Below are 57,671 nucleotides of genomic sequence, written 5' to 3' on the forward strand. Positions count from 1 at the left end.
GCCACACTTTGTAGGGATGCTAACAGATTCAAGAAGCTTCCTGTCCTACCCACGTCATGAATACTTTAGAAGAGTGCTGTGCAACTTCTATGGCAAACTCGCCGAACAGGGGCGGGTGCCAAATAATATTGAAAAACTTGGTCAAATTGTCCAAGATATTTCTTATAATAATGCTCATGATTACTTTGGATTTTTGAAGGATTAATGAGTCGAAGTCAACTGAAAAATTAGCCTAAAAAATCTAAGCCAACCTAGCAGTCATCAAAAGAGATGATTGTCGGATTGGCTTAAGTTTTAGTCTCAGTTAATCATTCGTCGATCAGGGGATCAACTTTACGGTTTGGCAAATCGATCGAAGAATTCATACGGCACCCATTTTGCCAAAACTCGATAGCCTTTGTAAACAAAGCCAGGGGTATAGACTGCATGGCCTGCGTTGGCAAGTTGGATGGCTTTTCTGGTCATCTTCTTCATGTTTAGGAATGGCAGAGCGTCAGTGATTGTTTTCTTTTTATTTGAATTGTCTGCCTTCAAGAAGAGTTCCGTCTTCATGTTTCCCGGGCAAAGTGCCAGTACGTTAATGCCTGCAGACTTTAATTCTTGACGTAGGGAGATTGACAAGAAGTAAAGATAGCTCTTGGTTGAAGCGTAGATTGCCATTTGGGTGAGTGGTGCGTAGCTGGTAATTGAGCAGGTATTAATAATGGAACTGCCACGCTCCATGAATGGTAAGACAATCCGAGTGATTAAGGTTGGTGCCTCGGCATTTAACTGAACCATTGTGGCTTGTTTCGAAGGGTCTTGTTGGGCAAATGATGATTTATTAAGCATGCCAGCATTGTTGATCAACAGTTTCACAGTTGGACGGTCTTGATTAATTTCATCTTTGAATTTAGCGATATCCTCGTGATTTGTTAAATCTAGTGGGAAAATTTTAAACTTCTTAGTGTAATAAGAATCCGCAACTTTTTGAAGAGCCTCTTGGTGACGGGCGATGAGCCAAATTTCATCAATGTCTGGTTCGGTATCGACAACAGCTTCAACAAATTCTTTTCCAAGTCCGGTTGATGATCCGGTAATAATCGCAATAGTCATGTGTTTAAGTCCTTTCTAATGTAATGAAATGAAGCCGTTAAATTTGGCTGAATTTAACCATAATTGATTGTGGAATGAAGTTAGTAATGACTCTTAATGTCTTATAAACCAACATCCCAGTGTATGTTGCCCGACCATGTTTAGCAGCCTGAATTGTTTTGTGGGCAAACTTAGGGACGTTCAAGCTAGGCACTATATTGAATGCCGTGGTGTTTTGACCAGCGTGGAGGGCTTTATCCATTTCTGTTTTCATCCGGCCTGGAAAGACGGTACAAACGTTGATTTTGCGTTTTTGAAGTTCTTGGCGAAGGACGACTCCAAAATCTTTTAAGTATGCTTTGGTAGCGGAATAAACATCCAAATTGGGGTTGGGGATGAATGATGACACTGAGGAAACCGAGAGGATAAATCCACCGGGCTTGATGTAAGGAATGCAGTTCTTGATAAATGCCGTTGCACCAAGAACATTAAGATTCACCATAGTATCAATATCACTCATATTTTGGTCAGTAACGTAACCGCCAACCGCGACCCCAGCATTACTGATAACAGCTTCAATGACGGGGGCTTTGGCTGCGAGCTCGGCCGAGAGTCTATTCCAGGAGGCTTCTTTAGCTAGGTCTAGTGCTAAAATATTAAATTTGATGTCTGGATATTGTTGAGCAATTTGCTCCATTCGGTTCTGTCGTCTGGCAACCATCCAGATTTCATTGACATCAGGGCATTCGTCTTGGACCGCTTTGACGTAATCTGTACCCAAGCCGGACGTGGTGCCACTAATAATTGCAATAGTCATTGTCGAAATCCTTTCTAATCTTTATTTTGCTCGTTTAGGACTTAGGGCAGCCAATCCTTGAACTCTGAGTGAGTAAAAAAGCGGCGACCAGGCATTGGTGCTGATCTTTGGCTTTTCGTCGTTTGCAATTCTGGCCATCTGCTGTTCATAGTAGCTGTTGCCAATGGCTGGGCCAATTGTTTTATCAAGCGACTTAATCCCAGTTGTTAACCACGGCAGATTAACAGTTGCGTAACTTCCGTTAAAGATGCGGTTCGGTAAATCTGGCAAGAGAACTAATGGGCGGCCGATGCCAACCATATTGGTGTCACCATCCGCAACGGCATTTTCCATGCTGCTTTGAGTTCGAAACCCACCAGTCAAACCGACTGGAACGTGAATTAAATCCTTGATCTTTTTGGCATAGTTAATAAAGAACGCATCGTTGCTGTTCTTTGAGGTCCCCGTTGACATTTTAGGGCTGGCATAATTACCACCAGAAATTTCAATTAGATTGATGCCGAGACTTTCCATCCTTTTAATGACTTGAAGTGAATTATCTTCAGTAAATCCACCAGGCTGGAAATCACTAGAATTGATTTTTAAGCCAATTGGGAAATCGTCACCTAATGTTTGACGGATTCCTTGATAGATCTCGACTAAAAAACGCATTCGATTTTCAAGGGAGCCACCGTACTCATCAGTTCGTTGATTATCGAGCGGTGACAGGAATTGGTCGATTAAGTAGCCATGGGCGCCATGAATTTCGACGCCGGTAAAGCCAGCTTTCTTCGCGATAGCCGCCGTGTTGACAAATCGTTGAATGGTTTGTTTGATTTCATCTTGAGTAAGCGCGCGGGGCTTATTAAATGCTCGACCATATATTCCGTCAAAACCAATAGCACTTGGGGCAACCGGCTCTTTTGAAAGAGTTCTTGGCGATTGCTTCCCTGGGTGGTTAATCTGCATCCATAGTTGAGTGTTATTAACGGTTCCCGCTTCTGCCCATTGTTTGAGCACCTCTAAATCCCGTTCGTCTTCCACGACGACGTTGCCGGGTTCGCCCAATGCGTGTTGGTCAATCATCACGTTGCCGGTAAGTAAGAGCCCCGCGCCTCCGTTCGCCCAGGTTCGGTATAAGTTAACGTGTTGTTGATTTGGATGACCGTTTTTTGCAAAGTTCTCGTTCATGGCAGATTTGAAAAAACGGTTTTTGATAATGGTTCCGCTGGATAATGTCAGCGGTTGTTGTAAAACTAATTGAGTCATAGTTGATCTCCTTTGTGTGAGTGAACGGGACAAAGCGGTCAGAAAGCTGCACCTAATCTATATAGAAAAGGACAAAAGGTGCTTATAAGTAAACTCTTGCTTTGTTCCAGATAAACTTTCACGATCATCGCAAATGTCCTGCTAGTTAAAAGACTGTTTGCTTGTTCGTCAGTCCGTTCCAAAGCTGATTCTTTAAGCTTAAGATAGTGGCTTGGTCAGGAGCAGTTTGATGATCGATATTTTTTCCAATCCATGAGAAGTTGGCCATCATTGATAAACTGCCGGTGAGTAGCGCAATTTGAGCCTGGACATTGGATTTAACGAAGATTTGACTTTTCTGTCCGGCATTCAGAAAATCGGTCAGGGTATCGATAACTTGACTGCGTAAGTGCTTACTGTCTTCATCCAAATCAACGTTAAAGATATTTTGATAAATGAAATGTAGCGCCGTGGTGTTTTGGTCGATTAGATTAATCGTGACATCAAACAGTTTACCGAAAACGACTCGAGTTTCTTTGGCGGAGTCGAGCGAGCTGCTGATTGACTCTAAAAATGTCGTCATCACGTGTTGAAAAACGGCATTTAAAATAGCCTGTTTATTTTTAAAGTAATGATAAATAGAACCAACACTAACGTCGGCAGCTTTGGCAATTGACGGTACGTTACTTGCTGCATAGCCGGTGGTTGCAAAAATGTCGATGGCAGCGCAGATGATTCGTTCTTGTTTGTCCGTTGTGTTTTTCATGATTAAGCTCCAATTAAGTTTTAGAATGAACGTTCATTCGAAGCATAACAAATTTATTTGATGAGTGCAAGGGTCAATGCCTGTTTGACTTTTTCTGAGAAATTGACGTTAGTTAATGGTAGAATTTGATTGTTGAGTTAAAAGCGAGTGAAGCTAAGTGGTTATCGCTCTACACAGATGATCTAGAACAAAGAAAGGAGCCGGCCTCATGAAGAATCCTGAAAAGAGCTCGGTGACAATTAGAACGATCGCAGAAATGGCCAATGTATCCCATACAACGGTGTCACGGGCCTTAAATGGGAGCCCATTAGTCAAACCGGACACCCGTAAGAAAATTGCTGAAATTGCAAAAGAAATTGGGTACGTACCTAATATTAACGCTAAGAGTTTGGTGATGAACCGCTCATATATGATCGGGATCTTTTTTACCAACCTCGATACAGGGACGTCTGCCAGCTTCTTGACAGAAGTTATGCAGCAATCCCAGACCACGTTGCCAAACAGTTATTCACTATCGGTCAACAGCATTGATAATGTGATGACCGACCAGGGGATTTTAATGAAAAATTTTGACGGGATTCTCGTCTTGAGCCAGTCGCCAACCGATGATGAGTTTATTGATTACATTCATGAAATGGGTCTACCGTTGGTCGTTTTAAACCGGAAGATTGGTCGAAAAGATATTACCAACTATGCACCAAATGATTTTGTTGGTGCTAAGAACGTCGTTGAATATGCGATTCGAATGGGCCACACCAAGTTTGGCTTGATTAAGGGAATTAAGTCCTTTGAATCTTCCAAGCAGCGAAGCGAAGGCTTTTTTGAAGCAATTAACGCCCATGATATTCAGATTGATCCTAACTTCGTGAAGCGCGGCGATTATCGGCCTGAAAGTGGCAACCGGCTCATGCGCCAGATTTTATCGAGCGGCGAAGTCCCAACGTGCGTCTTTTGTGAAAATGACGATATGGCCATTGGTGCCATTAATGCCTGCATTGAACTGGGTTATCGCGTACCGGAAGACGTGTCGTTCATTGGCTACGATGACATGAGCTATTCTCAGTATATGACGCCACCGTTGACAACTGTGAGAAAACCGACTTCATTGATTATTCAAAAGGGTGTGGCTTCTTTGATGGCTATTTTGGAAGATGGTGAATCGAAAAAAATCACCCAACAGGTGATCGATCCAGAAATTATCGTTCGAAGTTCAGTGGTTAATCGGATTAAAGAATGAAGAATTTTGATTGATTTATGTGCGTTGATGGCACGCAAGACGATTTATATAGTATACTTTTAGTTGTGATTGCGTTTTCATTTTCAAAGGGAAACGGCGAATATAATTATTGGAGGTTCTACTATGACCAAAGTTTTAATCGTAAATGCGGGGAGTTCATCGCTTAAATTTAAATTGTTCGATATGTCAAAGGAAGCGGTTCTGGCAGATGGCGAGGTTGAACGACTCAATATGTCAGGGTCAATCGTCAAGATTAAGTACGGGGATGGCAAGACCTATAAGACAACCGAAGATAAGATTGATTACGAACGCTCAGCGGGAATTATGTTAAATAGTTTGAAGGATCTAGGAATCATCACGCACCTTCGAGACATCGACGCGGTGGGGAACCGGGTGGTTGCCGGCAGTGATATTTTCGATAAAGTCGCTAAGATTAGCGATGACGTGCTGCAGCAGATTGTCGATTTGGGTGAAATTGCCCCGATTCATAATCCAGTTGAGGCTGAATACATCAAAATTATCCAGCGGATTTTACCAGATACGGATCAGTACGCAATTTTTGATAGTGCCTTTTTCAAAGACGTTCCCGAAGTCAATTCGATTTATGGAATTCCTTATGAATTGACTAAGAAATTTACAATTCGCCGGTATGGCGAACATGGGATTAACCATGGTTACATCACTGAACAAGCGGATGATATGCTTGGTAAGAAGGATGCCAAGTTAGTGACCCTTCATTTAGGGTCGGGAGCTTCGGTAGCAGCGGAAAAAGATGGCAAGTGTTACGACACCTCCATGGGTTTTACTCCGATGAACGGCCTTGTGATGGGCACTCGCGCTGGTGACGTTGACCCGGCTTTGGTGCCATTCTTCATGAAACGGATGGGGGCCAAAGCCAGTGAAGTCATTGAAATGTTTAACGACCGGTCTGGCTTGCTGGGGGTTTCGGGCGTTTCCTCTGATATGCGGGACCTTGAAAGCTCAAAGGATCCCCGCGCTCAATTGGCTCTGGACATGTTCGTGAACCGAACGGTCAAATTTACCGCTAGTTATATCACCGAACTCGGTGGCGTTGATGCCATCGTCTTCTCTGGTGGAATTGGCGAACATGACAAATGGGTCCGTGATGAGGTCTGCAAGCAACTCGGTATTTTTGGCATTAAGTTGGATGCTGATCTAAATGACCAACAGAAGCCTGGTGACCTGGGAACCAAGGACTCATCAGCGCGAATTTTGCTCATTCCGGCCAATGAAGAGCTAGCAATGGTACGGGATGTGCAGGGCGCTTTGAAATAAATTAGCGTTATGATTGGGCAATTAGTTAAAGTGACTAATTGTTCTTTTTTTATTAAAAACAATATATGCTTATACATTTGAATGGACTTTCTTTACGTATACACGGGATTCGTGTATAATACAAAGAAATTATGTAAAGAGAAGAATGATGATAAGAACTTTTGCAGATAAAGAAACCGAGAAAATATATAACCAGATATTTTCCAAAAAGCTTCCCCAATCTATACAAAAGGTTGCATTACGTAAATTGTTGATGATCGACTTTGCAATGGATATTAACGACCTAAGGGTTCCACCAGGGAATCATTTGGAACGGTTGGTAGGGGATTACCAAGGATGGTATAGTGTTAGAATTAACGATCAGTATAGAATCTTATTCACGGTTCAAGACGAGAATAATTTTACCCAAGTTCAAATAGTTGATTATCATCATGGATAGGAGAGATAAATATGAGCAAGATTCCAACGCCAGAGATTAGTGAAATTCTAAAAAATGAATTCATGGATCCCTTAAATCTTTCCGCATACGCCTTAGCAAAACACATCAATGTGCCAACATCTAGAATCCAGGATATTTTACACAATCGTCGGGAAATAACTGTAGATACATCCGTTAGATTAGGTAAATTTTTTGGTGTTTCTGATCGGTATTTTCTGAATATCCAAAATGATATCGATTTACGGAATATCGAAATAGATAAGCATGATGAGTACGATAAAATCAAACAATACCAAAGTTGATGGATGGTTTGATACCCTATTACTAAAAATACTGGTAGTAGGGCCTTTTTTGTGTCCGTATTAATTTATGGAGGCGATAGTATGACGATTCAGATGAGTTCTGGACTTTTGGATGATGCGTTTTTGGCCTGCTTAGCCAAAATTTGTTCTCTATGACTTATCGTTAGATAGCGGTGATATCACTGTTTGGTAGGATGAAGTAGTATCTACAATTAAAAAGGCAATTCAATTATCACGCTTGAACTGCCTTTTTACTGTTTTGAATTTTAAATTAATGTTCGTATCCCAAAGTACCCAATCACTACAATGCTCAGGATAATCCGGTACCAGCCAAACACTTTGAAATTATTGTGCTGGATGTAGTTGAGTAAGAATCTGATGGCGATGTAGGCAACGACAAACGAGACCAGCATACCCGTGAGCAGCACAGCGGTTTGCATGCCATCGAAGGTACCACCGTGATGAAAATATTTGTAAACTTTTAGCAGGGAGGCACCAAACATGGTGGGAATTGCTAGGAAGAATGAAAATTCTGTGGCCACGTAACGTGAGGTGCCAATTAGAATGCCGCCAAGAATAGTGGCACCAGATCGAGAAGTCCCGGGGATGAGTGATAGCAGCTGGAACATGCCAATAATGAAGGCTGTTTTGTAGGATAACCGGTTTAAATCAGAAAACTGTGGTTGCCGGTTTGCGTTGCGGTTTTCGATTGCGATAAAGAGGATTCCATACAGCAGTAACATCGCCGAAACGATTTCCCAGTTCATCAGGTGGGCATCCATCCAATCGTTTAAAAGCAGGCCAATCACAACGGATGGCAAGACCGCAACGACCACTTTAAACCATAACACCCAGGTTTCATGCTGCTCAACATGGGTCTTTTTGGGCGACAGTGGATTGAGTTTGTGGAAATATAATACGACCACTGCCATGATTGCGCCGAGCTGAATGACAACGTTGAACATATCGGTGAACTGGGTAGTCTCACTCATCTTGATGAATTCGTTCACCAGAATTAAATGCCCAGTTGAGCTGATTGGTAAGAATTCGGTAATGCCTTCAACAATTCCTAAAATAATGGCTTTGATGATATCTAACATGACGTTAACCCCTAATCTGTTTGGATTGATAGTTTAAGCATGCCATAAAAAATGAGGCCTGGGGGATGATTTACCGATTGTTTACAGGATTTAGGGGTAATTTTTACATTGACTGGTTTGATAACTGCGGTGGTGGGCCTGACAGAAAACGGCATGCGTTTGATCGCACTAATAATTTCTATCGTATAAAATAACAGTTGAATTAGTTGACCCTTTCATTACATATAAGCTATTATATCTTATATAGAGAAAGACACTGGTTAGGCTCTATTACCAACTGTTATGTATACATGGGCATGCGGTATTAAGCGCTCAATAACTTTACGGTTTTATTATAGGGGGAAGCTAAATTGATAATACAAAAGTATGGATTAGTGGCGGTGAAACAACTATTGTTGCTGATGATGACAGTTGTCCTGACATTTTTGTTTGGGATGACATTGATGACCTCAGCTCACGCAGCCACGGGGGATACTGGGACTTTTCTGGGATCTCAAACCGGATTAACCACTGGTTCGGTTGGGAAAAGTAACACTGGGACACTTGAGGACCAGCTAGCATCACTACCTGACGACCCATCGACGCCTAGTGCTGGTGGCGTCGATTTAGCTGGTAGCGGGGTTGTCTTTAATCCTAATATTCCGAACCAAAGTAGCTATTATCCTAATGACGTGATTAACCTTATGCTTCAAGCCTTTGTCCAAAAAGGGCAGACATACACTAATGGCACTGCCAAGATATATTTAGATAAGACGATATTTAATAAAGTGGCGGTCGATGATATTTCCGGCGGGGAGAGCATAAAGGGAACGCCTTCCGTTTCAGAAACGGCAGCTAATTATGTTGTGACAATTCCGCTTAATACCGTTACAAATAGCACCCGTGTCGGAATTCCATTTCTTGCGTCCTTAAAGCCTGGCAAGGTTGTGAACGGCGGCACTTATAAAATCACCACGGAATTCTTTGATAATTCTGGTACTTCATTGTATAAAACGGATGCCTTTTCAGTGACTGGTAAAACAGATAATATTTTTGCATACAGTCCCGGTACTGAGACGAGCCTGGATGAAAAATATTTTGATTCAGGGAATAATTTAAAAAATGATACGACAATTTCAGTGGGTGGTGGTTTAGGCTACCACGGTGATTCAGATTCTAATCATTATTTCTATATTGATAAATCTCAACCAGGCGAATACACATTTAAGGTTAACTTACCTGCAGGCTATCACGTCCCTGATGGTGGTGCCGGTTCCTGGCAATATGATAAGTTAAATAATGTGTTGACTAAGAAAATGACGGTTGATACAACTGGTGCAACCAAAACTCGGACTGGGGTGGATCTAGGAAGCTTCCAATTGATTGTTCCAAGGGGATATCATGCAGGCTCCCATCAAAATATCAGTATGGATGTTAATGGCCCGAATGGGAGGGTTGACGTAACCAACTACTATATTGCAATTGATAAAACCACAGTCGATCCGCCTGACCCTAAGAAATTATTTTTCATCTGGCCAGCAAAAATAATTTCACGTGAAGACGGCAAAAATGCCTCCCATATGGAAATCAGTAGTGTCACTGATAAAACCGTTTTTAATTCCGAATTGAATCCAATGTGGCGAATGGGTGGAGACCAAATTGATGGCGTTGACGTTAAAGCAGTCTCGTTGCAAAGTATCACCGATTCGCCAGACACCGGACTGCTGACGAACAAAGTCAGTTTTGGGCCTATGGATGGGATGAATGGTAATCAGATTGGGGCATTAGAGAATAATAACGTTGAGGGAACCTATGACGAGAATGGGAAATCGGTCACTACTAATTTAGGAAAGGTGAAATTTTACGAACCGTTAACGATTCCGGACCGTCAGTATACGTCGATTAAAGTTAACTTTAATTCTCCAGTCACCTTTCAAAAATCTCAGCAAGATATGTTCAAGGTATTTATGAGTGGTCATCTAACTAAAGCCGTGCTAGATGATTTTAATAATAGCACCAGTACGAACAAACAGATCCAGAATCAAATGGATGCGCAATTTGTGAAGACAAAGGATTCTATTTATGATGATCCAGAGCACAGTAGCAGTAACATTGGTCTGTATAAAGACGCCCCGAGAGTATCTGGAACCGGATTATCATTGGCTGGGAAGAATGGTAATCAATTGCTTGGCAAGGGGACCCTACTTGCTTCGTTTGGACTACGAGTAGACGATAATGACAACCTGCAAATCATTCCTAAAAATGGCAAAATGGTGTTTATCGTTCCAGATGGTCTCTCAGTTGATCAAAATAAACTGAGTGATGTTGACAACCTTAAAAATATTAAAGTAGAAACGAACTATGCGGGGTCCGGTAAAACAGCTATTATCGGTGACATCACAAATCCTGAAGCCTTTAAGAGCGGTTCAACTTACCTGTCGTATCAGCTGCCACTTACAGCTGACGGAACGGTTACTTCAGGTCATTACAATGTTTCTGCTTACCTAGTTTTTGATAATAATAACGGCAAGCCAGGAAACGTAACTGATTTTACCGTTCCGGCTAAATCAGCGGTCGTTGATGACCCCTATGGTATTTATAATGCGACTAACAACTCAAAAGGGATTATTTCTGATCAGGGAGAATTTATTTATACACCGGAAACCCGCCTTTTGAGTATTGAAAAAGTAAAAGTGTTTAATGCTGAAGCAGGAACCTGGGGAGAAGCAGTCACCAACACGGGAGATAATTCGTTCAGTGGTGATAAGCTTCAGTTTATGGGTACACTGGCTAATGATGGGCTGCAAACATACGACGATGTTGATATCATTGGTATTTTGCCTAGTCCCAATGATCCTAGTATCTCCGGAAAGCGTGGCTCGACTATTGCACTTCACTTGACTGGCCCAGTGACAGTTCCAAATGGTTATTCGGTGACATATTCGACCGCAACGCCGAGTGCTAATTTAATCAAGAACTATGATGCAACGTTTAATAGCACCGAAAATGATTGGGATGCCGTGACCATGGTTCGGGTCAAAGCTGATAGTGGAAACTCACTTAAGGTCGGCGATACAATTAATTTTGCCTACCCATCAATTATCCCAGCAATTACTAGTGATCAGTCAAAGGAAATCCCTAAAGGAATTAGCACCTTTATTGTCAAAACACGGGATAATGATGTGACACCATTAGAGTCAAATCCGGCGATCGTAAACGTTAATTCATCGCAAGAAAATGTCACCATTCAATTTTTGGCAAAGGGGCAAAATGGAGATGACTACCAGATTGCGGATCCTAAGGTCATCTCGAACCAAAAAATCGGTGCCCAATTTACCGCGAATGCCAATGACTATCCAATTGATGGATTCATCCCTGTTGATTTCGAGAATCACACCATCACTGTTAATCGGAACGCCAATTCAAACATTGTTAAACTGTATTATAAATCCCAGGCTGACAGCACCAAAGTAGGCGGGACGGTACAATTTGAAGATGAAAATGGGAAGGAAATTGCGCATCCTATTAAATTTGATGGTAATGTTGGTTATAATTACGACGTCACTAGTATTAAAGACGTCCTTAATACGCAAAAAAAATTGAAAGATCAAGGTTATATATTACAGTCGACCGTTGGTAAACCTACTGGGACTTTCGCCAAGGAAGAACCAATTACCGTTGTTTACAAGTATCGTAAGCAACAAACGCCAGTGAATCCAGTGAACCCAGTTAATCCGGTAAATCCGGTGACGCCAGTCAATCCAACACCGACGCCAGAACCAAATTCAAATCCGACCCCAACATCCCCAGTAAAGCCCGATACAAGCGGTAAGTATCCAGCTACGCTTGCCAAAAAGAACGAGGTTGTCTACTCCCTAAACAAGATTTATCTTTATCAAAAACCAACCTTTAAGACGACCCAACGAAAAGTTGGTTATGTTTCTAAGCCCCGGGTTTATCGGCCAATGTTTGTGGTAACTGGTTACGCCCGTTCAGCCAATGGTGCGGTTCGCTACAAGGTTCGTGACGTCAATCATCTGACCAAGAACCGCCATAAGACCGGATATATTACGACTCAGTGGGCATACGTGCGTCCGGTATACTATAAGAGTAAACACACAACGTTCACCGTAATTAACCCTCGGGGAGTCAATGAATATACCCGGGCCAACTTGACTGGTAAGGTCCGCAACATTAAGCAGGGAACGGTGCTGTTCGTCAAGAAATTTGTCAAACACAATTTAACCACTCGCTACGTCTTAAGCAACGGTCATTACATTACAGGTAATCGAAAGTTGATTAAGATGGGAAAACAGACCCTTCCAAAATACGTTAAAGCTAAGAAGCCGGTTAACCGTTACAAGACCGTCAACTTAACTCGAAAGAATCATCAGTTTAAGAAGGGCAAAGTATTTAAAGTACTTGCTGTCGACTACTCGCACGCTAATAGTGTTACTAATCATGGTGCGATGCGGTACAAAGTCAGCGGAGGTTACATTACAGCAAATGCTAAGTTTGTGAAAACAGTAAAATAGATTGCTCATAAAATTAAAGAGATTGAAGCCAGATAACGTGGTTTCAATCTTTTTTATCGTCACTATGTATATTGTTTACGATGAATGTTAGTGGCATTAGGGCACTGTGGCGTTCTCATTTACGTAGATTAGGGCCGCTTTGTTACGCGCACTTTACTAGGACAGCTGTGTTTGGCAGAAACTTCCATATAAGCACCTTGGTCAAGAATCCCCAAACCCAGGATTTCTGCCCAAGGAGACTTATATTCCGACTGCCGTGAAACGCCTAGCCTACTTGGCAGTTTCTAACCGCCTGACTTCGCTCACTTTACTAGGACAGCTCCGACGCAACTGATGCTAACGTGTAAGGCTAAAATGATTTAAATCCAAAACCAGGATTTTAATCATTTCAACCTTACACACCGCATCACCCGTTGCCCTTCGCTCACTATGACATTTGTCATCTCACTTCCTGACATCTGCTTCTACAGGCGCTTCCGATTTACCCTTAAACTAAGGATATCAATTAAGAAACCGGAGATGACCACTATGACTGCTATTATTCAAGTGACTAACGTATCCAAACAATTTGCTCAGAAATCAATTCTCTCACACATTAATTTTGACGTGGCGCCTGGTGAAATCATTGGCCTCATCGGCAAGAATGGTGCCGGTAAAAGTACCCTAATTAATATGATGTTGGGATTGACTGAACCAACTGATGGGAAAATCACCTTGTTCGGCCAAGCCCCCCAATCTAAAACGATCAAGGATAAAATCGGCGTCATGTTTCAAGATAGTTTTGGCTTAGACCGGGTTCGGGGAAGTGAACTGATTCAGTTAGTTAGAAGCTACTATTCCCATCCCCTGCCATTTTCTGAGGTTGTTAAGCTGGCCGCTTTGGGTGAAAATCTGACCACTATGGTTACCAAAATGTCGGGAGGTCAACGCCGTAAGTTGAACTTTGCCTTGGCAATGGCCGGCAATCCCGAACTGTTATTTTTGGATGAGCCAACTGCCGGAATGGATGCCAATAGCCGCTATGATTTTTGGCAACAGATTCAGCAGCTTTCTCAAGCTGGCAAAACGATTATTGTTACCAGTCATTATCTAGAAGAGATTGAAGACGTTGCGAGCCGGATTATTTTCTTGAAGGATCACCATGTTTTGTATGACGGCCCCTTAGCAGGCCTTCAAAAGAGCTTTACCCATACAATCGTTGAGTTTGATAGTTCGCTTCCTGAGGCCCAAATTGCCGCTTTGATTCATAACGGTGATCTGGATTCTCACAATCAAAGCCACTATGTGTTTGTAACTGAAGACGCGGACGCAGTTGTGCGGGAGCTGACGCCAGAGATCGCTAACGTTAGAAATCTTCGCATTACTCAACAGTCGTTGGATCAGATCTTTAGAGAAGTTATTAAGGAAGGTGATTAAGATGAGAGCATTTGCAACGCAGGTTAAAAACAACTTTTTTAGAATTATTCTTCGAAATCCGCGGTTTATCGTGTTTGATGTGGGGGTGCCAGCACTATTCTACATTTTATTTACTAAGGTGATGAATCAGGGGATGCCAGCGTCATTTAACAAGACATACTTGGTGAGCATGGCAATTTACGCAACGCTTTTATCATCAATTATCACGGTTGCCAATAACGTGCTTTCAGACACTGACCAAAGTTATCTTCGGTTTATTGACGTTTCACCGGTTTCACGGCCAACTTATTACACTGCGATGGGGGTTATTTTACTTGGCCTAACAGTTATTGAGATTGCTATTATTGAATTAATTGCGAAATTCTACGTTGGGGTTTCGATGGGCATAGGCAATTGGTTAGCGATCCTGGTATTAGCGACAGTTGCCAGTATTTCATTGATGGTCTTTGGCGTTAGCCTGGCATTTTGTGGATCGGGAACGGTCGTTAATTTGATGGTTAACGTTATTGTGTTCCCGGTTGCCATTCTCAGTGGCCTCTGGTGGCCGTTATCACTAATGCCAAACTGGGCCCAAACCGTCGGCAAGCTCTTACCAACCTACCAAACTTCTGTTATTGTTAATGAGGTAATTAATAAAACAACAATCTCACTAAATGCAATTGGTGGCGAAATCGTATGGCTATTGTTAGCGGCCACCTTGTTGTTCGCCGTTCAAAAAATTCAAAGGACTAAAACGCGTAAATGAAATTTTTACAGAAGAACATTTTATTCCCAAAACGATTCGGATTTTATCCGTACTTCTGGCTGATTTGGCTGATATTTCCGCTAACAACTTTGTGGCCGTTTAATACAGCTCATAAAATCATTTCTGGAATCTTGTTGGCTATTTTTATCTGGTTTTATCGAAATGGATACAGCGTCACGAAGACGTTACCACTGTGGATATATGGGCAGTATTTGCTTTGCCTAATTTTGACGATCACTAATGCGTGGGTGTATCTGACATTGTTCACAGCGTGGGAAATTGGGTCACTGCCACTCAGTAAGCCAAAATTCCGGTATTATTTAGTCGGATACTATGTCACGTTAGGATTATGCTTTGCTTGGATGGCAACGCAAGCTGGTGCTAATTTCTTTACGGCGGATAATGTAGGGAATGGCTTAGTTATGATGTTGTTTGAAATTCTGTCACCGTTGGGAGGTAAGTCGATTTCCAATTCCTACCGTAGAAGCCAGGAACTACGCGCCCAAAACTCCCGATATGCCGACGTGATCAAACGTGGTGAGCGGGAGCGGATTGCTAGGGACTTACATGATACGTTGGGCCAATCATTTTCAACGATTACGGTCAAAGCCGAGTTAGCGTCAAAATTACTCGAGAAAAAACCGGATCAGGTGCCTGCTGAATTAAAGGAAATTGCGGCAGCCTCGCGAAATAATTTGCAGCTTGTACGGCAGATTGTAACTGGCTTGCGGCAATTATCGATTGCGGAAATGATGATTGAGGTCGCTGATTCCTTGAAGGCGAGTCAAATCGATTTGGAAACGATTAATGAAGAAATGACTAATAGTTGGCCTGCTAAGACACAGAACGTGGTTGCCGAAGTATTGCGAGAAGCCGTGACCAACGTGATTAATTACAGTCATGCCAATCAGCTATGGGTAACCTTTGATGAGGTCAACAACAATTATCAAGTAGAAATTACTGACAACGGGGTTGGTTATGGTGAGGTGCGCAAGAATGCCCATGGGATTAGTGGGATGAAGGAGCGGGCAACGATTGCTGGCGGTCACCTTGAAACCAAGACTGGCCGCAATGGGACCGCGATTAAGCTGACCCTGCCAAAGGAGACGGACGAATGACAATTAGACTTATTTTAGCAGAAGACCAAAGCTTATTAAGTAGTGCGTTGGCGCAGTTGTTAGACCTTGAAGACGATTTAGAAGTGATCGGTACCTATGGCGATGGCGAAGAGGCGTTTAAGCATATTAAGTACGAGAAGCCAGACGTGGCGATTTTAGACATTGAAATGCCGAAGAAGACGGGATTAGAAGTTGCTGAAGAGATTGATCGACAGAAATTGCCAGTTAAAGTTATGATTTTGACGACTTTTGCCAACAAAAACTACTTTCAAACGGCTGTTAAGGCGCACGTTCATGGCTACTTGTTAAAGGATATTCCAAGTGATGAATTGATCCAATCAATTCATGAGGTAGTGGCTGGCAAAACAATCTATTCGCCCGAATTAGTGAGTTCAATTTTGGGGGATGTCGATAATCCATTGTCGGATAAGGAAACCCAGATCCTAGCAGAAATTAGAAAGGGTGGCTCGACCGCTGAAATCGCAAAGACACTGTATCTGTCGAATGGGACAGTGCGCAACTACATTTCATCGATTCTAAGTAAATTAGGCGCGGCAAATCGGATTGAGGCGTTAAATATCGCGGAGAAGCGACATTGGTTGTAGCAAAGTCAGTTATGGGATTGTTTAGTAGAAGGTGGAAGCCCTTTAGACGTCACTAGCTGATATAATGGGGTCAAAGAATTGGGGATGATGGCGTTGGCTTTCAAAAGGATTGCCCTTATTACTAGTTCAGTGATTTGCGTGATTATTCTACTGGTTTCGGTGAATTTGGGACTGCTGGCAATCACCTTGTTATTTGCGTGGATTACATATCAATTACTGGTTAAGCGGGATTATACCTTGTTAGCAAGTCCGTCGATAACTGGGAAAGACTACCAAGACTTAGACAAGGCGACGATTAAGAAGTATCAAACAACCGCTTTTTGGGTTGGGTGGTTGGCCTTAATCATCACGATTTTGATTGTGATTTTCGGCATTATAATTAATCAATAAAAACATAACCAAAAAAGCGTATGGTCCACCGAAATGATGAATCATGCGCTTTATAATTGATGATGAGTTTAATAACATTTAATAGGAATCCCTGATCTGATTAATTTCAACGGATTAAAAAATAATCTAATTACCCGTTTACGTGACCCGCAAAACTTGGCATGAAGGCGTTATTGATTGTCTGAATTTGAACGTTTTGACCAGGTTGAGGAGCGGCGACGTACTGATTGTTGCCGATGTAGATGGCAACGTGATAGGATGCTCCTTGACTGCCCCAGAATAGTAGGTCGCCAGGTTGGGCGGCCGCAACGGTTTCTTTAGTCACGTGGCTCTCTTGAGTGACGGTGTAGTGGCCGAGGGTAATCCCGGCGGCTTTTTGGTATACATAGTCGGTCAGGCCAGAACAGTCCATTCCGGTGAGTGATTCGCCACCCCAGATGTAGGGGATGTTTTGGGATGCGAGTTGTTTAGCCAGGGTAACAACGGCACTTGTATCAGTGGCAGCGGTTGTTGCCGTAGCTGCTGAAGTAGTTGGGGTTGTTTGGGTAGTTTGAGTCTGATTGTAAGTGCCACGATTGTTTGTGGCTGCTTGGGTTGACGGATATGTAACCGTGTCCGCACTAGCACTTGTGGCCACACCACTAAGAATTGTTCCGGCAAATGCTAAGCTTAAAATGATTTTACTGAGTTTCAAAAAAACACCTCATTTTCTATTTGATGGGTGTCATAGTACCCGGTAAAGGTTACAACGGAGTTACAAAACAGTTGTGGTCTAGTGACGAATTATTTCAGCCTGAAATAGTGTTAAAGGTTTTGTTTTGGAAGCTTAAATAATTGCCTAAGTGGGTTGACATTGGTGACTTTTGGGAATTGGTATATGTCATAACTGTCATGATTTTAAGCAAAATGATTTCCGAATTATTGCCAGGGTTATTTGATATAGTTGGACAAAAAAGATGAGGCAACTTAGGCTGTCTCATCTTTTTGACGTATTTAAATTTGCTAAATCTTAGAACGTTGCTTTGTAGCTAATTGAATAGGTCTTTTCCTCACCCTTTGGCAAAAGAACGCTACCAAAACCTTCGTGATTAGGCGTGTCTGGTAAATTCTGGGCTTCAAGGGCAATTCCCATATGAGGAACGCCAGCGCCACGGTCGAACTTCACACCATCTAAATCATCAGGTGTGAAGACGACTAAGACATTGCGATTGGACTTGATGGCGACGCTACGACCAGATTCTGGATCAGTTAGCGTGGCAATTGGGTCATCGTCATTGTGATCATTGATGACATAAACTTCATCGTAGGTGTGGCCAACTTCAGCTTTCATATCATCGATTCCGAGCTTAATATTCTGGGGGTCCCGGAAGTCATAAGGGGTATCATCGACCGCAACCATTTTGCCGGTTGGGGTCTTGTCTTTATTAAGTTCAAGGTACTTGTCAGCGTTAATTTGCAAGGACTGGCCATAAACATTTTGGCCGTCGCTCAAGTTGAAGTAGGCGTGTTGAGTTGGGTTAAATAAAGTATCAGCATCGCTTTTGGCAGTGTAGCTGATCGTAACTTCATTATCATCACTTAACGTATACGTAATTTTGACGTCAATATTGCCTGGAAATGAGTCCTCTGAAGAATCAATGTGTTTTTCAAACACAATCGAATCACCATCGAAGGCGCCATTCCAAATCTGTGTGTTAAAGCCATGAGGGCCACCGTGAAGGGTTGTGGTGCCTTCGTTAGCATCGACGTGGTATTCTTGACCATTGATCGAGAAAGTTCCCTTAGTAATTCGGCCAGCTGTTCTCCCAATGGCTTGGCAGAAGTACTGATTTTTCATATACTCGTCACTGCTTGGCATGCTCAACATGACGTTTTCTGGCTTGCCATCTTTACCAGGAATGTTAAAGGCTTTCCAGGTAGCACCAAGCGTAATCGCAGAAATCGAAACATCGTGGTCGTTGGTAACCGTAAACTTTTGAATATCTTGACCCTTGTACGTATCAAATAATTCTTTTTTTATTTGCATTGTCAATTAAATCTCCTTGAATTAATAAATTGTGGTTGTGTAACCGCTTTAATATGTATTATAATATTTTTTTGTACGGTGATGCAATAGGAAAAGTCATATTTATCCGTATAACTATGTATTAATTTGATTAGAAGTATGCTATTTTTAGTGAAGAAGCAAAGCGGTTAGGGATTGGCACATATGTCGCCATGACTAAGAATAGGAACCTAGTTATCGACTTTTGTTTTCTGAAGCAGCTCTCAGAGTGCAAAGACAAGCGGTTAGCAACTGGGATCAATCTAGCCGACATTCATACATATAGCTGTGATTTGAGATCATATAGAGAAGAGAGGAAGCATCATGCAAACACTTTTACACGTTTTATCGGGGATTACTGACCTATTAATTATTGTTTTCATTTTTGCTTGGATGTATGAATTTGCCAGAAAAGACCAGACTAAGCGAAACCATCACTTTGGTTGGTGGACACTGGTGGCAATTGCGGTAACGGCGGGGTTAATGTATCTGGCGGGATCACTTAAATGAGTCAAAGGCGGCTAAAGTTAAGCAACGAGGTAGGAAGATATCACAATTCAGTAGGCGGGGGCGTTACTCATGGAAATTAAGTATGTCATGGTTAAAAAAAACATTAAAAATAACATTATTAACGGAAAATACAAGATCAATGAGAAGATCCCAACCGAATCCGAATTGATGGCGATGTATTCTGTCAGTCGTTATACGATCCGCCGGGCAGTCGGCGATTTGGAACATGAAGGCTACATTTATCGGGTTCAAGGCGGTGGCATGTACGTCAATGATTGGATTAATAACAAGGTCCGCTCAGAGCGTTCGAACCAAAGTGTTGGCGTTATTACGACCCATATTGCCGATTATATTTTTCCAAATATTATTAGCGGCATCGATCAGGTTATTTCAGAAGAAGGGTTTTCGGTGCTGATTGGCAACACCCATGATGAGTATGATAATGAACGCCATAACTTACTGAATATGCTGGATAATGACGTGGTTGGTTTTATTATTGAGCCGACCCGCAGTACACTAGAAAATCCCAACTTGGACGTTTACCAAATGATTGTAAACTCTGGCAAACCTGCTGTCTTCATTAATGCCCACTACCCCCAATTAGAATTTCCATACGTGGAAATTGATGATACAAAGGCGGAGAAGCAACTAGTTGATCATCTATTGGACAACGGTCACGAGCGGGTGCTGGGGATTTTCCAAGTTGATGATTTACAAGGGGTTAATCGGATGAATGGCTTCATTAAATCTTATCAGACCCATCCTAACGTTTCGTCTTCGGGTGACATTATGATGTATCGGTCTAGCGACAACATCAATAACGTTTTGGAAAAAGTGAAAGGGCGGGTTGACGTTCAACTAGAAAATCGGCCGACAGCGATTGTTTGTTATAACGATCAGCTGGCAATTGAAGTGATTGGCATGCTTAGTAAAGAAGGAATCTCAGTGCCAGATGACATATCGGTTGCGGGATTTGATGATTATGAAATTTCAAAATTCGTTGATCCAAGTATTACGACCATGACCCACCCCAAGCGACACATGGGTGAAACGGCGGCTAAGCTATTATTGGATATGTTAGATAAAAACACGGGTGATTATAAACTATTGGATTCAGAATTAATTGTTCGTGATTCGACTAAAGCGATTTAAGACTGAAAGAATCAGGCAGGTAGATCTTAGAGTTCAGCTAATGTAAGTGTGACCATTAAAGTTGCCGCTGCTAGACGGGATATTTACTAATTTCCGTCTTTTTTAGTAAATAATAAAGCGTTGTACTAGTTGAGAGACTAGCATAACGCTTTATTTTATTTATACTGTTAAATAAAATAAAGTTAATTTATGCGTACAAATATCCTATACTACCGTTTGTAAGCGATGTCAGAAATCGGTTACAATGTGCGCACAATATTTTGGTTCAGCAATTTTTTGCTTTAGTAAATTAATCGAATGGGGTGCTTGGATTGAAGAAAGTTACAAATAATGGTTTTATTTATACCTTTGGTGCCTTAGGGGGCTTACTTTTTGGGTATGATATTGCGTCTGTTTCAGGGGCAATTCTATTTATCTCAAAGCAATTTCACCTGGGTCCATGGCAAGAAGGCTGGGTTGTTAGTTCAGTCTTGATTGGTGCGATTATCGGTGCCTTGGCAACTAGTAAGTTTTTGGATACTTATGGTCGTCGTAAACTTTTGATTTGGGCTTCGGTTATCTTCTTCTTTGGTGCATTAACGTCAGGATTCGCACCTGAATTCTGGATACTGGTTTCAACGCGTGTTGTTCTAGGAATTGGTGTCGGAATTACATCAGCGTTGATTCCAGCTTACCTGCATGAACTTGCTCCTAAGAGTATGCATGGTGCCGTTGCAACGATGTTCCAGCTGATGGTTATGATTGGTATTTTGTTAGCTTACATTTTAAACTACTCATTTGCCCACATGTATACCGGCTGGCGTTGGATGTTAGGATTTGCGGCCTTACTAGCTGCCATTCTGTTCTTTGGTGCGCTGTTCTTACCAGAAAGCCCACGGTTCTTGGTTAAGATTGGTAAGATTGATGAAGCTCGTGACGTCTTAATGGATACCAACAAACACGATGACAAAGCTGTTAAAGTTGCGCTTGATGAAATTGAAGAAACTGCTAAGCAACCCGTTGGTGGTTGGAAAGAACTATTTGGAAAAGGTGTTCGACCAGCCTTGATTACTGGACTGGGTGTTGCAATTTTCCAACAAGTTATTGGTAGTAACAGTGTTATTTTCTATGCACCAACCATTTTTACCGACGTTGGCTGGGGAGTTATTGCTGCGTTACTTGCTCATATCGGAATTGGTGTCGTTAACGTCCTCGTTACCATTGTTGCGATGATGTTAATGGATAAAGTCGATCGAAAGAAAATGCTTGAGTTCGGTGCAACTGGAATGGGTCTCTCACTGGTTGTGATGTACACCATTTTGAAATTTGATAACGGTTCTCAGGCCGCTGCTTACGTCAGTGCGATTGCCTTAACTGTTTACATTGCCTTTTATGCAACAACTTGGGCACCCGTTACCTGGGTTCTCATTGGTGAAGTCTTCCCACTCAACATTCGTGGTTTAGGGACATCACTTTGCTCGGCAACTAACTGGTTAGCTGATATGGTTGTTTCTTTGACATTCCCAATGATGCTCAGTTCATGGGGACTTGATAATTCGTTCCTGTTCTACGCAGTTCTCTGTGGCGTTGCCATTTGGGTATGCCACAGCAAGTTCCTTGAAACCCGTGGTAAATCACTTGAAGAGATTGAACTTGATCTTCATAAAGCTGCCGGGGTTAAAGAAGCTGAAAATACGTCATCTAATTAATTATGAAGCTTATCAACTATAAACGATAACTTAAAATCAATCATTCTTAGTATGGGAATGATTGATTTTTGTATGTATATAGCCACTTCTCTGACTATTTGAATATTGGTTGCAAATTTTATGCTAATAAATATAATTTGGTGTTGATTTATGCGTACAAATATTTTATACTATTTCATGTAAGCGATAACAGTAACCTAATTATTTGCTTACCTGTGTGAGATTTGTTCGTTATAAATGCCTGGCGATTTTACCCAGGTGATAAAATTATGTCACTACAAGGAGAGAAAACGTTATGTTAAAAGTTCCTGATTATGAATTTTGGTTCGTTACTGGTAGTCAGCACCTTTATGGTGAAGAGCAATTAAAGTCCGTTGAAAAAGATGCCAAGGATATGGTTGACAAGCTGAATGCTTCAGGTAAATTACCTTACCCAGTTGTATTTAAGTTGGTTGCCACAACTGCTGACAGTATCACTAAGTTAATGAAAGATGTTAACTACAACGATAAGGTTGCTGGAATTATTACCTGGATGCATACTTTCTCACCAGCTAAGAACTGGATCCGTGGGACTAAGTTACTGCAAAAGCCTTTGCTTCACTTAGCTACTCAGTACCTTGATCACATTCCATATGACACCATCGACTTTGATTACATGAACTTGAACCAAAGTGCTCATGGTGATCGTGAATACGGCTTTATCAATGCGCGTCTTCGCATGAACAACAAGATCGTTTATGGCTGGTGGGGAGATCCAGAAGTCCAAGACGAAATTGCTGACTGGGAAGATGTTGCGGTTGCTTACAACGAAAGCTTTAACATCAAGGTTGCCCGTTTTGGTGACAACATGAGAAACGTTGCCGTTACTGAAGGTGACAAGGTTGAAGCCCAGATTCAATTTGGCTGGACTGTTGATTACTATGCATTAGGTGACTTAGTACAATCAGTTAACGCTGTTTCTGAAGATGACATCGACAAGAAGTATAAAGAACTACAAGATAAGTATGAATTTGTTCAGGGTGATAATGACAAGGATAAGTACGAACATTCAGTTCGTTACCAAATTCGTGAATACTTCGGTATCAAGAACTTCCTTGACAAAGGAAACTATTCAGCATTCACCACTAACTTTGAAGACCTCTACGGTTTGGAACAATTACCAGGCCTTGCAGCTCAACTGTTGATGGCTGAAGGTTACGGCTTCGGTGCTGAAGGTGACTGGAAGACAGCTGCCTTGGATCGTTTGACTAAGATCATGACTCATAATCAAGCAACAGCCTTCATGGAAGACTACACCCTTGAATTACAAAAGGGCAAAGAAGCCATCCTCGGTTCACATATGCTTGAAGTTGACCCAAGTATTGCTAGTGACAAGCCTCGTGTCGAAGTTCATCCATTGGATATTGGTGGTAAAGCAGATCCTGCACGTTTGGTATTTACCGGTCGTGAAGGCGACGCCATGGATGTCACGATTTCAGACTTCGGTAATGAATATCGCATGATTGGTTACGCGGTTGATGGTCACAAGGCACCAAAGCCAACACCAAACTTGCCAGTTGCTAAACAAATGTGGACACCAAAGATGGGCTTGAAACACGGTGCTACGCAATGGATTCATGATGGTGGCGGTCACCATACTGTCTTGACATTTGCTGCAACGGAAACCCAATTCCAAGACTTGGCAACAATGTTCAATTTGACGTTTAACGACATTAAGTAAGTGAGCGGAGCAAAGCGTTTAGAAATCGGAGTGTAAGTCTCCTCAAGCGAAAATCCCTGGGCTTTGGGGATTTTTGCTTGAGGTGCTTACACGCAGATTTCTGCTTTGCGGAGCGGTCCTACTCAATATAAAAGCGAAGCCATCACTAGATAAAAAAGCTTTATCTTATACGACTTTAGATGTAAGTCTCTGCTTTACAGAGTGGGTCACTCACTGTAACCAAGATCTTAAACTATTCCCTAACCGACAACTCATCAAACAAAAGAACCATCCAATAAAACGGATTCAAAACGAGGTCGAGACAATCAAATTGCCTCGACCTTGTTTATACATAAAGCCTAAATTAATCGGAGGAACCCATGGTAAGTACTGAAAAAGACAAGATGTTGGCAGGTAAACGTTATCTAAATACGGACCCGGAATTGGCTGAAGACCGCCGAAAGAATCGATTATTGATTGATGAATTCAATCGAGTTGCCAGAGAAGATCCAGATCAAGGCAGCCAGTTAATTAAAAAGATTTTTCACAAAACGGGCAAGAAGGTCGACGTTCAATCGCCGTTTCAATGCGATTATGGGGATACGGTTTCAGTTGGTGAGAATTTCTTTGCCAATTATGGCTGTACGTTTATCGACGTTGGCAAGATCACCATTGGTAAGAACGCTATGCTTGGTCCTAATACCCAGATTTTTTCCGTTAATCACCCGCTGGATGCTGAGGAACGAATTGCCAACTATGAATATCCCGCTGATGTGACGATTGGCGATAATCTGTGGACGGGTGGGGGCGCTATTATTGTTCCCGGTGTTACCCTTGGTGATAATGTTATAATTGCTGCAGGCGCGGTTGTCACGAAATCATTTGGTGATAACGTCCTAATCGGTGGGAATCCTGCCAGAATCATTAAGAAACTAAAGTAACGTTGGAGGAATTTGATGGATACTCAAAAGATTGATTCAAGCCTTAAATTTGCTGATGGTCACACGATGCCCAATCAGGGACTTGGCGTGTATAAAATGACTGAGGAACGGGAGCTGATTGATTCCGTGAAGGTTGCCTATGATGCCGGTTATCGGCTGTTTGATACCGCCCAAATGTATGGCAATGAAGCGGCTGTTGGTAAAGCGATCAAAGAACTAAGCGTGCCGCGAAACGAGATTTTTGTGACGACAAAGGTTGCTGAAGCCAATCAGGGCTACGACAAGGTGATAGCTTCAGTTGAAGAATCCTTGAAGAAGCTTCAATTAGATTACGTTGACCTGTTGTTGGTTCACTGGCCAATTCACCAGCATTTCTTTGAAACCTGGAAAGCCTTTGAAGCATTGAAGGAACAAGGCCTCACTAAGTCAATTGGGACAAGTAATTATGGGATGGTTCACTTAGAATACCTCGCAACCAAAGCGAATGAAATGCCAGTTTTGAACCAGCTAGAAGTCCACCCATACCTTTCCCAAGAAGCGATGATTAACTTTGACCGGAAAAATCATATTGTTACTCAAGCTTGGGCGCCACTTGGCCGTGGTCGGATTTTTGAAGATCCAGCGATCCTAAAAATTGCGAAGCATCACGGTAAATCAGCTGCTCAAATCATTTTGCGGTGGCACTTACAACGCGGGGATTCATTTATTCCCAAGTCAGTTCACCCAGAGCGAATTAAGCAAAATGCTGACATCTATGACTTTAAATTGACCGATGAGGAAATGGCTTGGGTCGATGCTTTGAACAAGAATACCCGAATCAGCCAAGAACCGGAAATGGTCTACGAAATTGGCCATCAATACCCGCATCATTAGAAGGAAGCGTTAAATGGACTTAAATGAAAAATTTACCTACATGGCTACCGGCCAACCATACGATGATCTTGACCCCAAGTTGGTGGCGTTGCGGGCTCAAGCAACTGCCACGACGCAGCAATTAAACGCAGAAGTTGATCCGAACAAGCGAGTGTTGTTGTTTGCCAAGTTGGTGGGAAAAGTCGGCAGCGATCCCATGATCGAACCGAATTTTCGTTGTGAGTTTGGTCGAAATATTCAGGTGGGTGATTACTTCTATGCTAATTATGATTGTGTCATGCTCGATGGCGCGCCAATCACGATTGGCACCCATGTTCTGCTTGGGCCAAAGGTGGGGCTATATACTAGCAATCATTTGTTTGATCCTACTGAACGCCAAACTGGTGGCTGCATTGCCAAACCGATCACAGTTGGTGACAACGTTTGGATCGCAGCCAACGTCACTGTTTTACCAGGAGTCAAGATTGGTAACAATAGTATCATTGGTGGCGGCAGTGTCGTTACTCGAGATATTCCAGCTAACGTGATTGCAGCAGGTAATCCTTGTCGTGTATTGCGAAAGATTACCGCGGCTGATCGGACGGGATTTGATGGGCACGATTTGTCAGCGAAGTAGGGTTAATAGCCTTAAATGAACTATGGCAGCGCTAGCCATTTGATAAGCAACAGTAAAGGACGATTACTGGGAGTGTCAGTGATCGTCCTTTATTTGGGGTTACGCCGCCTTTATGAATTTTATGGACTGTCTTTTGAGTTAGAACTAAATTGATTAGGACGGGCTGTTTTATCCCAACGCCACATCCAACACCATCATCAGTGTAAAGCCCGCCATGATTCCAAAGATGGCCCAGTGGGATTCCGCTTTGGTTCGAGCGTGGGCTTCTGGAATTAACTCCTTGCAGGCAACGTAAATCATGGCGCCGGCCGCAAATGCTAAGGCATACGGCAAAATTGTGTTCACAGAAGCTACCAACACCGCACCCAAAACGCCAGCGATTGGTTCAACGATCCCACTGGATTGGCCATACATAAAGGCCCGTGTTCGACTCATGCCACTTTGACGAAGCGGAATCGAAACGGCGGCACCTTCTGGAAAGTTTTGTAGGCCAATACCAATTGCAACGGTCATGGCTGCAACAATTGCGGCCGTTTGACTGCCATTTTGGGTCGCCCCGATAGCCCCAAAAGCAACGCCGACTGCTAAGCCTTCTGGAATATTGTGCAGTGTAATCGAAAAGACTAAGAGAATCACCCGTTTGAGGCCTGATCGAGAAGTAGCTTCATGGCGGCTATGCTTGAGATAAAGGGCGGGAATGAGCTTGTCTGCTAGGTATAAGAAGAAGCCGCCAGCGATAAAGCCAATGGCGACAACCAGCCATGGCACCCGATCTTGGGTTTCGGCTAAGTTGATGGCCGGATCTAGTAGTGACCAAAAAGAAGTCGCAATCATGACACCAGCCGCAAACCCATACATTAAGGCCAGCGCGTTGTTTCGAATTGTTTTAAACGCAAAAACTAGCGCAGCTCCTAGGGCGGTAACACCCCAGGTGAATAATGTCGCAATTAAAGCCTGCTGCCAGGGGGAAAAGTTTAGAATAACTTCCATAATAACCTCACTTTTGTATCTGGTAGTTGTTATCTTAAGTATAACAAATTACTATGCCTATTTGTGATTGTCAGAACGAGGCAAATCATAACTTTATTGATGTCCTCAAAGAATTATTCCCATTTAATGCTTTGCTTTAAGTGATTAATTTCAACGAATTAGCTATACTTAACCTATGGACATGAAGTGAGCGGAACAAAGTAGTTAGAAACTGCCAAGTAGGTTAGGCGTTTCACGACTGCCGGATATAAATCTCCTCGACCAGAAATTCCTAGTTTTGGAATTTGGGCTGCGGCGCTTATATGGAAGTCTCCGCTTTAGATAACTGTCCTAAATTTGAAGAAATGGGATGATTTTTTTGGCAAAGGTCACTGCATACATGGTGCGACATGGACAGACGTACTTGAACTTATATAATAAGATTCAGGGTTGGATTGATTCGCCATTAACGGAAAAGGGCATTCAAGATGCCAAAAGTGCTGGTGAACGGCTTTCTAAAATCAATTTTACCGCTGCCTTTTCAAGTGATTCTGGTCGGGCAATCGATACCGCCAAAATTATTTTGCGGGCCAATCCGCATAACATGAACATTGTCAGCTACCAGTATCCAGAACTTCGCGAACAATTTCATGGCTATTTCGAAGGTAACGATACTAACCAAATGTGGCAGTTTGTGGGTGAGCAGGTTAAAACAACGTCTGAAGCCAAGGTTTTAAAAGAATTTGGTCTGGAACGGGCCCGTGACTTGATTCACCATGCTGATTTGTATAATCAGGCTGAAAATAATGACATGTTTTGGAAACGATTGGACCGAGGGTTTGATAAAATCCGCAAAACGACCCATGATGGTGACAAAATTTTGATTGTGTCTCACGGAATGACGATTCGTTCCGTTGTTGATCGGTATGCGCCCAAGCTAGACCTTGGTAAGGCAACCGAAAATGGCAGTGTCACTAAATTGATTATCAGTGATGACGATATCCAAGTTGAGTACTTTAACAATCTTGGCGAGGTCTAGTGTTGTTTAACCTTGTTTAATATGATATATTGATTTGATAATGTGTAAGTCAGGACGAGAAAATGGGTCCTGATTTTTTTGTGAGTGAGCGCAGCAAAGCGGTTAGAGATCGGAGTGTAAGTCTCCTCTACCAGAAATCCCCGGTTCTGGGATTTTTGGTAGAGGTGCTTACGCGCAGATCTCTGCTTTGAGGAGCTGTCCTAAGATAAGTGAGCGGAGCGAAGCGGTTAGAGGCTGGAGCCTAAGTTTTCTCTGCCAGAAATCCTGGGTTTGGATTTTTGGCAGAGAAGGCTTAGGTGCAAGCCTCTGCTTTGAGGAGCTGTCCTAGCCTAGGATAAGTGAGCGGAGACAAGCGGTTAAAAGCCGGAATATAAGTTCCTTCTGGAGAAATTCCTGGGCTTTGGGGATTTTTTCAGAAGGTTCTGATATGCAGGCTTTTGCTTTGCGGAGCTGTCCTACTCTGTGTCAGATAGAACAGTCGCCAAGTAGCGCAACGAACATCCAAACAAGTTCCCGTTTTCAGACAAAGAAACAGTGAGGTATATCAATGATTACAATTTCAGACATGGGATTACAACTCTCAGGTAAAAAACTATATGATAACGTTAATTTAAAGTTCACGCCGGGCAACTGTTATGGCGTAATTGGTGCGAATGGTGCCGGTAAATCAACCTTTCTAAAATTGTTGGAAGGCAAATTAGCGCCTTCAACCGGTGAAATTCATATCGATAAAAACGAGCGGATTTCCAGCTTAAGTCAGGATCATTATGGTTTTGAAGATCAGACGGTTTTGCAAACTGTGATTCAAGGTTACAAGCAGCTTGCCGATATTATGGAAGAAAAGGATGCCTTATACGCTAAGCCTGATTTCTCTGATGAGGATGGGATCAAGGCTGCTAATTTGGAAGCTGAATTTGCGGAAATGGATGGCTGGAACGCCGAAGCAGATGCCTCACAGCTGTTGCAGTCACTGGAAATTCCAGAAGACCTTCACCAACAGTTAATGAGTGAATTAACGGAAGGCCAAAAAGTGAAAGTGTTATTGGCACGGGCGCTATTTGGTGAGCCGGATATTCTATTGCTAGATGAGCCGACTAACGGACTTGATGTATACAGTATCGAGTGGTTAGAGAACTTTTTAGCCGACTATTCTAAGATTACGATTATCGTTTCTCATGACCGTCACTTCTTGAACCAAACGTGTACGCAGATGTGTGACGTTGATTTTGGTGAAATCACAATGTACGTTGGCAACTATGATTTTTGGCTGCAATCCAGTCAGTTGGCTGCCAAAATGCGGGCAGACTCTAACGCCAAAAAAGAAGATAAGATCAAAGAGCTGCAAGCGTTCGTTGCCCGGTTTAGTGCGAATGCTTCTAAGTCAAAACAGGCCACTTCGCGAAAGAAACAATTGGACAAAATTTCATTGGATGACATTAAGCCGTCCTCCCGAAAATATCCGTTCATTCATTTTGAGGAGGAACGGTCATTAGGGAACGATCTTTTGAGGGTTGATAATTTTTCTAAATCTATTGACGGCGTTAAAATCCTTGATAACGTCACCTTCACGTTGCGTCCTGGAGAAAAGACTGCCTTGGTTAGCCGAAACGATTTGGCAACGACAACCTTGATGCAGATATTGGCCGGAACGATGAAGCCGGATACGGGTGAAATTACCTGGGGTCAAACCGTTGAAATGACCTCGATCCCAAAGGACTTCTCGGCTGAGTTTAACGATAATAGTTTACGAATTATCGACTGGTTGCGTCAGTACGCGCAAAAGGGTAGTGATGATGACGCCTTCCTTCGTGGTTTCCTTGGGCGGATGTTGTTTTCCGGGGATGATGTTAACAAGGAAGTTAACGTGTTGTCCGGAGGCGAGAAGGTGCGCTGCATGCTGTCCAAGGTGATGTTGCAGAAGGGCAATACGTTGCTGCTGGATGACCCAACGAATCACTTGGACTTGGAGTCAATCACTTCACTCAATGAGGGCTTGGTGGCTTTCCCAGGCTCAATCATCTTCACGTCCCATGACCATGAGTTCATTCAGACAATTGCCAACCACATCATTGAAGTATCTAATAATGGCATTATTGATAAGGCTGACACGACTTACGATGAATTCATCAATCATCCGGACGTGCAGAAGAAGTTGGCTGATTTGTATGAATAATCTGCGAATATAAAAATTAAAGAATAGTCCCCGCAAATCTTAAAAATTGGATTTGTGGGGGCTATTTGTGTGTTTAAACCAAAGAAATTGGCGAATTGATTTTGGATTGATAATTCGCCATAACTAATTTAACAATGATTTGATAAAAGTACCGAAATAGTCATCGGCTCTTCTAATTTTCTTCGATTTTATTTTATAAGATACTACCTATGATATACATAAAGTATATTGAGACGGAATAGAATTTTCAAGAGGAGATGTAACGAATGACTAGTTATAATAGCAAGATTAAAAGAGGGATTATGGTTGGCTTGTTTTCAACGGTTGTGTTGTTGAGTGGGGCAGGGCTGACTAATTTAAGCTCAAAGGCGAACGCGGAGACGGCGGCGCCTGGGTCGACTGTGACAGTGCCGAAGGAAGATACCTCAGCAGCCGCACCGATTGGCGATGGTCAAATTGGTGTAAAGAATACACATAGTGCGACTGTTGGAGGGACAACATATGACACATTGCAAGAGGCCGTTGCTGCTACTGATGAAGCTAATAATGAGATTACTATCAACGGGACAATGCCAGACACCGGTACCATTCATATTGGTAAAAAGGTACAGCTTGTTGGTGGCGAGAAAGCTACCATAAAAGCTGCAGTATTTCTCAATGATGGGGCACAGGGGAGTACAATTTCAAATATCCATTTTGACAATACAGGTAGCACCGCTAAGCAAATTCAACTATGGATTGCATGTCCAGATATCTCAGTATCAAACAATACATTTGAGCTTAATCCAGGGAATGTCAGTGGACAGTATAATTCTGTTTGGTTAACTGGTGATGCAGATAATATTAAAATTACTAATAATAAATTTACCATTGCTAGTCCAACGAATACGAATTCCTGGACAGGAATCAACGTTGTTGGCGGTGGTATTAATAATAAGTTGGATAACATTGAAATTATTAATAATAAACTTATGTGTCCTGGTGGGACTGGTCCCAGCGGAAATCGAAATTTAGTTGTTGCGATTGGGAATGTGCCCAAAGATTCAGGAAACTATGGTATTGGCGCTTTAAAAATTGAGAAGAACACGGTGAATGACTATTCGTTGAAAAGTACTATTAGTAACGTTCACGCGATTATTGTGGGGAATATTGAAAGCCTTCAAGTTACAGAAAACGTGCTTGGTGGTTATGTCGGGCTCAGAACACTTAACTATAAGGGCGAGCAAAATACATCAGGAAGTCTCACCTTTGCAAGGAACACAGTGAATGCTGCGAATGGGCTGATTTTAGGGGAAAAGGCAAATCCAAGAGAAGCTCTGGAGGTTAGTGAAAACACTGTTGCTCCCGGTACTGATTTAGTTAAACCAAATGCAGATACTGCTTCAATTATCTTTAAGTTTGACGATGGGGTAAATAAGGATATTGTTCGAGTCGTTCCTAAGACAGATAATTATGTTGAAGTTCCTGATGCTCAACGAAAAGGATATCAATTTGGTGGCTGGTATAACAAAAAGGGTAAGGTGGTAGTTAATGGTAATCAATTGAGCCTTAACCAGTTTGCTACTAGTAAAATAGCGGATACCATCGATGAAGTTTTAACCGCTAGCTGGGTTCCCGGGATGACTGTGCCGCCGATCGATCACGCTCCTGAAGTGAGTGCGCCAACGTCTCCAACAACGCCGACTGTGCCGACAAACCCAACACCAGAAACTGAAAAACCAACAACACCACAGAATAAAGTGCCGGGAAACGCGACTAAGGTTGGTGCTACGATTTACCTCACTAAGGGTGCTTACATGTACAAATCAGCAGACTTTACAAACAGCAACCGATTAAACAAATTCACCAAACAGTCACGGACAAAACGACCGGTGTTTAAAGTAGTTGGTCATACGTTCTCGAAGACTGGCAGTTTCCGATACAAGGTGACTGACCAAAATAAGCGTAGCAAGACTTACAAGAAGACCGGCTACATTACCGGTGTGCGCAGTTACTCGAGCAATCTTTACTACACCTCAATGCCAAAATCCAAGCAAGTGCGCGTAATTAGTTCAAAGGGAATTAGTCAATACAAGAACGCTAACTTAACAGGCCGTCAAAGCCATGTGGATAAGAATAAGACTTTGCGAGTTAAGAAAATGATAACTGGCAATGCAACCCGTTATCAACTGACGAACGGGAATTACATCTCGGCCAACAAGCAGTTGGTGATTTGGAAATAATCGTAATTTAATAAAAATGCCTTATGAGATTAAATCGTAAGGCTTTTTTTGCGAAAGGCGTATTTTCAGCATGTTCTTAGTGAAGTCAAAATTTCCCACATTTAAGCATAATCCCCTTATAATTCCGTTAATGGCTTGTCACCAAAACTATCAAAGGGGGATTTCAAATGGCACAAGAATTAGGCACCAACGATTTAGGAACTTACGAATATGTTGCCAGAGTATATAACGAGAATATGCGCTTGGCAGACTACAAGCTGCCAAGCAAGATTGAAGACGGCACATCAATCTTATTTGATACCAACCAAATTAAAATGACGATGATCATCAGCAACCAGCGGGTCGAAAAAGTCACGATTGAAACGCCAGAGCCCCAATCAGCAACGTACATGCAAGTCTTTGAGGGCTTTGAGTTTGGGCTTGATGCGTTAGGGACTTGGATCAACACTTATCACCGTTCGACTTCGACTCATGGACCAGCGTCTGACGTTGTGAATGGAATTTTAGCTAGTTATAACACTACTAATGACAACGTTTTGACAGTTAGCTTGACCCGTACAAAATGATTTAGGTACTAAAAAGGACCAGCGAATTTTGTTCGCTGATCCTTTTTGATAACAATAATCAGAGACCACTTTGAGTAGTAGACCTATTGCTCAACGCCACGAATAAAGGATTCGGCAATTAGCGTTGGGTTGATAATGCCGCCATCAGTTAGCGACCATGGCGATCCGGGCTGGTGTGTAATCTTACTTAGTCCAGCGGCAGTTTTATCGCCATAATCGGTTAGAACATTAGTAAGGAGAGTCGTTATTTCAGCATCCTGTTGAACTAAATTGTAATCGGAAAACGCTTCTTTGCTGAGGCCACTAGAAACAATGTCTCTTTTGCCATTATATTTTTCATGAACCTCTGCAATAACTGGCCCATATGGCATGGCAATAATCGGCGAATCAAATAATTTCCCGTGTGTTTTAGCTGCGTACCGGCCAAAAGCAAAGTACAGCAGCTTAACAACCTTCATTTGGGTAAGTGCCTCAATGTTCTCGTCATTTTTAGCATCAAAGTAATTTGTCACCCGGTACCAGTTAGTGAGCTGTAAAGCGGTGAACTTAGGCTTGATCGCATTGGAAGTGATCATATTGTTACTTTTATGGTTCAAATAGTTTTCAACTTTTTCTCGAGTAGTAGTTGGTAATTTGGTTTTGTTATTAGTTTGATCCTGCTTTAGATAATTGTTGAGAATCTGATCATCAGACATGAGTGCTTTCAACAGCTTATTGTTAGATTCAGAGGGGAATGCTCCCGTTTCGTATAAAGCAACGGTGTTGGGACTCCATCCAAGTAATTTGGCAAACTCTCTTTGTGATAACCCCACTTTAGCACGATACTTTTTAATATCAGTAGGGGAAACCAGATCCTTGTCCCTTCGATACAGTTCATTAGCGATTTCAACCGCCTGATTATCTAACTCCGGATCATTAATCAGCTCATTGGTTTTGCTATCGAATCGAGCTGGAGCGGTAACTGAATACTCGTTGCCGTGGATCAGAAATGTATTAGTGTAATCTTTAACATAAGTTTTAACCATCTTAATTCCTCCTCGAAGAAAGTGAGCACGGTGAGCTTACTAATAGCTGGCACGTGGGTCAACATCAAATCTTGGTTTTGAGATTGGTGTTAGTGGTAATTGTGTGAAGATTTTTGTGTTGAATAGCTGTCTTAGTCTGCCAAATGAAAGCTAATAAACCGGACCATCTGGGTATTATTGATGAATTTAAACTTAATGTAATAAGTGTCACCATAGTCAGTTACAAAGACCCAAACATATTCTTTGGGGCGATCACGATCCTCTTCATATTTCTGAAAGTCGCTGGTACTGAGTTGGTTAACAATTACTTTTGCTAAAGTAGTTGTCACGGCTTGTGCATGATGCGCTCGTCGATTTACCAACTGAAACTGATTTTTGGATACTAAGTATTTTAGCTGAGCAAGAACGACGACTAATTCCAAGGAGGCACCCCCAAACTTTCTTCGATTATCATTATACATGGTTTGGTGATTTTTTGATACTAAATAGTAGCACCAGCGATCTCTGGTTATGCGCAATTTAACCCATTTTGAGTGGCATTTTAGTAAGGTACAATACCACTTAACGACACCATGTTGACGGTTAGCCTAATCCGAGCAAAATAATTTAGGTACTAAAAAGGATCGGCGAATTTTGTTCGCTGATCCTTTTTAGTAGCTGTAATATTTTTAACCTAATTCAATCCGGAAACTGCCGCAAATTTCTTAGCGGTTCGAACCATGTTACTTACAAAACCGTATTCGTTATCGAACCAAGTTGCAGTCTTAACGACTTGGAAGTCACCGTTTGAGGTTACTTCTGTCAAAGTTGGATCGTAAACTGCCCCGTGGGTGTCGCCGATAATGTCTGAAGAAACGATTTCGTCGTCGTTCCAACCAAATGCTGGGTTGTTATCAGTGTGAGGCTTGATGGCATCGTTGACTTGATCGGCGGTTACCTTAGTCTTAAGAACTGATACTAATTCACAAACGGAACCGTCAACAACCGCTACCCGTTGTGCATGGCCTTGAAGGTGGCCGTCAAGTTCTGGAATAACCAGGCCGATTGCTTTGGCAGCACCGGTTGAATGTGGAATGGTGTTCGCAGAAGCGGTTCGATTTGGCCGGAACTTCTTGCCTTTAGGCCCATCGAGGATCATCTGGGAACTGGTGAACGCATGAATTGCGGTCATGGTGCCAACTTCAACTCCAAATTCTTTGTTAAGCCAATAAGCCATTGGTGCCAAAGCATTCGTGGTACATGAACCAGCTGAAATAATCTGGTCGTTTGAAGTTAAGGTGTCATCATTAACGTTATAAACGATCGTCTTCATCGGGCCAGCTGGTGCTGAAATCAAGACCTTCTTAACGCCGGCGTCCAAGTGAGCTTGGGATTTTTCCTTGGAAGTATAAAAGCCAGTACATTCAAGAACTAAATCGACGCCGTTATCCTTAACCCAAGGAATTTGGCTAGCATCCTTTTCGGCGTAAACTCGGTATTTTTTGCCATCAACGACTAATGAATCGTCGGTTGAAGAAATCTCATAAGGTACGGTGCCGTGAGTTGAGTCATATTTGAATAAATAGGCCAACATTGACGGACTTGTCAAATCATTGATTGCAACAACTTCCAAATCTGGATCATTGATCTCAAGAATTCGGCGTAAAATTAAACGACCAATTCGACCAAAACCATTAATACCAACTTTTACCATAATTGTGGTCCCCCTTTTAAATAGTGAGCGGATCCAGGCGATTAACAATCGGAGTGTAAGTCTCCTCAGAGAGGAATTCCTGGTTTTGGAATTTTTCTCTGAGGTGCTTACACGCAGATTGTTGCCTGGAGGAGCTGTCCTAAACAAGTGAGCGTAGACAGGCTTCTGCCTGACGCAGCTGTCCTAAAACGAGTGAGCGGAACAAAGCTTCTACTTGGCGGTGCATCATTTGGCTAAGTGGTTTAGAAGGGTGTCTACACATAACCCCCGCGTTTTCACCATTCTAAACAACTAATGAGCAATTTGGTTACTTCTATCAAATAACCAAATTCAGATTACCCGCTTTCGATCAGAAATTCAAACAAAAAGCCTTGTACACAATGAATTATTTGATTGGTTTGGCCTTCTTTTGAATCCTAAAATTAATAATTGCCGCAACCAGGGCACAGGCACTCAGTACAGTTGCCAACAGAAAATCATAACGCCCACCTGTAAATGATCGGGCTGCCAGATTACCGGTACCGTTATTTTGACTGATTGCCATCACAGCTGCCATTAGGCCAACCCCGATTGAACCAGCAAATTGCTGCAGCATGCTAAACAGTGAGTTAACATCTGCGGTATATTGGTCAGGAACGTTTAGCATTGCGTTTGAAATGGTATTTGAAAACCCCATATTGAAGCCGAAGCGCAGGAATGAGTAAACGAAGATAATAATCCACGCGGAGAGAACGGCTTGGATACCAAAGAAGATAATACCGCCGAGAGTCATTGAACTGAGGCCGAGAATAATTGGCAGTGCGTAGCCTTTAATGTCAGCGAGGTGACCGGCGTACGGGGAAATTGCTGCGCCAATCAAGGAGCCGGGCAACAGGACCAATCCGGCAATAAATGGCGACGTATGCAAGACGTATTGACAATAAACGGGAATCAGGAAGGAAATTCCAATGTTCACAAATTGCAATACGAAATAAGTGAAGGCCGATAGGGAAGTTGACAACCATTTCAAAATTCGAATATCGAGAAGCTGTGACTGGCCGTGGGTATCTGAATAAATGAATAGTGCCAACGCAATCAAGCCGATGATAAATGGGATGATAACCGCTGAACTCAAGATGGGATATTTGCCGGCCTTACTAACTGAATAGACCAGTGAAAATAAGGTCACTGCCAGAAGGCCCAAGCTCAATACATCGAACGAGCCGGTACCGACAGGATCAATGCGGATGTAGTGAGATCCCAACCACCAACTGATGACGATGATTGGCAGGATTAACCAGAAGATCATCCGCCAGGACATCGTGGAGGAGATGGTACCGCCATAAGTGGGGCCTAGTGCCGGGGCAAGTGAAATAACCATCCCTGCCAGCCCAGTCATTGAGCCAATCCGACCGGCCGGCACCCGATTAAAAATGATGTGAAACATCAACGGGGTGGATAATCCGGTTGCAATGGCTTGAATGAGCCGTCCGCTCAGAAGAATGGGAAAGCTTGGTGACACCGCACACATGACGTCACCGACCACAAAAGCAATTGCGGCGAACAAATGAATGTTTTGGGATTTGAACTTTTTTAGCAAATAGGCAGTCGTCGCCATGACAATGGTCACCATCAGTAAGTAGCCGGTTGTGATCCACTGGATGGTGTCCAAAGTAACGTTAAAGATCTTAGTGAGTTCTGGAAAAGTAACGTTCATTGACGTTTCGGTTAGAATGCCAGTAAATGAGAGGAGGGCAGCCGCCAATAGCGCTAAAAATGTTTGCCGGCTGATCTTTTCGTTGTTCGTTGTCATGATGTCATCTCTTTTTTAAAAGTTGTTTTGGTTGATGAAGGATTGCGTTAACTTTCTAGTGAGAGGAGAGTGCTTTGTTATTTCTAGGGTGTTAGATTTGGTGAGTAAATCGAGCTTCCGCCTTATTTGGGTGTTAGGAATATTAGCGGCAGCCAGTTTAAGTTCGCGATCTTCAAGCCCGTCACTCACATCGTTAAACAAATATGCTTGGGCGTAAATAAATAATATTTCTCTAATGGATGAGTCGTTAGAGAATGCCTTAAGGTTAGTATTGATAACTTCCAATCGACGGCTGTTTTCTCTAAATTTCCGAATTAATGTTGTTTGACCTTCAGCGAGAATCTTCATCATTTCAAGAACGAAAAAAGTGATTTCGCCCCTATTTTTTTCGTCGCTGACATCTTGAAACGCTGAGTAATATTTATTTCGGCTTTTGTTAATCTCGCTTGAAAAAGTGATTGCTGACATTGGATCCAACTTATAGCCAATGTAAACACAGGCGATATATCTGCCGGTTCTGCCATTTCCATCGTTAAAGGGATGGATATATTCAAAATAGTAATGCGCGATAAATGCCTTAATTAAGAAAGGGACCGTATCATCGTTAATAAAGGCAATCCAGTCAATTAGGTCTGATGAAAAGTCGGTTTCATGCTCTTTTGGCAGGTGAACGGTATTTAGTTCGTTTCCAATTCGAACAAATCGATCTCTGAAGAGTTTGCCATCAGGCGTACGATCAGGCGCAATTTCGCCAGCTAACAAGAAGTCATAAATCTTTCGAATGTCGTCCAAGGTATGAATTTGTAAGTTTTCTCGATTTTGAATTTTAAGATACATTCTTGCAAATGATTGTAAACGGCTGTTTTCTTCAGAGCGGCTTTGTGCAGCGATGATCGCCTGATTGACCTCTTTATTAGTTGTTTTTACGCCTTCAATTTCATTTGTACTCCTAATTTCGTTAGATAAGGTATTCAGAAACATCTGGCTAGATGCAATTCCGGGTAGGCTTGCCATGAGTCGCGTTATTTCAGTGGCGTTTTGTTGAATTTGATCCTGCAGCTGTAAAATTTCTTGGATCGGAAGTAAAAATAATGGGTAAACAGAGCTTTGCCTAATCCCGTCATTCATTGGGTTGATTTTGAGATTGGTTGTAATGCTAGTTGGGGAGTTAAGTCGATTTTGATATTCAGCATTGATATCAGCAGTGGGGTGTTCATATTTAAATATTTTCAAATTATGATAATCTGCCATGATTAATTTCCCTCCAAGTTTTAAATATTTGTAATAATTGAAAATGTAATCGTGCTTATTAAAACGAATTTTAAAATATTGTTATAATTTAAAAACTTAATGGTCCATAAATACTAAAGATTGCAAAAAACGGCGATATTTCAAAACTTGATTTAAATCATATCACGAATTTTTAAAAAATGTCAGTAAATTTAAAATTATTGCTATCTTTTTCACGATTCTTTGGATTTGGATTTTTAAGCATCAAGCAAATAAAAAAGCGAGTGATAATCACTCACTTTAGCTCAAATGACTAATTCAATTGGTCCCAATCAATATCCCAAACAACGCCCATTGCCTTTTCACCTGTATGCACGGTGATGGCCGGACTAATTTGATATGTACTGATGCTAACGTCTGGGAAATGCTCGTGAAACGCTGCAACCCACGATTTGCTGAGAACGGGATTGTGCGCATCGACCACCGAAATACGCATCGGTAGGGTCGTTTTCTCTTTGTCGATTTCGTTGATAATGTATTGGAGTGCCTGCTTCATTGTCCGTTCCTTAGCTTTGGGAACAATTTTACCAGCTTCGTCAAAGGTTAGAATTGGCTTAATCTTAAGTAGGTTACCAAAGAAAGCGGAGGTGTTGGAAATTCGACCGGTTCGTTGCAGGTGGGATAAGCTATCAACCACCAGACAAACGTGAATGGAATCCCGCACTTGTTCCAATTTGGGTAAAATAGTCGTGGCATTCTCACCCGCCATCGCGAGTTTGCCCGCTAACAATGCCAGGTCAGCCTCACCGGCACTCGCAATTTTGGAGTCAAATGGGTAAACCTTAATGTTGGTTACTTGCCGGCTGTAAGCAACAAGGTTTTCGTAAAATGACGTGATTCCTGACGACAAGTTCACGCAAATGACTTCATCAAATCCTTGCTGACTGAGCTGGTCAAAGGCGGCTTGCATTTGGCCCATAGTGACCTGAGCGGTAGTTGGGAGTTGCTTAGTTGTTGCAAGCTTTTCAAGGAAGGCTTCTGATGTAATATCGATGCCATCGCGATACTGAGTTTGCCCAAAAATCACGGTAATTGGTAAAACAGTGATCCGGTATTTATCCGCCAGTTCCTTATCAAGGTAACTGGCACTGTCAGTTATTACGGCTGTTTTCATATTCTTATTCCTCTCCTCGGGGTTCGTTATTATTTTAACCTTGATTTAGGGGGAATACAAAGGAAGCGTCCAGGAAAAAAGTAAAAGTTGATATAATTTGAATTATTTTAATTTTATTATTTACTTTTCATAATCGACGTGATAATATCTTATTCAACCTATGAAAAGAGGAAATCGAAATGAAAAAAACTAATCTCACACTTAACGCAAATATTGTCGTCGTCCGGGTCATTGTCATTATTTAGACTGCGGGCAACGTTATTATGCCCGCAAGATGCGGGCAGGATTGGTTTAAACACCAAGGACTGTCAACAACAGACCTTGGTGTTTTTTTATCCTTAAAGGAGGTGATGGTGGAAGATACTCAGTTCGAATTTTCTCTCATTTCATTTTAATGTTACTCGTTAACATGTTACCAAGTGACTTTGTTGACTATTCCAAGATAGTTTTGTAAAGCGGAAAAAGTGTTTACGACACTCACTACAGAAAAGGAAGCGACCAATATGGAAGAAACACCGACTACATATACCGAAACAAAAACAACGAAGCTTGAGCGGGATCCGATTCGAACCGTTATCATGGCATCGATGATTGGTACGGCAATTGAATTTTTCGACTTTTATGCATACGGTACCGCGGCAGCTACTTATTTTCCCAATGTCTTTTTCCCAGACGTAACACCGACAATTGCAATGATTTTAAGCCTATTAACCTTTGGAGTAGCGTTTGTTGCCCGGCCGCTGGGCTCCTTATTATTCGGTCACTTTGGCGATAAATTAGGGCGAAAACGTGCCCTAGTTGTTTCTTTATTGATGATGGGCCTTTCAACCGTTGCGATTGGCTTTCTTCCTGGATTCAAAGCAATTGGGATGGCTTCAATTATCCTGCTTTGTTTGGCAAGGTTTATTCAAGGAATTGGCTTGGGTGGTGAATGGTCCGGCGCTGTTTTGGTTGCGACCGAAAACGCACCAAAGGGCAAACGGGCATTATTCGGCTCGTTTACGGAATTAGGTGCACCGATTGGCTTTTTCCTGAGCAACGGCTTGTATTACATTTTGGAATCAACCCTTAACCAATCCCAGATGGCATCATTTGGCTGGCGAATCCCATTTTTGGCTTCAGCCGTTCTGGTTGTGGTTGGTCTCTGGGTACGTCGCCGGATGCAGGAAACCCCACTATTCCGATTGGCACAACAGCGGGATAATGTGCAAAAAGCGCCGCTAGTTGAAGTGTTTGTTAAAAACTGGCGCCAAGTTCTCCAAGGAACCTTGGCAATGGCGGTTTCTTACACATTCTTCTTCCTATTATCTACTTGGTCGCTCAGTTACGCTACCACGGTACTTGGGTTTGACAATAAGGAATTTTTGCTGTTACTGATGGGGTCGGTTATTGCATTTGGTGGGATGATTGTGTACTCATCGATCTTGTCAGATAAGTTTGGCCGCAGAAAAGTCTTACTAATCAGGGACGATTGTTATCGCCGTGTTTGCATTCGTCTTTCCGTTCTTCTTTCAAGGACAGCGAAATATTTGGGGAAGCTTGTTCTTCCTGTTGGTTGGCTTTGTAGCGATGGGGATCGTGTATGGCCCAATCGGTGCGTTATTGCCAGAGCTATTCCCAACCAATACCCGATATTCAGGTGCCGGCATTGCTTACAACATGTCAGCAATTGTCGGTGCAGCATTTGCTCCAACCATTGCATCGTGGTTAGTAACGGAATGGGGAATTCATGCCGTTGGCTACTACCTGGCGATCATGGCGGTTGTGTCAATGGTTGCCCTGTTCTTTACGAAGGAAACGAAGGGGATTGATTATACAAAGTGAGCGGAACAAAGCGCTTAGAAAGCGGAGCCTAAGTTGCTCCGTTCAGAAATCCTGGGCTTGGATTTTTGGACGGAGTGGCTTAGGTGCAGCTTTCTGCTTGGAGGAGCTGTCCTAAAATGAGTGAGCGGATTCAGGCGGTTAGAAACCGGAGTATAAGTCTCCTTGAGCGGAAATTCCTGGGTTTGGAATTTTTGATCAAGGTGCTTATGCGCAGGTTTCTGCCTGAAGGAGCTGTCCTACAAAGTAGTGAGCGGAGCAAAACGATTAGGGATCGGAGCGTAAGTCTCCTCTACCAGAAATCCCTGGTTCTGGGATTTTTGGTAGAGGTGCTTACGCGCAGATCCCTGCTGGGAGGAGCTGTCCTAATCTAGGTAGATGGGCACTTGCACTCAAATTTCCGGGCCTTAATCAAGCCCCTACCAGAAGAATTAGGCGTATGCTAGCCCTGGATTTTGCAAGAGCTATCGTTAAATTGTTAATTAGTGTTGGCTAAAGTTCATATCCTTAATAGGAAAGTAGCAGCTATAGAATTCATTACCTGGATTTTATCGCCGCTACTTTTTTGACTAATTACGATTACAAAGATTTCAGTTAACTGAAAAAAGCTAAACATTAAAGAATTGTTTTCAGTATAAAGATAATAAATGATAAATTAGATAAATATTTCAGTTAACTGAAAATATCAAATTAAATTACCGTAATTTTCAGTTCACAGATAATTATGATAAAATAAACTTGAGGTGATTAACAATGATTGAGCGGCCACTTTATATGAATCGATTAAAAGCGATGATTAATACAGAATTCGTTAAGGTAATTACCGGAGTACGAAGATCAGGAAAAAGTTTTCTGTTGTTGATGCTGCGGGATTATTTAGAAGAGCAGGGAATTTCAAAGGATCAGATTATTTATGTCAACTTTGAAAATCCGGCCTATTTTGAGATGTTTGACTATCGATCCCTATATGCATATTTGAAGGACAAGGTAAATTCAAATCAAAAAACGTACTTTTTATTTGATGAAATTCAAGAAGTTAGTGAATGGCAAAAGTTAATTAATGGGCTTCGAGTAGCTTATGATTCAGATATTTACGTCACCGGTTCAAATGCTTCTCTCTTATCTGGTGAATTAGGAACGTATTTGACCGGGCGATATGTAGAACTCAAAATGTTGCCACTGTCCTTTCAAGAATACTTGGCTTTTAAAGACTTGGATGCTCAACAAAAGGAGAGATACTTTTCAGACTATTTAGAATATGGGGGCTTTCCGTCGGTCGTTCTGCAAGACGATAAACAGTTAAAGGATGATGTCCTAAATGGCGTTTATAGCAGTATTTTGTTACGCGACGTTGCCAATCGCGCAAGCATTAAAGAACCAGAGCTACTAGAAAGAATTGCCTTGTATTTGTTGGATAATATCGGTCAGCTAATTAGTACTAACAAAATTGCAAATACCATTCGATCTAGTGGCAGAAAAATTAGTAATAATACGGTTGAAAATTACATCAATCTCCTGGTAAAATCTTTTCTATTCTATAAAGCGCCGAGATATGACATTCGGGGAAAGGAATATATTAGTTCCCAATCTAAATACTATGTTGTTGACCTGGGCTTTGTGCGGTCACAATTACAGAAACGTAATACGAATAGGGGCTCGAGAATTGAAAACCTCGTCTTCTTGGAATTGAAGCGACGTCGTTACAATGTATTCGTTGGAAGGCTTGGAATGAAAGAAATTGATTTTGTGGCGACAAACGCTGATGAAACAATCTATGTGCAGGTGACGGATCACATTCCGGAAAATAATGAGCGTGAAACGGCTAATTTACTACAAATTGCTACCGGATATAAGCGGGTCCTCATCACTAATTCATGGAGTGATGTCGGTGAATATGAAGGTATTCCAATTATTCATGTGGTGGACTTTTTAGGTGGCCGGAAATTATGACAAGGATATTAAAGGAGCCAGCAAAAAATTTGCCGGCTCCTTTTAGTAAGATCAATCATTGTTCTTTTAGAATCCTAGGCTTAATTTGGGTACTTGTTTTGTTCTCAGCTGCCCGTTTCTTCTTCATTTCTTCAACCGGAGGCAACCCCATAATTTCTACTAATTCTTCAAGGGTTACTTCTGATGCCATTTTATGAACACGCCGGTATGCTTCCTCCTTCGAACCATTAAACTTAACGATTATTATCACTCCAATTCATACTGCGTAATAATTTTTTTGGTGCGGATACAATACTCAACGCCATTTGGGACAAACAATTCGACTCGCTTGTAGATGCTTGTCGATGTGGCACTTATCACACAATCAATTTGCGAGAATTCAGTATCTCTTTTTAGTTTCCTAATGAAAGACTCAATTAACGCACCATCTAACGCGTGCTGTTTAAATGAATTGCGATATAACTTACGCAAACTCATGATAACTCGATCTAAATTGGAATCTAAAACAAAATTGCGGAATAACTTTATATCCTCTAGGTTATCGAAGAAATTCAATGTTTGTTCCTCTTCAACCTCCAAAGTTAATCTAATAATAGCATGTTCTTTCAGACTTGTGGTGTTTGAGATGAAGAGCCGAGCTAGTTCTGTATCTTCCCAAAACCCATATAATCCATATCCCAAACTGCCGGGCTTTTTCCTAGTACCACCCATATAAAAATGGGCCCAGTCATTTTTAGGGATCTTAAAACCGGTAGTCCTTATTTTCTCCCAATTTGACTTTGCTGTTGCGTGGTAGATTATTTGCTTTACTAACGTAACCACTCCTCTAATTAATATTATCAGTGATTGTCGATCACCTGATATCTATTAATTACGGAGAAATTAGTTGATTCATTTTTAGTGGGCAGTCTGCTATAAGGTTTGACACGAAATTGATGATTAGTCTATCGCTCTCAATAAGGTTTTAAAACAACCGTTACTTGAAGAACTTCTATGGATAAATCGACATGCTACCAACGTAGAAATCTTGCCCGCCAACGTAGTACCTAACGGAAATGTCGACATTCCCACCAACATTCTTATTTTGTGACGGGATCATCGTTGCCAGATAATGGTTGGTCTTAGTCATTTTTAGGAGATACTGGTATTTACCAGTGTTGCTGATTTTGGTCATTGGTAAGCCGAATACTGCTGATTTCGTGTAAAAGTAGGATGTATTGCCTTTTTTGACAAACTTTTGCAGTTTCGCGTAATCAGCTGGTTTGGCATCACCGTCCGTGTAGATGTTTATTCCGGTGAAGTATTCCAAGTAACCGTCATCAGTGACCCGAAAGGCATTTTGCTTCTGCACGGCTGGACTCGTTGAGGGTGCCTTGTTGCCCTCCCAGACGTAGGGATCTCGAACATAGTTATCGGGTGTTTTGGTATAAGCTAAGTAATTTGGCACCTTCACTTTCTTGAAGAGCTGTTTTTTGGCCCAAATATAGGTGGTTATCTGCTGGTTATGCTTTGATTCGACAACCGATTTTCTGAGCGGCCAGCGAAGGTTGTTCATATTAATGGTTACGTAGGGCTTGCCAGTTTTAACCCCCTTACCAATTGAGCCAGCGTTAAAAACGGTTCCCTTTGGAATGGTGATGGGGACGTCCTTAAAATAACTATTGGTGGTATGAATGGTTTGCTTGGTTTCTAAATAAAGATTGTGAGACTTGCTGGTTAAATATTGTGAACTTGCGGATGTTACTGTGGTTAGGCCGATTGTTGCTAGCAGAACGGTTGTGATTGCGAGACAAGTCGCTTTAATTTGGTTTAATAGGCTCAATTTGAATTCTCCTTATTGATGGAAAATAGTGATACTGTTCGGTTCGTACCAATCTTCCTTATTAATTCTTGAAATCCAGCTGGTGAGGACTTTTTGAACGTTATCTTCATTGGGGATAACCGTGATCGTGCCGGCGGAAGTTCCCTGAATCGTCAATTGAAAGTGGTCAGCTGATAATTTCACAAATGGGAGCTGGGCAATGTCATCCTTGAAGTTTAAAATCGTTCGGCCGCTTGAGACTGGATGAGTCGCACTTTGGACCTTCACGCTCGCAGTTGGTTGCGGTGAAATGTTAAAGACAAACGGCATGTTTTCGTAGTATTCAAAGTAACCATCAGTGGTTACTCGAATTCTCGTGCCGGTTTGAGAAGCATAATCAACTGGGATTCGAGAGTCCTTCCAAAGGTTGCCAGTTTCAGTTTTAACTTTCTTTAATGACCGCTTACCATCGGATTGAGCGGCGAAGTAGTCTAAATAAACTGGCTTTTTGATTTCTTTGAAGTTGGCCGTTGTGGCTGGCAGCCAACGGGTGATTGTACTAGTACTTTTGGCGGATAAAAGTGGCTTTCTTAAGTGATAGCTTAAACGCTCAACGTCAGTGTAGAGATACTTTCGCCCCGAGACGGTTTTGACACCAGCAACTTGAAGTGGTGTGTTCTTGGGAATGGTTAAGTTGACCTGCTTTTTACTATTAGTGGTCTTGATCGCTTGCTTGGTGATCACAAAGCTGTTCTTGATAATTTTAGCCTGGACCGGTTGTGCTTGAAGCAAGGTGATACCAAATAGCAGCAACGCCCCAGTTGTGAGTTTAACTTTTGTTTTTAGTTTCAAATGAACAACCTCCTCTATTGGGTCAATTGTATCATGAAAATGGTGCCTACCTGAAACCGACTCAGTTCGGTTTCAGGTAGGCACCATCGTTAGATTGAATTCAAAAATAGTGGTTAATTATTAACTAACTTAGCGATCAGCTTATCCAGCTCATCCACGTACTGTTTCAGTTTTGCATCCACAGCAGCCTGGCTCTTATCGACCACTTCAATGTAGAACTTCACTTTTGGCTCGGTTCCAGAAGGCCGAACAGCAACCCAAGTTTCATCATCTAACCAATATTTTAAAACGTTAGACTTAGGTAATGAAATGACTGACTTGCTGCCATCCTTGTCAGTGAGTTCTGAGGACTGGTAGTCGGCGTGGCTAGTAACCTTGTGGCCGTTAAGTTCAGTTAGCGGATTGTTGCGTAACTCTGACATAATGTGGGCCATCTTATCCTTGCCATCGAGGCCGTCAAATTCTTTAGCGATCGTCTTCTCAGCGTAGTAGCCATACTTCTTGAACATTTCTTGAACGCCGTCGTACAATGTCTTGCCCTGGCTCTTATAGTAGGCAGCCACTTCAGCCAGCAATAGAACAGTCTGAATCGCATCCTTATCCCGGACAAATGGTTTGATTAAGTAGCCAAAGCTCTCTTCAAAGCCAAATAGGAAAGTGTGATCATGTTCCGTTTCGTAATGGTGAATGGCTTCGGCGATAAACTTAAACCCAGTCAAAACGTTGTTAGTTGCAACGCCAAATGAAGCTGCAATCTTAACCGCCAAATCAGTTGAAACAATTGATTTAACAATGGTTCCGTTGGCTGGTAATTCATTGGCATTCTTCTTAGCAGTCAAAATATAGTTCAAAAGCACACTCGCGATTTGGTTACCACTTAATAATTGGTAATTACCGTCAGGTTGGCGAACTGCGCATCCCAAGCGATCAGCATCCGGATCCGAGGCGATCAACACGTCGGCCTCCACCTTTTTACCGAGTTCCTTGGCTAGGTCAAAAGCCTGTGGGAATTCGGGATTTGGAAACGGCGTGGTTGGAAATTCAGGGTCAGCGATGGTTTGTTCCGGTACAACGACATAGTTCTTAAAGCCGGCTTCTTCAAGGGCCCGTCTGGCGATGACTTTTCCAGTTCCGTGAAGTGGCGTATAGACAAATTTCATGTTAGCGCCGACTTTTTTGATGAGGTCTAAGTCAATGTTAACCGTTTTGACTTTTGCAAGGTAGGCTTGGTCAACGTCTTCACCAATTAGGTTCATGATCTTAGCTTCCCGGAGTTCCTGTTCGGGGGTCACCTTGATGGCAAATAAGTCGCTGTTTTTGCGAATGTATGATGTAATTAAATCGGATTCCTTAGGTGGCATCTGACCGCCGTCCTGGCCGTAAATCTTAAAGCCATTGTACTGCTTTGGGTTATGGCTGGCGGTAATCATGATGCCAGCGTAAGTATGGAGATGGCGGACCGCAAAGGATAGTTCTGGGGTAGGGCGGATATCGTCAAAGACAAAGGTGGGAATGTGATGATAACCCAATACCTTAGCGGATTCATGGGCAAATTCCTTTGAGTGGTAACGTGAATCAAAACTGATGGCGACCCCGCGCTTTCGAGTGGCTTCATCCAACGTATCCATAAATGAAGCGAGCCCTTCTGCGGCTTGACGGACGGTGAAAATATTCATCCGATTCGTACCGGCACCGAGAATTCCCCGCATTCCGGCAGTACCAAATGATAGGAACGTGCCAAATGCATCTTCTTGTTTATCTGAATCAGTTTTCATTTGATCTAAATCAAGCAAAATATCTGCTGGTAAATGAGCTTGTTGCTGCCATTGCTGGTAAACAGCTTCAATTGTGTCTTTCACGACATGACCCTCCCTGGTTAATAAGTGAGCAGATCCAAGCGGTTAGAAGTCTGCACAGAAGTTCTTGCCAACAGAAATTACTTTTTTAAAGATTTTTGTTGGTGGTACTTGTGAGCAGACTTTTACTCAGAAGAGCAATCCTTTATAATTCAATTTCATTATAGAAATTAGTTGGGCTAACGTCAACAAGTTTACTACCCAAAAACGTTAATATAACGGAATATCCTTGACTTATCAAGGCAAACAAAAGATAATTATTTTAGTAAATTAACTAAATTTATTCGTAGTCAATTAAATTGAGAATTATTTTGAGGACAGCTGCGCAAAGCAGAAACTTCCACATAAGCACCTCTGACAAAAATCCCCCAAAACCAGGGATTTCTGTCAGAGGAGACTTATGTTCCAGTTTCTAAGCGCTTTGCTTCGCTCACTGATTTGAGGACAGCTACGTCAGGCAGAAACTTCCATATAAGCACCTTGGTCAAAAATCCCAAAACCAGGGATTTCTAACCAAGGAGACTTATATTCCAGTTTCTAACCGCCTGACTTCGCTCACTAGGAAGGTGAAATTATGGCAACCATTAAAGATATTGCACATAAGGCTGGCGTTTCTATTACAACGGTTTCCCGCGTGCTTAATTATGATAAGTCGCTTTCGGTTAGTGACTTGACCCGCAAAAAGATTTTTCAGGCTGCAGAAGACTTGGATTATACCAAAAAGCACCGGGTTAATACCGCTAAAGACAGTATTGCCGTCGTTCAGTGGTACACCGAACAGCAGGAATTAGATGACTTGTACTACTTGTCGATTCGAATGGGCGCCGAGAAAATGGCGGACCAGCTCCACTACAAGGTTAAGCGTTACTTTGCCGGCGACTCATTATCTGACATTGATGAAGACGTCAAAGCAATTATCGCAATTGGCAAGTTCAGCGACCAACAGATTCAGACAATGCAAAAGGGAAATCGTAACGTTGTCTTTGTGGATTTTGATACCCTGGCTAAGGGATATGACTGCGTTGTGACTGATTTTGATAATGCCACCAAATCCGTGTTAGCTGATTTCATCGGTAATGGCTTAAAACGGATTGGGATGCTTTCCGGCGTTGAGTACACTAACGATCATCGCTTGAAAATTGTGGACCCCCGGCTGGAAGTCTTCCGAAATTATTTGGAGAAACAGGGGCTGTACGATTCCCAAAACGTTTTCGTTGGGGATTATACCTTGCAGTCGGCATACGATTTGGTTAATCAGGCACTCAAAAAGGGCCATCAATTCCCGAACGCCCTGTTTGTTGCAAACGATGCCATGGCGGTGGGGGCATTGAAGGCCCTTCATGAAAATAACGTGATGGTTCCTGATGATGTGAGCCTCGTCAGCTTCAACGATACGGCGGTTGCTAAGTACGTCATCCCCGCGTTGACGGCAGTGAAAGTCAATACTGGGATGATGGGTGAGATGGCGATGCGGCTGCTGGACCAATTGAATATGACAACTAGTGAAGAAGAAAACCGGACACCCCAAAAAGTCGTTGTCGGCAACCGACTGGTTAAGCGTGAAAGTAGCCTTAACCAAGCAGGTAAGTCACCCCGGTAGATTCTGGGCCAATAAAGGTTGCCATCTCGGGATTCGTAGCGACAATCGAGATTGGAACGAAGGGAAATTCCTGCGTCAGCATGTCATACAGGAACCGAGCCCGGCTATCGCTACCTGAATGTAAAATGGATAACCTGACGATGCATTGGTTATGCATTTCGGCTAATCGCGTTTCCCAGAATTTATTAATCAGCTCTTCTTTTCGACTGCGGGTGACGAAGGAAAAATCGTTGTTTGCAAACGCCAGAATATACGAAACGTTTAGCTGTTTATCAACCATCCCCCTGATTTTACCGATGATCTTACGGTTAACCAGCTGGGGATTGTTTTGGACGGAGAAGAAAATTTGGGTGCGTTGCCTAATCTGGGTTAGTTGATCGGCAATCGCCGTCACTGACTTCCCTCTGGCAATAGCCTTAGCGGCAGCTAACACTTGATAGGCGAGCCCCGCGGCGGTGACTTCGCTATTGATGACGGTGATATCACTGGTGGACTGCTCGGCGGCGATGGCGGCATTCCGATACGTACTGGTCAGCTTATCACTTAGATGGATCGAGATGATTTGGCTACCATCTTTACCCAGCTCATCATAAGCTGCAACTAATTCAGGAACGGTGATGTCACCAATGGTTGGCTTCACCGTGCATTTGTCAAATAGCTGCAGAAATTTTTCACTCGTGATTTTATTGACGTAACCAAATAATTTACCATCTATCAAAATTGGTGGATTCAAAACTTTGATACCATAGTTATGAACGTCCGCAGGAGATAGATGAACGGCTGAATCGGTTACGATTTTAATTGACTTCATTGAATCACCCCTTGCTTGTTATCCTCATACTATTTAATTGTATATGAAGAAATGGCTGATGGGTGGGATTTTGATAATTATTAGGAATAAGTTCTAACTTCACAATTATCTTATGTAAATTGAGAAAGGAATGATGATTTGTGAAAGGTAAGTACGAGGTGTCTCAATACATTGGCGTGCCGCTAGAAACGGACGATTCAGGAAATTACCAAATTAAAACTGATGAGCAGGGTGACTTTAAGCTCCATAGTTGGCGGACCGGTAAGCATACCAAAGGAAAGTTCAAGAAAATTGGTCAGATATTCATTACCGAAAATAATTTGATGGTTGCTATTGTGAAGGTTCATCCAGTTGCGTTTAAAGATCGCCATGAGTTCACACCGTTGCAGCGGTTTACCAGTGAGATGGTAAACGATGAATTGATTAAGCGGGCAGCTGAGAAGCTGTAGTGCCGCTTCTTTTAGTGTATCCAATTGATAATTATTAGTCGTTAAGGGCATTTGGAAGGTTAAATGAGGGTAATCAAATCCTGAGATTGCTATAATAAGATTATCTTGAATGGAAAAGAGTGATTATTTTGAGGGGAAAGCAACTAATCATTACCGCCCTAAGTGGGTTGTTCGTTTTTGGGGTTGGGATTACAACGGCGATGAGGCCTGCGCAAGCGGCGGCGGAGAAAGCCGTTGTCAACGTTGCCTTTAAGCCAAGCAGTGAAACAGGGTTGACCAATTACGTCTACGACACGGTGGATCCAACTAGTGCCAATTTTCATCAATACTTATCACCAAGTGAATTTGCCAGTAAATTTGGGCAGTCAGATAGTTATATCAACTCTTTCAAGAACTACCTAAAGTCATATCATGTTCGCGCCTCCGCGTATCCTGGTAATCTATCACTGAAATTAACGGCAACACCGGCCAACATGCGACGGGCATTTAAGGCTAAATATGTCTCGTCTCAAAAAGAGGTCACGACTAGTTATAAGTTACCGGCAAAACTTTCATCAAAGGTGGTGGCGGTCATTGGCTTATACGTCAAAGCTCCTGCTAAAAAGGCGGTTAACAAGAAAACGCCTAAGAAGGCTACTAAAAAAGTGGCTACCCATAAAAAAGCGGCAATAACCGCTGCTACGAGTGTTGATGTACCAACCGCTGATGCTAAGCCAAATACAAGCCTGGTAGGGAACGCGTTTTCCAAAAAATACGGAGCAGCGAAATTCGCCAATGCTTATCAATTGAATGCTCTGTATAATAAGGGGCTTCAAGGCCAGGGTCAACGGATTGGAATTATTAGTGCCAGTGACGTTCGCGATAGTGATCTGGTAACTTATTGGAAACAAGCTGGGGTCAACGATGATTTGAGTAGAGTTCACCATATTTATACCGTTGATTCGAAAGCACAAGCTCAAAAGGAAATGAACTTAGTCTTGAACTCACCACAAATGGAAGCCAGCATTGATGTTCAATCGGCTTCAGCGGTTGCGCCACAGGCCGACATTGATCTGTACGTTGGCGACGTGGCAGGAACTGAGGCGACATCAACGTCATCCCATTATGGCACGTTCATGACGGCTATTTCTGATAATCAGGATAAGCAATTATCGACTAGTTTTGCACCAGGCGTTGAGGTGGCTGCTGATTGGAATGATCCCAGTGCCACAATGAAGCAGTACAGCCATGCTTTTAATTTAATGCTTGAACAAGCTGCGGCTCAAGGGATTACTGTCTTCCGGGCAAGCGGTGATAATGGGCCAACGGTAAAGCCTAGTCCAAAAGAAAATCATCCAATGTCGACGTCGCCGTACCAAGTGCTGGTTGGGGGCACAACGTTGCCTTATCAGAAAATCATTAATAATAAGGTGATGACGGTTTCTAAAGAACGTGCTTGGGGTGACACTTATTCAGCGAGTCCTACTGATATCAAACATGGCATCTTTGGCGGCAGTGGTGGTGGTTTTTCAGCTTTGAACCCAACCCCACGTTACCAACAAGGGGTCCCTGGGGTTAATACGTTTAGGGCGGTTAATGACTTAACTTACCAGCAGGGCAAATTTGTTCGGACTAAGGACCCGCACATCATTCTGGGAACGGGTAATTCTCGTAATATTCCAGATGTAGCGGGGAATGCGGATCTACGAACGGGTTACGCGATCTTTGTGTCTGGTAATAAGGTTTCATTGAAGGCAAAGACCCATCAGATTATTAAAACACCAGTTAAAATGTGGCTAGTTGATGGTGGGACGAGTTACACCTCACCACAAATGGCGGGGGCGAATGCGGTCATGAACAGTGGCCGCCAAACGCCGATCGGTTTTTGGAACCCACAGATTTATAAGTTTGCTCAAGAAGGAGACAGCCCATTTACGGTGTTGGACAGTGCTGATAATAACAACAACCTGTACTATACTGGTCAACCCGGGAAGTTATATAACCAAGCAACTGGGTTGGGAACGATTAATTTTGAGAAGCTGAATGAGAAGTTTGGTAGGGATTGACGAGCAATGGTGATGTGATCCTAATAAAAATAACATCAAAAGTGCTTGGTATAAGAGTTTAAAAAGCAGCGCAATCATTCGTAGTTGTGGAATGGTGGCGCTGTTTGTTTGGAATGGGAGAATTAGGGGGCATTTTAAGGTGATTTGGAAGTAGGCATTTTGTATTTAGTGATCGACATTTCTTTGCAGGATTAGTTGATGGAAGTCTATATGTGCTTGTGTTGGTCATGGTTACTTGGTGGTTGTTCTATTTATATGTAGATTAGGACCGCTCCGCAAAGCAGAAGTCTGCGCCTAAGCTACCTCCCTCAAAAATCCCAAGCCCGGGGATTTCTGAGGGAGGCAACTTAGGCTCCGACTTCTAATCGCTTTGCTCCGCTCACTTGACACCTTCGCAACTCTACAAAAAAGATCTTTACGCATTTGCGTAAAGATCTTTTTTGTAGAGCCGAAGGCTACTTTTTGAGTAACTTTTCAGCATCAGCTGTAATGTCGTCAGTCGACATATTCATGTATGGCTCCATGTCTTTTTCAGTCTTCATGGTGTCATGATCATTCTTTTCCATGTAATAATCCCATAAAGCATCTCGTACTGGAAGTTTACTATCGCTCCAATCGAAAGCCTCATTCATTTTTTTGTTTAATAATGGGGATTCTGCACCGGGTTCTTCTGCCATAAGTAACTACCTCCTTTATTGTTCTATAACCATTATAGTTCAAATTTTAATTTTGGGCTAAAAATTGTTGCAGAAATGTAAATTGTTTACTTGGCTGGTTCAATTTTCATGATCCAGTTGACCTTTGGATCTGGTGTGTTCAGCCGGTCAATGTCCTCGCCAATTGTGACGTTACGGGCGATCACCCTGCCCGATACCGGTGATTTGAGCGTCTCCACCGACTTATCGCCCTCAATGTCCAAAAGGTCGTCATCGGTTTCGATAATTTTTAATTGGGTTGGGAAATCAGCAAAGGTGATCTTGCCGATTTGTTGGTAGACTGATTCGTCGATTCCCAACAGGTAGTCGCCGTTTTCGGTTTTCGCATACCAGACACCGTCCTTGACCTTTTCGTCAGTTAATTTGGATGCTGGGTGACGGTTAAATAGATTTAAAAATTTTTGCCAAATTGAAACTGTTTTCATCATTATCTCGCCTCGGTATTGTTTACCTAAATTATAACGTATAATGAGGAATATACGTAGGATTCTGCAGGAGGGATAGCCTGATGTATTTAATCGATATTTCTAGAAATGGGCAACCCAGTTACGATGCCCGGGTTAATCAGTCGCTGGACAACTATTTTGTGAATGACCTCAAGCTGCCGGGACACGGGTTCATGTTTTACGTTAACCAGCCGTCAGTCATCATCGGCCGCAATCAAAATGTCTGGGCGGAAGTCGATATTGACTACCTGCATGAGCACAATATCCAGCTGGTCAGGCGGACATCCGGCGGTGGCGCGGTCTATCACGACATGGGCAACTTTATCTTTGAGAATATTTTGACGGATAACGCTGACGACTTTGGCGACTACGGTCATTTTGCTGAACCGATACTGAGGGCGTTGCGTAAACTTGGAATGGATGTTCAGATGAAGACGAACAGCAGCGATCTGATCTTGGATGGTAAAAAATGGTCAGGGATGACCATGTTCAAGAGTGGTTCTGGCTTAGCGGCTGGCGGCACGATTATGTACGATTTAAATATTGAAAATGCCAAGCAGGTATTGACAGAGGATCGGTTAGAAAGCCAAAAAGGGCTGGGGGTCCGCTCTAAACGGAGCCCGATCGTTAATTTGAAAGATTATTTGCCGACGGGGATGACGATGGCCGACTTCCACGAGTATCTGTTGAAGGAACTTTTTTCGGTGAAATCCCTGGATGAGATTGAAACCTATCATATGACCGCCGCCGATTGGCAGAAGATTGATGAGCGCCTAGCGGAGACGTATGGGACGGATGCTTGGAATTACGGGCACAATCCTGGTTACTATGACTATGCGGACACGGAACTGGCAGCTGGCAAGCTGGGGATGAATTGGACGGTTGAGGATGGGAAATTGGTGCACCTCAAGTTCAACCCGTTTTTCAAGGTGGTTGGCGACTTGAAAACGATCGAAATGAGCCTAATTGGTAAGAGATTAAGTAGTTGGACGATTAATCGGGCAGTGAAGAAAGCGAAGTTAAAAAATATTGATAACAATATTCTAATTGAATTTATGGGAAATCTCTTAAAGTAAGAACCCAAAATTAAAATAACAAGTTACGCCATTCACTAATTGGATGGCGTTTTTATGTAGCTTCAATTTTAATTAAGAAAAAGGCCTTCCAAGCCTGATATTACCCTTCATGAATAAATATCGCAGGATTCAATTAGCGAATATGAAAGTTCATAATTTCTTTTAAAAATAGCCAAACTTTCCTGATAATCTTATTGCATAGATAAGATGAGGGTAATCATAGCGAATGACGGAGGAAAAATCATGAAATTACTCAAGAAAGGATTCATTGTGCAATTTGTCGGGGTGCTCACCCTGGTGTTCGGTAACTTCTATACGGCCGGTGCCGCCGTGGCCGATGTAGTTGCGACCGATGAAATTGCAGTTAAAAACGCCAAGCTGATCGATGATAAACGGCAGCTGGTGACCAATGCCAAGGTTGGCGATAAGGCGAAGTTAGCCTTTGACACAACTGTGGGTTCTTTGTCGCAGTCTGGCAAGATTAAGTTTGCCTATGACAGGGATACTTTGAAAATCAAGAAGGATAAGTACAAGTTTAAAAATGGCAGCACCAAGGTTGTCGTTGACATTGATGGCAAAGACTCAACCATCGAATGGCAACACGCAATTGATAAGACTGATCTTGAGGTGGTCTTGCCGGTTAAGTTTAACCGGCCGGTCGATCATCAGGAGTTGATGGTGACAATTGACGAGAAAGAAGTGAAATTGCCAACGTTGACGGTGGTGGATAAGGATACCAAGAAGGCGAAGGACACCACTGCGCCTAATCAGGACAAGGCTGACGGGAACTTGCAGGACGATAATTTGGTGAATAAGGTGCTGCAAGAGGCGCAGAAGGATGAGGCGGCGAGTGACCAGGCGGAAGCTGCTAAAGAAGATGAAGCCGCTAAAGAAGATGAAGCCGCAGAACAAAAGGAAACAACTGAGCAACCAGTTCAACCAGAACCGAAGAAGGACAATGAAATTGATGAGAATTCTTCGCAGGCGGATGTGATTGAAGAACCGAAGCAATCTAATAGCGAAAAAGCAGAAGCATTGCTAAAAGAGAAGCGGGAAGCAGATCAGAAGAAGTCTGAGGAGAAGAGTCGACAGGCGATTGAGGAACGAAAGAAGGATAATGAGAATCGATCTCAAGATCCAACCCAAAATAATCAAAAGGCCTTAAAGAACTCAGGTGATAATCGAGAAATTCAGACACCGCAAGATTCTTTGTTGGCTAATGTTGATAGTGCTAAGAAGGTGTTGGGTGGATCGGATGATGCTGAGGCAGGTGATGTGGACAGAGATTCGCTGAAAAGGACATTGCCAGTGAATGGTGTGTTTGCTGAGGGCCATAATCTCGGGGAACTAGACTACTTCTTTGATACCATTCAGTTAAAGTACGGAGATAATAATGAAAAGTCTTGGACTGTTGAAGGTGACCTAAGCAAAGATGTGGAAATCCCTGCAGAAATTAGAGATAGCGAAAATATCACGATCTATTGGGCATGGAACACTCAAAATATTAATGAAAAGAGTGGGTTAAGCTCTCCAATTAAAAATGGCGATTATTATGAATTTAACATCAAGGGATTCGAGTATTTATATCCGACTGGTAAAGATTCTGTCACAGAGAAAATTGAAGACAGCAAAGGTAACACAATAGGTGAATTTATAATATCAAAGGGTGAAAATAATAACGAACAACGTGTCAGGATTATGTTTTTGCCAGGGGCCAGTACTACTGAGAGAAGAATAGAATACAAGGCAAATGCCAAAACGGTGCTATCCCAAGGTGCTGAAGAAGTTACCTTTGG

49 protein-coding genes and 1 pseudogene (2 of these 50 cut by a window edge) are annotated in these 57,671 nt (G+C 42.4%); 29 read left to right on the forward strand and 21 right to left on the reverse strand.

Annotation, left to right across the window (positions count from 1 at the left end):
* Window positions 1-205, forward strand: the 3' portion of a protein-coding gene (uxaC, locus tag FC98_RS03310; RefSeq protein ID WP_054654344.1) for a glucuronate isomerase. The gene continues 1,217 nt to the left of window position 1, outside the view; 205 of the gene's 1,422 nt are visible here — the last part of the coding sequence; the start codon falls outside the window, past its left edge; its stop codon occupies window positions 203-205.
* A 128-nt stretch (window positions 206-333) separates the two neighbouring features.
* Here uxaC and FC98_RS03315 read toward each other — a convergent pair whose 3' ends face one another.
* The 4 genes from FC98_RS03315 to FC98_RS03330 all read right to left on the reverse strand — a co-directional run bounded on the left by FC98_RS03315 (window position 334) and on the right by FC98_RS03330 (window position 3,884).
* Window positions 334-1,095, reverse strand: coding sequence for an SDR family NAD(P)-dependent oxidoreductase (locus tag FC98_RS03315; RefSeq protein WP_054654346.1), 762 nt, complete (start codon window positions 1,093-1,095; stop codon window positions 334-336).
* 37 nt (window positions 1,096-1,132) lie between these two features.
* Window positions 1,133-1,891, reverse strand: coding sequence for an SDR family NAD(P)-dependent oxidoreductase (locus tag FC98_RS03320; RefSeq protein ID WP_008855926.1), 759 nt, complete (start codon window positions 1,889-1,891; stop codon window positions 1,133-1,135).
* Window positions 1,892-1,912: 21 nt separating this feature from the next.
* Window positions 1,913-3,139, reverse strand: a complete 1,227-nt coding sequence (locus FC98_RS03325) for an NADH:flavin oxidoreductase/NADH oxidase family protein (protein ID WP_008855927.1) — start codon at window positions 3,137-3,139, stop codon at window positions 1,913-1,915.
* 145 nt (window positions 3,140-3,284) lie between these two features.
* A complete protein-coding gene (locus FC98_RS03330; RefSeq protein ID WP_008855928.1) occupies window positions 3,285-3,884 on the reverse strand; it encodes a TetR/AcrR family transcriptional regulator in 600 nt (199 codons plus the stop codon).
* 208 nt (window positions 3,885-4,092) lie between these two features.
* On the opposite strand from FC98_RS03330, the gene FC98_RS03335 reads away from it, so the two are divergent.
* The 4 genes from FC98_RS03335 (at window position 4,093) to FC98_RS03350 (ending at window position 7,158) form a co-directional block, all read left to right on the forward strand.
* Window positions 4,093-5,121: a LacI family DNA-binding transcriptional regulator gene (locus FC98_RS03335; RefSeq protein WP_056949198.1), complete on the forward strand. Its 1,029-nt coding sequence runs from the start codon at window positions 4,093-4,095 to the stop codon at window positions 5,119-5,121.
* A 123-nt stretch (window positions 5,122-5,244) separates the two neighbouring features.
* Window positions 5,245-6,417, forward strand: a complete 1,173-nt coding sequence (locus FC98_RS03340) for an acetate/propionate family kinase (protein ID WP_008855930.1) — start codon at window positions 5,245-5,247, stop codon at window positions 6,415-6,417.
* A gap of 148 nt (window positions 6,418-6,565) precedes the next feature.
* The gene (locus tag FC98_RS03345) at window positions 6,566-6,856 is read left to right on the forward strand and encodes a type II toxin-antitoxin system RelE/ParE family toxin (RefSeq protein ID WP_040471001.1); all 291 of its coding nucleotides are present in this window, start codon (window positions 6,566-6,568) and stop codon (window positions 6,854-6,856) included.
* An 11-nt stretch (window positions 6,857-6,867) separates the two neighbouring features.
* A complete protein-coding gene (locus tag FC98_RS03350) occupies window positions 6,868-7,158 on the forward strand; it encodes a HigA family addiction module antitoxin (protein ID WP_008855932.1) in 291 nt (96 codons plus the stop codon).
* Window positions 7,159-7,424: 266 nt separating this feature from the next.
* Here the strand turns inward: FC98_RS03350 and FC98_RS03355 are convergent, their stop codons facing one another.
* Complete coding sequence (locus FC98_RS03355) at window positions 7,425-8,258, reverse strand: undecaprenyl-diphosphate phosphatase (RefSeq protein WP_008855933.1); 834 nt, start codon at window positions 8,256-8,258, stop codon at window positions 7,425-7,427.
* A 350-nt stretch (window positions 8,259-8,608) separates the two neighbouring features.
* Between FC98_RS03355 and FC98_RS14595 the strand changes: the two genes are divergently transcribed.
* The 6 genes from FC98_RS14595 (at window position 8,609) to FC98_RS03385 (ending at window position 17,046) form a co-directional block, all read left to right on the forward strand.
* Window positions 8,609-12,772, forward strand: coding sequence for a DUF5776 domain-containing protein (locus FC98_RS14595; protein WP_056949199.1), 4,164 nt, complete (start codon window positions 8,609-8,611; stop codon window positions 12,770-12,772).
* Between the two features lie 528 nt (window positions 12,773-13,300).
* A complete protein-coding gene (locus FC98_RS03365; protein WP_054654356.1) occupies window positions 13,301-14,188 on the forward strand; it encodes an ABC transporter ATP-binding protein in 888 nt (295 codons plus the stop codon).
* Between the two features lies 1 nt (window position 14,189).
* On the forward strand, window positions 14,190-14,933 hold the full coding sequence (locus FC98_RS03370; RefSeq protein ID WP_050806245.1) for an ABC transporter permease: 744 nt from the start codon (window positions 14,190-14,192) through the stop codon (window positions 14,931-14,933).
* The gene (locus FC98_RS03375; RefSeq protein WP_008855939.1) at window positions 14,930-16,051 is read left to right on the forward strand and encodes a sensor histidine kinase; all 1,122 of its coding nucleotides are present in this window, start codon (window positions 14,930-14,932) and stop codon (window positions 16,049-16,051) included. Before FC98_RS03370 ends, FC98_RS03375 begins: the two co-directional genes overlap by 4 nt.
* Window positions 16,048-16,656, forward strand: a complete 609-nt coding sequence (locus FC98_RS03380; protein ID WP_008855940.1) for a response regulator transcription factor — start codon at window positions 16,048-16,050, stop codon at window positions 16,654-16,656. Before FC98_RS03375 ends, FC98_RS03380 begins: the two co-directional genes overlap by 4 nt.
* A 93-nt stretch (window positions 16,657-16,749) precedes the next feature.
* Entirely contained in the window at window positions 16,750-17,046 is a 297-nt protein-coding gene (locus FC98_RS03385; protein WP_155805084.1) for a hypothetical protein, read from the forward strand.
* 130 nt (window positions 17,047-17,176) lie between these two features.
* Here the strand turns inward: FC98_RS03385 and FC98_RS03390 are convergent, their stop codons facing one another.
* The gene (locus tag FC98_RS03390; protein WP_056949200.1) at window positions 17,177-17,740 is read right to left on the reverse strand and encodes a C40 family peptidase; all 564 of its coding nucleotides are present in this window, start codon (window positions 17,738-17,740) and stop codon (window positions 17,177-17,179) included.
* Between the two features lie 315 nt (window positions 17,741-18,055).
* Complete coding sequence (locus FC98_RS03395; RefSeq protein ID WP_008855945.1) at window positions 18,056-19,072, reverse strand: aldose epimerase family protein; 1,017 nt, start codon at window positions 19,070-19,072, stop codon at window positions 18,056-18,058.
* A 342-nt stretch (window positions 19,073-19,414) separates the two neighbouring features.
* Between FC98_RS03395 and FC98_RS03400 the strand changes: the two genes are divergently transcribed.
* From FC98_RS03400 to FC98_RS03435, 7 genes are all read left to right on the forward strand, one after another.
* Window positions 19,415-19,600, forward strand: coding sequence for a hypothetical protein (locus FC98_RS03400; RefSeq protein ID WP_008855946.1), 186 nt, complete (start codon window positions 19,415-19,417; stop codon window positions 19,598-19,600).
* Window positions 19,601-19,669: 69 nt separating this feature from the next.
* Entirely contained in the window at window positions 19,670-20,752 is a 1,083-nt protein-coding gene (locus FC98_RS03405) for a GntR family transcriptional regulator (protein ID WP_056949201.1), read from the forward strand.
* Window positions 20,753-21,063: 311 nt separating this feature from the next.
* The gene (locus FC98_RS03410; protein WP_054654366.1) at window positions 21,064-22,440 is read left to right on the forward strand and encodes a sugar porter family MFS transporter; all 1,377 of its coding nucleotides are present in this window, start codon (window positions 21,064-21,066) and stop codon (window positions 22,438-22,440) included.
* A 295-nt stretch (window positions 22,441-22,735) separates the two neighbouring features.
* Entirely contained in the window at window positions 22,736-24,160 is a 1,425-nt protein-coding gene (gene araA / locus FC98_RS03415) for an L-arabinose isomerase (protein ID WP_008855951.1), read from the forward strand.
* Between the two features lie 359 nt (window positions 24,161-24,519).
* Window positions 24,520-25,080: a sugar O-acetyltransferase gene (locus FC98_RS03425; protein ID WP_008855973.1), complete on the forward strand. Its 561-nt coding sequence runs from the start codon at window positions 24,520-24,522 to the stop codon at window positions 25,078-25,080.
* Between the two features lie 15 nt (window positions 25,081-25,095).
* Window positions 25,096-25,953, forward strand: a complete 858-nt coding sequence (locus FC98_RS03430; RefSeq protein WP_056949202.1) for an aldo/keto reductase — start codon at window positions 25,096-25,098, stop codon at window positions 25,951-25,953.
* Between the two features lie 13 nt (window positions 25,954-25,966).
* Window positions 25,967-26,569, forward strand: coding sequence for a sugar O-acetyltransferase (locus FC98_RS03435; protein WP_008855975.1), 603 nt, complete (start codon window positions 25,967-25,969; stop codon window positions 26,567-26,569).
* A gap of 168 nt (window positions 26,570-26,737) precedes the next feature.
* Here FC98_RS03435 and FC98_RS03440 read toward each other — a convergent pair whose 3' ends face one another.
* Complete coding sequence (locus FC98_RS03440) at window positions 26,738-27,559, reverse strand: ZIP family metal transporter (RefSeq protein ID WP_054654367.1); 822 nt, start codon at window positions 27,557-27,559, stop codon at window positions 26,738-26,740.
* A 358-nt stretch (window positions 27,560-27,917) separates the two neighbouring features.
* Here FC98_RS03440 and FC98_RS03445 point away from each other — a divergent pair, with 358 nt between their 5' ends.
* From FC98_RS03445 to FC98_RS03460, 4 genes are all read left to right on the forward strand, one after another.
* The gene (locus FC98_RS03445) at window positions 27,918-28,577 is read left to right on the forward strand and encodes a histidine phosphatase family protein (RefSeq protein ID WP_056949214.1); all 660 of its coding nucleotides are present in this window, start codon (window positions 27,918-27,920) and stop codon (window positions 28,575-28,577) included.
* A 547-nt stretch (window positions 28,578-29,124) separates the two neighbouring features.
* On the forward strand, window positions 29,125-30,750 hold the full coding sequence (locus FC98_RS03450) for an ABC-F family ATP-binding cassette domain-containing protein (RefSeq protein WP_056949203.1): 1,626 nt from the start codon (window positions 29,125-29,127) through the stop codon (window positions 30,748-30,750).
* Between the two features lie 266 nt (window positions 30,751-31,016).
* The gene (locus tag FC98_RS03455; protein ID WP_054654369.1) at window positions 31,017-32,972 is read left to right on the forward strand and encodes a DUF5776 domain-containing protein; all 1,956 of its coding nucleotides are present in this window, start codon (window positions 31,017-31,019) and stop codon (window positions 32,970-32,972) included.
* A gap of 167 nt (window positions 32,973-33,139) precedes the next feature.
* Window positions 33,140-33,538, forward strand: a complete 399-nt coding sequence (locus FC98_RS03460; protein ID WP_008855968.1) for a hypothetical protein — start codon at window positions 33,140-33,142, stop codon at window positions 33,536-33,538.
* Between the two features lie 83 nt (window positions 33,539-33,621).
* Here the strand turns inward: FC98_RS03460 and FC98_RS03465 are convergent, their stop codons facing one another.
* The 6 genes from FC98_RS03465 to FC98_RS03490 form a co-directional block, all read right to left on the reverse strand.
* Entirely contained in the window at window positions 33,622-34,563 is a 942-nt protein-coding gene (locus tag FC98_RS03465; RefSeq protein ID WP_056949204.1) for a type II TA system antitoxin MqsA family protein, read from the reverse strand.
* Window positions 34,564-34,694: 131 nt separating this feature from the next.
* Window positions 34,695-34,985 (reverse strand): type II toxin-antitoxin system MqsR family toxin, encoded by a 291-nt coding sequence (locus FC98_RS03470; RefSeq protein WP_040471015.1) that lies wholly within the window; start codon window positions 34,983-34,985, stop codon window positions 34,695-34,697.
* Window positions 34,986-35,236: 251 nt separating this feature from the next.
* A complete protein-coding gene (gene gap / locus FC98_RS03475; protein ID WP_040471045.1) occupies window positions 35,237-36,259 on the reverse strand; it encodes a type I glyceraldehyde-3-phosphate dehydrogenase in 1,023 nt (340 codons plus the stop codon).
* A 382-nt stretch (window positions 36,260-36,641) separates the two neighbouring features.
* Complete coding sequence (locus FC98_RS03480) at window positions 36,642-38,048, reverse strand: MFS transporter (protein ID WP_054654371.1); 1,407 nt, start codon at window positions 38,046-38,048, stop codon at window positions 36,642-36,644.
* Window positions 38,049-38,063: 15 nt separating this feature from the next.
* On the reverse strand, window positions 38,064-39,299 hold the full coding sequence (locus FC98_RS03485; protein ID WP_056949205.1) for a Fic family protein: 1,236 nt from the start codon (window positions 39,297-39,299) through the stop codon (window positions 38,064-38,066).
* 292 nt (window positions 39,300-39,591) lie between these two features.
* Complete coding sequence (locus FC98_RS03490) at window positions 39,592-40,452, reverse strand: DegV family protein (RefSeq protein ID WP_008855961.1); 861 nt, start codon at window positions 40,450-40,452, stop codon at window positions 39,592-39,594.
* A gap of 503 nt (window positions 40,453-40,955) precedes the next feature.
* Between FC98_RS03490 and FC98_RS03495 the strand changes: the two are divergent.
* Window positions 40,956-42,276, forward strand: a pseudogene (locus tag FC98_RS03495) (MFS transporter).
* A 750-nt stretch (window positions 42,277-43,026) separates the two neighbouring features.
* On the forward strand, window positions 43,027-44,223 hold the full coding sequence (locus FC98_RS03505; protein ID WP_056949206.1) for an ATP-binding protein: 1,197 nt from the start codon (window positions 43,027-43,029) through the stop codon (window positions 44,221-44,223).
* Between the two features lie 55 nt (window positions 44,224-44,278).
* Here the strand turns inward: FC98_RS03505 and FC98_RS15315 are convergent, their stop codons facing one another.
* The 4 genes from FC98_RS15315 to FC98_RS03525 all read right to left on the reverse strand — a co-directional run bounded on the left by FC98_RS15315 (window position 44,279) and on the right by FC98_RS03525 (window position 48,735).
* Window positions 44,279-44,413, reverse strand: coding sequence for a hypothetical protein (locus FC98_RS15315; RefSeq protein ID WP_258430178.1), 135 nt, complete (start codon window positions 44,411-44,413; stop codon window positions 44,279-44,281).
* 801 nt (window positions 44,414-45,214) lie between these two features.
* On the reverse strand, window positions 45,215-46,045 hold the full coding sequence (locus FC98_RS03515) for a hypothetical protein (protein ID WP_156637190.1): 831 nt from the start codon (window positions 46,043-46,045) through the stop codon (window positions 45,215-45,217).
* 12 nt (window positions 46,046-46,057) lie between these two features.
* Window positions 46,058-46,876, reverse strand: a complete 819-nt coding sequence (locus FC98_RS03520) for a hypothetical protein (RefSeq protein ID WP_054654387.1) — start codon at window positions 46,874-46,876, stop codon at window positions 46,058-46,060.
* Between the two features lie 113 nt (window positions 46,877-46,989).
* A complete protein-coding gene (locus FC98_RS03525) occupies window positions 46,990-48,735 on the reverse strand; it encodes a phospho-sugar mutase (RefSeq protein ID WP_054654389.1) in 1,746 nt (581 codons plus the stop codon).
* Window positions 48,736-49,306: 571 nt separating this feature from the next.
* Here FC98_RS03525 and FC98_RS03530 point away from each other — a divergent pair.
* Window positions 49,307-50,332, forward strand: coding sequence for a LacI family DNA-binding transcriptional regulator (locus FC98_RS03530; protein ID WP_056949207.1), 1,026 nt, complete (start codon window positions 49,307-49,309; stop codon window positions 50,330-50,332).
* Here the strand turns inward: FC98_RS03530 and FC98_RS03535 are convergent.
* Window positions 50,304-51,143, reverse strand: a complete 840-nt coding sequence (locus tag FC98_RS03535; RefSeq protein ID WP_008855232.1) for a DegV family protein — start codon at window positions 51,141-51,143, stop codon at window positions 50,304-50,306. The two genes, FC98_RS03530 and FC98_RS03535, sit on opposite strands and share 29 nt — an antisense overlap.
* Before the next feature lie 140 nt (window positions 51,144-51,283).
* Between FC98_RS03535 and FC98_RS03540 the strand changes: the two genes are divergently transcribed.
* Window positions 51,284-51,592: a DUF7671 family protein gene (locus FC98_RS03540; protein WP_008855233.1), complete on the forward strand. Its 309-nt coding sequence runs from the start codon at window positions 51,284-51,286 to the stop codon at window positions 51,590-51,592.
* Window positions 51,593-51,711: 119 nt separating this feature from the next.
* Window positions 51,712-53,637: a S53 family peptidase gene (locus tag FC98_RS03545; protein WP_008855234.1), complete on the forward strand. Its 1,926-nt coding sequence runs from the start codon at window positions 51,712-51,714 to the stop codon at window positions 53,635-53,637.
* Between the two features lie 455 nt (window positions 53,638-54,092).
* Here FC98_RS03545 and FC98_RS03550 read toward each other — a convergent pair whose 3' ends face one another.
* Together FC98_RS03550 and FC98_RS03555 are read right to left on the reverse strand one after the other, a co-directional pair.
* Window positions 54,093-54,314 (reverse strand): P8 family protein, encoded by a 222-nt coding sequence (locus FC98_RS03550; protein WP_008855235.1) that lies wholly within the window; start codon window positions 54,312-54,314, stop codon window positions 54,093-54,095.
* Window positions 54,315-54,400: 86 nt separating this feature from the next.
* Window positions 54,401-54,781, reverse strand: a complete 381-nt coding sequence (locus tag FC98_RS03555; RefSeq protein WP_191981993.1) for a glycine cleavage system H family protein — start codon at window positions 54,779-54,781, stop codon at window positions 54,401-54,403.
* Between the two features lie 80 nt (window positions 54,782-54,861).
* Between FC98_RS03555 and FC98_RS03560 the strand changes: the two genes are divergently transcribed.
* Window positions 54,862-55,875 (forward strand): lipoate--protein ligase, encoded by a 1,014-nt coding sequence (locus tag FC98_RS03560; protein ID WP_056949208.1) that lies wholly within the window; start codon window positions 54,862-54,864, stop codon window positions 55,873-55,875.
* 243 nt (window positions 55,876-56,118) lie between these two features.
* Window positions 56,119-57,671, forward strand: partial view of a DUF7601 domain-containing protein gene (locus tag FC98_RS03565; RefSeq protein WP_056949209.1) — the 5' end (the start) only. It continues 6,997 nt past the right edge of the window; the window shows 1,553 of its 8,550 coding nt (coding positions 1-1,553); its start codon is at window positions 56,119-56,121; its stop codon lies off the right edge, out of view.

The organism is Lentilactobacillus kisonensis DSM 19906 = JCM 15041 (assembly GCF_001434135.1).
Lineage (GTDB): Bacteria > Bacillota > Bacilli > Lactobacillales > Lactobacillaceae > Lentilactobacillus > Lentilactobacillus kisonensis.

Bases quoted from the DNA above. Each gene is read 5' to 3' on its own strand.
- FC98_RS03530 (WP_056949207.1), top strand. From the start codon at position 49,307: ATGGCAACCATTAAAGATATTGCACATAAGGCTGGCGTTTCTATTACA.
- FC98_RS03460 (WP_008855968.1), top strand. From the start codon at position 33,140: ATGGCACAAGAATTAGGCACCAACGATTTAGGAACTTACGAATATGTT.
- FC98_RS03320 (WP_008855926.1), bottom strand. From the start codon at position 1,891: ATGACTATTGCAATTATTAGTGGCACCACGTCCGGCTTGGGTACAGAT.
- FC98_RS03350 (WP_008855932.1), top strand. From the start codon at position 6,868: ATGAGCAAGATTCCAACGCCAGAGATTAGTGAAATTCTAAAAAATGAA.
- FC98_RS03560 (WP_056949208.1), top strand. From the start codon at position 54,862: ATGTATTTAATCGATATTTCTAGAAATGGGCAACCCAGTTACGATGCC.
- FC98_RS03430 (WP_056949202.1), top strand. From the start codon at position 25,096: ATGGATACTCAAAAGATTGATTCAAGCCTTAAATTTGCTGATGGTCAC.
- FC98_RS03555 (WP_191981993.1), bottom strand. From the start codon at position 54,781: ATGATGAAAACAGTTTCAATTTGGCAAAAATTTTTAAATCTATTTAAC.
- FC98_RS15315 (WP_258430178.1), bottom strand. From the start codon at position 44,413: ATGGCATCAGAAGTAACCCTTGAAGAATTAGTAGAAATTATGGGGTTG.
- FC98_RS03485 (WP_056949205.1), bottom strand. From the start codon at position 39,299: ATGGCAGATTATCATAATTTGAAAATATTTAAATATGAACACCCCACT.
- FC98_RS03455 (WP_054654369.1), top strand. From the start codon at position 31,017: ATGACTAGTTATAATAGCAAGATTAAAAGAGGGATTATGGTTGGCTTG.
- FC98_RS03435 (WP_008855975.1), top strand. From the start codon at position 25,967: ATGGACTTAAATGAAAAATTTACCTACATGGCTACCGGCCAACCATAC.
- FC98_RS03375 (WP_008855939.1), top strand. From the start codon at position 14,930: ATGAAATTTTTACAGAAGAACATTTTATTCCCAAAACGATTCGGATTT.
- FC98_RS03440 (WP_054654367.1), bottom strand. From the start codon at position 27,559: ATGGAAGTTATTCTAAACTTTTCCCCCTGGCAGCAGGCTTTAATTGCG.
- araA (WP_008855951.1), top strand. From the start codon at position 22,736: ATGTTAAAAGTTCCTGATTATGAATTTTGGTTCGTTACTGGTAGTCAG.
- FC98_RS03425 (WP_008855973.1), top strand. From the start codon at position 24,520: ATGGTAAGTACTGAAAAAGACAAGATGTTGGCAGGTAAACGTTATCTA.
- FC98_RS03450 (WP_056949203.1), top strand. From the start codon at position 29,125: ATGATTACAATTTCAGACATGGGATTACAACTCTCAGGTAAAAAACTA.
- FC98_RS03335 (WP_056949198.1), top strand. From the start codon at position 4,093: ATGAAGAATCCTGAAAAGAGCTCGGTGACAATTAGAACGATCGCAGAA.
- FC98_RS03400 (WP_008855946.1), top strand. From the start codon at position 19,415: ATGCAAACACTTTTACACGTTTTATCGGGGATTACTGACCTATTAATT.
- FC98_RS03505 (WP_056949206.1), top strand. From the start codon at position 43,027: ATGATTGAGCGGCCACTTTATATGAATCGATTAAAAGCGATGATTAAT.
- FC98_RS03405 (WP_056949201.1), top strand. From the start codon at position 19,670: ATGGAAATTAAGTATGTCATGGTTAAAAAAAACATTAAAAATAACATT.
- FC98_RS03490 (WP_008855961.1), bottom strand. From the start codon at position 40,452: ATGAAAACAGCCGTAATAACTGACAGTGCCAGTTACCTTGATAAGGAA.
- FC98_RS03355 (WP_008855933.1), bottom strand. From the start codon at position 8,258: ATGTTAGATATCATCAAAGCCATTATTTTAGGAATTGTTGAAGGCATT.
- FC98_RS03550 (WP_008855235.1), bottom strand. From the start codon at position 54,314: ATGGCAGAAGAACCCGGTGCAGAATCCCCATTATTAAACAAAAAAATG.
- FC98_RS03480 (WP_054654371.1), bottom strand. From the start codon at position 38,048: ATGACAACGAACAACGAAAAGATCAGCCGGCAAACATTTTTAGCGCTA.
- FC98_RS03315 (WP_054654346.1), bottom strand. From the start codon at position 1,095: ATGACTATTGCGATTATTACCGGATCATCAACCGGACTTGGAAAAGAA.
- FC98_RS03380 (WP_008855940.1), top strand. From the start codon at position 16,048: ATGACAATTAGACTTATTTTAGCAGAAGACCAAAGCTTATTAAGTAGT.
- FC98_RS03395 (WP_008855945.1), bottom strand. From the start codon at position 19,072: ATGCAAATAAAAAAAGAATTATTTGATACGTACAAGGGTCAAGATATT.
- FC98_RS03365 (WP_054654356.1), top strand. From the start codon at position 13,301: ATGACTGCTATTATTCAAGTGACTAACGTATCCAAACAATTTGCTCAG.
- FC98_RS03340 (WP_008855930.1), top strand. From the start codon at position 5,245: ATGACCAAAGTTTTAATCGTAAATGCGGGGAGTTCATCGCTTAAATTT.
- FC98_RS03370 (WP_050806245.1), top strand. From the start codon at position 14,190: ATGAGAGCATTTGCAACGCAGGTTAAAAACAACTTTTTTAGAATTATT.
- FC98_RS03535 (WP_008855232.1), bottom strand. From the start codon at position 51,143: ATGAAGTCAATTAAAATCGTAACCGATTCAGCCGTTCATCTATCTCCT.
- FC98_RS03330 (WP_008855928.1), bottom strand. From the start codon at position 3,884: ATGAAAAACACAACGGACAAACAAGAACGAATCATCTGCGCTGCCATC.
- FC98_RS03325 (WP_008855927.1), bottom strand. From the start codon at position 3,139: ATGACTCAATTAGTTTTACAACAACCGCTGACATTATCCAGCGGAACC.
- FC98_RS03345 (WP_040471001.1), top strand. From the start codon at position 6,566: ATGATAAGAACTTTTGCAGATAAAGAAACCGAGAAAATATATAACCAG.
- FC98_RS03465 (WP_056949204.1), bottom strand. From the start codon at position 34,563: ATGGTTAAAACTTATGTTAAAGATTACACTAATACATTTCTGATCCAC.